The sequence below is a fragment of the Streptomyces sp. PT12 genome (genome assembly GCF_003311645.1).
Lineage (GTDB): Bacteria > Actinomycetota > Actinomycetes > Streptomycetales > Streptomycetaceae > Streptomyces.
This window is the reverse complement of the sequence record NZ_QEST01000280.1, coordinates 55,375-111,717: the sequence shown is the minus strand read 5'-3', so window position 1 is coordinate 111,717 and position 56,343 is coordinate 55,375. Positions and strand designations below refer to the sequence as shown.

The 56,343-nt window shown below is 73.5% G+C and carries 54 protein-coding genes and 1 pseudogene (2 of these 55 cut by a window edge); 39 read left to right on the top strand and 16 right to left on the bottom strand.

Going from position 1 to position 56,343, the window contains the following annotated elements; all coding sequences use genetic code 11:
- The 10 genes from ald to der form a co-directional block, all read left to right on the top strand.
- Nucleotides 1–278, top strand: partial view of an alanine dehydrogenase gene (gene ald / locus DEH69_RS29815; RefSeq protein ID WP_113690108.1) — the 3' end only. 838 nt of this gene lie to the left of the window's left edge; the window shows 278 of its 1,116 coding nt (coding positions 839–1,116); the start codon falls outside the window, past its left edge; it ends in the stop codon at nt 276–278.
- A 392-nt stretch (nt 279–670) separates the two neighbouring features.
- Complete coding sequence (locus DEH69_RS29810; RefSeq protein ID WP_258535060.1) at nt 671–1,795, top strand: ParA family protein; 1,125 nt, start codon at nt 671–673, stop codon at nt 1,793–1,795.
- On the top strand, nt 1,780–2,337 hold the full coding sequence (locus tag DEH69_RS29805) for a hypothetical protein (RefSeq protein WP_113690106.1): 558 nt from the start codon (nt 1,780–1,782) through the stop codon (nt 2,335–2,337). The genes DEH69_RS29810 and DEH69_RS29805 overlap by 16 nt, the downstream gene beginning before the upstream one ends.
- Nucleotides 2,338–2,344: 7 nt before the next feature.
- A complete protein-coding gene (locus tag DEH69_RS29800) occupies nt 2,345–3,406 on the top strand; it encodes a ScpA family protein (RefSeq protein WP_113690105.1) in 1,062 nt (353 codons plus the stop codon).
- Entirely contained in the window at nt 3,403–4,077 is a 675-nt protein-coding gene (scpB, locus tag DEH69_RS29795; RefSeq protein ID WP_113690104.1) for an SMC-Scp complex subunit ScpB, read from the top strand. The genes DEH69_RS29800 and scpB overlap by 4 nt, the downstream gene beginning before the upstream one ends.
- On the top strand, nt 4,077–5,042 hold the full coding sequence (locus tag DEH69_RS29790; protein WP_113690103.1) for a pseudouridine synthase: 966 nt from the start codon (nt 4,077–4,079) through the stop codon (nt 5,040–5,042). The genes scpB and DEH69_RS29790 overlap by 1 nt, the downstream gene beginning before the upstream one ends.
- Before the next feature lie 71 nt (nt 5,043–5,113).
- Nucleotides 5,114–6,199 (top strand): prephenate dehydrogenase, encoded by a 1,086-nt coding sequence (locus DEH69_RS29785; protein ID WP_113690102.1) that lies wholly within the window; start codon nt 5,114–5,116, stop codon nt 6,197–6,199.
- Between the two features lie 117 nt (nt 6,200–6,316).
- The gene (cmk, locus tag DEH69_RS29780) at nt 6,317–7,018 is read left to right on the top strand and encodes a (d)CMP kinase (protein ID WP_113690101.1); all 702 of its coding nucleotides are present in this window, start codon (nt 6,317–6,319) and stop codon (nt 7,016–7,018) included.
- Nucleotides 7,019–7,022: 4 nt separating this feature from the next.
- Nucleotides 7,023–7,667: a 1-acyl-sn-glycerol-3-phosphate acyltransferase gene (locus DEH69_RS29775; protein ID WP_113690100.1), complete on the top strand. Its 645-nt coding sequence runs from the start codon at nt 7,023–7,025 to the stop codon at nt 7,665–7,667.
- Nucleotides 7,668–7,728: 61 nt separating this feature from the next.
- Entirely contained in the window at nt 7,729–9,195 is a 1,467-nt protein-coding gene (gene der / locus DEH69_RS29770) for a ribosome biogenesis GTPase Der (protein WP_113690099.1), read from the top strand.
- Between the two features lie 72 nt (nt 9,196–9,267).
- Here der and DEH69_RS31885 read toward each other — a convergent pair whose 3' ends face one another.
- Both DEH69_RS31885 and DEH69_RS29760 read right to left on the bottom strand, forming a co-directional pair.
- Nucleotides 9,268–9,618, bottom strand: coding sequence for a hypothetical protein (locus tag DEH69_RS31885; RefSeq protein ID WP_181727667.1), 351 nt, complete (start codon nt 9,616–9,618; stop codon nt 9,268–9,270).
- A gap of 80 nt (nt 9,619–9,698) precedes the next feature.
- Complete coding sequence (locus tag DEH69_RS29760) at nt 9,699–10,538, bottom strand: hypothetical protein (protein WP_113690098.1); 840 nt, start codon at nt 10,536–10,538, stop codon at nt 9,699–9,701.
- Between the two features lie 435 nt (nt 10,539–10,973).
- Here DEH69_RS29760 and DEH69_RS29755 point away from each other — a divergent pair, with 435 nt between their 5' ends.
- The gene (locus DEH69_RS29755; RefSeq protein WP_113690097.1) at nt 10,974–11,189 is read left to right on the top strand and encodes a proteinase inhibitor I78; all 216 of its coding nucleotides are present in this window, start codon (nt 10,974–10,976) and stop codon (nt 11,187–11,189) included.
- An 18-nt stretch (nt 11,190–11,207) separates the two neighbouring features.
- Here the strand turns inward: DEH69_RS29755 and DEH69_RS29750 are convergent, their stop codons facing one another.
- Entirely contained in the window at nt 11,208–12,164 is a 957-nt protein-coding gene (locus DEH69_RS29750; protein WP_181727662.1) for a phosphatase PAP2 family protein, read from the bottom strand.
- Between the two features lie 377 nt (nt 12,165–12,541).
- On the opposite strand from DEH69_RS29750, the gene DEH69_RS29745 reads away from it, so the two are divergent.
- The 3 genes from DEH69_RS29745 to DEH69_RS29735 all read left to right on the top strand — a co-directional run bounded on the left by DEH69_RS29745 (nt 12,542) and on the right by DEH69_RS29735 (nt 16,597).
- Entirely contained in the window at nt 12,542–14,122 is a 1,581-nt protein-coding gene (locus tag DEH69_RS29745; protein WP_113690095.1) for an MFS transporter, read from the top strand.
- 9 nt (nt 14,123–14,131) lie between these two features.
- Nucleotides 14,132–15,340: an acyl-CoA dehydrogenase family protein gene (locus DEH69_RS29740; RefSeq protein WP_113690094.1), complete on the top strand. Its 1,209-nt coding sequence runs from the start codon at nt 14,132–14,134 to the stop codon at nt 15,338–15,340.
- Between the two features lie 99 nt (nt 15,341–15,439).
- Entirely contained in the window at nt 15,440–16,597 is a 1,158-nt protein-coding gene (locus DEH69_RS29735; RefSeq protein WP_113690134.1) for a glycosyltransferase family 39 protein, read from the top strand.
- Between the two features lie 21 nt (nt 16,598–16,618).
- Here the strand turns inward: DEH69_RS29735 and DEH69_RS29730 are convergent, their stop codons facing one another.
- Nucleotides 16,619–17,059, bottom strand: coding sequence for a cell division protein SepF (locus tag DEH69_RS29730; RefSeq protein ID WP_113690093.1), 441 nt, complete (start codon nt 17,057–17,059; stop codon nt 16,619–16,621).
- 375 nt (nt 17,060–17,434) lie between these two features.
- On the opposite strand from DEH69_RS29730, the gene DEH69_RS29725 reads away from it, so the two are divergent.
- Both DEH69_RS29725 and DEH69_RS29720 read left to right on the top strand, forming a co-directional pair.
- On the top strand, nt 17,435–18,346 hold the full coding sequence (locus DEH69_RS29725; RefSeq protein WP_258535055.1) for a S1 family peptidase: 912 nt from the start codon (nt 17,435–17,437) through the stop codon (nt 18,344–18,346).
- Between the two features lie 415 nt (nt 18,347–18,761).
- Nucleotides 18,762–19,832: a S1 family peptidase gene (locus DEH69_RS29720; protein ID WP_113690091.1), complete on the top strand. Its 1,071-nt coding sequence runs from the start codon at nt 18,762–18,764 to the stop codon at nt 19,830–19,832.
- Nucleotides 19,833–19,980: 148 nt separating this feature from the next.
- On the opposite strand, the gene DEH69_RS29715 is transcribed toward DEH69_RS29720, so the two are convergent.
- Nucleotides 19,981–21,003 (bottom strand): aspartate-semialdehyde dehydrogenase, encoded by a 1,023-nt coding sequence (locus DEH69_RS29715; protein WP_113690090.1) that lies wholly within the window; start codon nt 21,001–21,003, stop codon nt 19,981–19,983.
- Nucleotides 21,004–21,208: 205 nt separating this feature from the next.
- Here DEH69_RS29715 and DEH69_RS29710 point away from each other — a divergent pair, with 205 nt between their 5' ends.
- The 6 genes from DEH69_RS29710 to DEH69_RS29685 all read left to right on the top strand — a co-directional run bounded on the left by DEH69_RS29710 (nt 21,209) and on the right by DEH69_RS29685 (nt 25,800).
- A complete protein-coding gene (locus DEH69_RS29710; protein WP_181727661.1) occupies nt 21,209–21,511 on the top strand; it encodes an urease subunit gamma in 303 nt (100 codons plus the stop codon).
- A 13-nt stretch (nt 21,512–21,524) separates the two neighbouring features.
- Nucleotides 21,525–21,836, top strand: a complete 312-nt coding sequence (locus DEH69_RS29705; protein ID WP_113690088.1) for an urease subunit beta — start codon at nt 21,525–21,527, stop codon at nt 21,834–21,836.
- Entirely contained in the window at nt 21,829–23,601 is a 1,773-nt protein-coding gene (locus tag DEH69_RS29700; protein WP_113690087.1) for an urease subunit alpha, read from the top strand. Before DEH69_RS29705 ends, DEH69_RS29700 begins: the two co-directional genes overlap by 8 nt.
- Nucleotides 23,602–23,632: 31 nt before the next feature.
- On the top strand, nt 23,633–24,310 hold the full coding sequence (locus DEH69_RS29695) for an urease accessory protein UreF (protein WP_113690086.1): 678 nt from the start codon (nt 23,633–23,635) through the stop codon (nt 24,308–24,310).
- A 13-nt stretch (nt 24,311–24,323) separates the two neighbouring features.
- Nucleotides 24,324–25,004, top strand: a complete 681-nt coding sequence (gene ureG, locus DEH69_RS29690) for an urease accessory protein UreG (RefSeq protein WP_113690085.1) — start codon at nt 24,324–24,326, stop codon at nt 25,002–25,004.
- Between the two features lie 106 nt (nt 25,005–25,110).
- On the top strand, nt 25,111–25,800 hold the full coding sequence (locus tag DEH69_RS29685) for an urease accessory protein UreD (RefSeq protein WP_113690133.1): 690 nt from the start codon (nt 25,111–25,113) through the stop codon (nt 25,798–25,800).
- 22 nt (nt 25,801–25,822) lie between these two features.
- Here the strand turns inward: DEH69_RS29685 and DEH69_RS29680 are convergent, their stop codons facing one another.
- On the bottom strand, nt 25,823–26,713 hold the full coding sequence (locus DEH69_RS29680; RefSeq protein ID WP_113690084.1) for a helix-turn-helix domain-containing protein: 891 nt from the start codon (nt 26,711–26,713) through the stop codon (nt 25,823–25,825).
- A 99-nt stretch (nt 26,714–26,812) separates the two neighbouring features.
- Between DEH69_RS29680 and DEH69_RS29675 the strand changes: the two genes are divergently transcribed.
- Nucleotides 26,813–27,619 carry a phytanoyl-CoA dioxygenase family protein gene (locus tag DEH69_RS29675; RefSeq protein ID WP_113690083.1) on the top strand — a complete coding sequence of 269 codons (807 nt, stop codon included), beginning with the start codon at nt 26,813–26,815 and terminating at the stop codon, nt 27,617–27,619.
- Nucleotides 27,620–28,200: 581 nt separating this feature from the next.
- Here the strand turns inward: DEH69_RS29675 and DEH69_RS29665 are convergent.
- The gene (locus tag DEH69_RS29665) at nt 28,201–28,890 is read right to left on the bottom strand and encodes an HAD family phosphatase (protein ID WP_258535054.1); all 690 of its coding nucleotides are present in this window, start codon (nt 28,888–28,890) and stop codon (nt 28,201–28,203) included.
- 22 nt (nt 28,891–28,912) lie between these two features.
- Between DEH69_RS29665 and DEH69_RS29660 the strand changes: the two genes are divergently transcribed.
- The 6 genes from DEH69_RS29660 to DEH69_RS29635 all read left to right on the top strand — a co-directional run bounded on the left by DEH69_RS29660 (nt 28,913) and on the right by DEH69_RS29635 (nt 37,794).
- On the top strand, nt 28,913–29,455 hold the full coding sequence (locus tag DEH69_RS29660) for an AAA family ATPase (RefSeq protein ID WP_113690082.1): 543 nt from the start codon (nt 28,913–28,915) through the stop codon (nt 29,453–29,455).
- A gap of 227 nt (nt 29,456–29,682) precedes the next feature.
- On the top strand, nt 29,683–33,315 hold the full coding sequence (locus tag DEH69_RS29655; protein WP_113690081.1) for a DNA polymerase III subunit alpha: 3,633 nt from the start codon (nt 29,683–29,685) through the stop codon (nt 33,313–33,315).
- A complete protein-coding gene (locus DEH69_RS29650; protein ID WP_113690080.1) occupies nt 33,312–34,412 on the top strand; it encodes a hypothetical protein in 1,101 nt (366 codons plus the stop codon). The genes DEH69_RS29655 and DEH69_RS29650 overlap by 4 nt, the downstream gene beginning before the upstream one ends.
- 96 nt (nt 34,413–34,508) lie before the next feature.
- Nucleotides 34,509–36,041 (top strand): pyridoxal-dependent decarboxylase, encoded by a 1,533-nt coding sequence (locus DEH69_RS29645; protein WP_113690079.1) that lies wholly within the window; start codon nt 34,509–34,511, stop codon nt 36,039–36,041.
- Nucleotides 36,038–37,426, top strand: coding sequence for a lysine N(6)-hydroxylase/L-ornithine N(5)-oxygenase family protein (locus tag DEH69_RS29640; protein WP_113690078.1), 1,389 nt, complete (start codon nt 36,038–36,040; stop codon nt 37,424–37,426). Before DEH69_RS29645 ends, DEH69_RS29640 begins: the two co-directional genes overlap by 4 nt.
- On the top strand, nt 37,423–37,794 hold the full coding sequence (locus DEH69_RS29635; protein WP_113690077.1) for a GntR family transcriptional regulator: 372 nt from the start codon (nt 37,423–37,425) through the stop codon (nt 37,792–37,794). The genes DEH69_RS29640 and DEH69_RS29635 overlap by 4 nt, the downstream gene beginning before the upstream one ends.
- A gap of 47 nt (nt 37,795–37,841) precedes the next feature.
- Here the strand turns inward: DEH69_RS29635 and DEH69_RS29630 are convergent, their stop codons facing one another.
- From DEH69_RS29630 to DEH69_RS29620, 3 genes are all read right to left on the bottom strand, one after another.
- Complete coding sequence (locus tag DEH69_RS29630) at nt 37,842–39,461, bottom strand: glycoside hydrolase family 13 protein (RefSeq protein WP_258535053.1); 1,620 nt, start codon at nt 39,459–39,461, stop codon at nt 37,842–37,844.
- Nucleotides 39,462–39,572: 111 nt separating this feature from the next.
- Nucleotides 39,573–40,655 (bottom strand): LacI family DNA-binding transcriptional regulator, encoded by a 1,083-nt coding sequence (locus DEH69_RS29625; protein ID WP_258535052.1) that lies wholly within the window; start codon nt 40,653–40,655, stop codon nt 39,573–39,575.
- A 241-nt stretch (nt 40,656–40,896) separates the two neighbouring features.
- Nucleotides 40,897–41,523 carry a hypothetical protein gene (locus DEH69_RS29620; protein WP_113690075.1) on the bottom strand — a complete coding sequence of 209 codons (627 nt, stop codon included), beginning with the start codon at nt 41,521–41,523 and terminating at the stop codon, nt 40,897–40,899.
- 211 nt (nt 41,524–41,734) lie between these two features.
- Between DEH69_RS29620 and DEH69_RS29615 the strand changes: the two genes are divergently transcribed.
- Both DEH69_RS29615 and DEH69_RS33240 read left to right on the top strand, forming a co-directional pair.
- Entirely contained in the window at nt 41,735–43,171 is a 1,437-nt protein-coding gene (locus DEH69_RS29615; protein WP_181727660.1) for a helix-turn-helix transcriptional regulator, read from the top strand.
- Between the two features lie 15 nt (nt 43,172–43,186).
- Nucleotides 43,187–43,378, top strand: a pseudogene (locus DEH69_RS33240) (pirin family protein); the annotation flags it as partial.
- A gap of 83 nt (nt 43,379–43,461) precedes the next feature.
- Here DEH69_RS33240 and DEH69_RS29605 read toward each other — a convergent pair.
- On the bottom strand, nt 43,462–44,727 hold the full coding sequence (locus DEH69_RS29605) for a GAF domain-containing protein (RefSeq protein WP_113690073.1): 1,266 nt from the start codon (nt 44,725–44,727) through the stop codon (nt 43,462–43,464).
- A 219-nt stretch (nt 44,728–44,946) separates the two neighbouring features.
- On the opposite strand from DEH69_RS29605, the gene DEH69_RS29600 reads away from it, so the two are divergent.
- The 5 genes from DEH69_RS29600 (at nt 44,947) to DEH69_RS29580 (ending at nt 49,226) form a co-directional block, all read left to right on the top strand.
- Entirely contained in the window at nt 44,947–46,470 is a 1,524-nt protein-coding gene (locus DEH69_RS29600; RefSeq protein WP_113690072.1) for an aldehyde dehydrogenase family protein, read from the top strand.
- Nucleotides 46,470–46,913, top strand: a complete 444-nt coding sequence (locus tag DEH69_RS29595; RefSeq protein WP_113690071.1) for a DUF779 domain-containing protein — start codon at nt 46,470–46,472, stop codon at nt 46,911–46,913. Before DEH69_RS29600 ends, DEH69_RS29595 begins: the two co-directional genes overlap by 1 nt.
- Nucleotides 46,914–47,289: 376 nt before the next feature.
- Complete coding sequence (locus DEH69_RS29590; RefSeq protein ID WP_258535051.1) at nt 47,290–48,492, top strand: cellulose-binding protein; 1,203 nt, start codon at nt 47,290–47,292, stop codon at nt 48,490–48,492.
- A gap of 130 nt (nt 48,493–48,622) precedes the next feature.
- On the top strand, nt 48,623–48,883 hold the full coding sequence (locus DEH69_RS29585; protein WP_113690069.1) for a DUF6186 family protein: 261 nt from the start codon (nt 48,623–48,625) through the stop codon (nt 48,881–48,883).
- A gap of 7 nt (nt 48,884–48,890) precedes the next feature.
- A complete protein-coding gene (locus tag DEH69_RS29580; protein ID WP_113690068.1) occupies nt 48,891–49,226 on the top strand; it encodes a DUF6256 family protein in 336 nt (111 codons plus the stop codon).
- 99 nt (nt 49,227–49,325) lie between these two features.
- Here the strand turns inward: DEH69_RS29580 and DEH69_RS29575 are convergent, their stop codons facing one another.
- Nucleotides 49,326–49,751, bottom strand: coding sequence for an Ig-like domain-containing protein (locus tag DEH69_RS29575; RefSeq protein ID WP_258535050.1), 426 nt, complete (start codon nt 49,749–49,751; stop codon nt 49,326–49,328).
- A 988-nt stretch (nt 49,752–50,739) separates the two neighbouring features.
- Between DEH69_RS29575 and DEH69_RS29570 the strand changes: the two genes are divergently transcribed.
- The 3 genes from DEH69_RS29570 (at nt 50,740) to DEH69_RS29560 (ending at nt 53,285) form a co-directional block, all read left to right on the top strand.
- A complete protein-coding gene (locus tag DEH69_RS29570; protein ID WP_113690066.1) occupies nt 50,740–51,483 on the top strand; it encodes an IPT/TIG domain-containing protein in 744 nt (247 codons plus the stop codon).
- A 127-nt stretch (nt 51,484–51,610) separates the two neighbouring features.
- Nucleotides 51,611–52,666, top strand: coding sequence for an IPT/TIG domain-containing protein (locus tag DEH69_RS29565; RefSeq protein WP_113690065.1), 1,056 nt, complete (start codon nt 51,611–51,613; stop codon nt 52,664–52,666).
- Between the two features lie 40 nt (nt 52,667–52,706).
- Nucleotides 52,707–53,285, top strand: a complete 579-nt coding sequence (locus DEH69_RS29560) for a hypothetical protein (protein WP_147255913.1) — start codon at nt 52,707–52,709, stop codon at nt 53,283–53,285.
- Here DEH69_RS29560 and DEH69_RS29555 read toward each other — a convergent pair.
- The 4 genes from DEH69_RS29555 to DEH69_RS29540 all read right to left on the bottom strand — a co-directional run.
- Nucleotides 53,233–54,447, bottom strand: coding sequence for an MFS transporter (locus DEH69_RS29555; RefSeq protein WP_113690131.1), 1,215 nt, complete (start codon nt 54,445–54,447; stop codon nt 53,233–53,235). The genes DEH69_RS29560 and DEH69_RS29555 overlap by 53 nt on opposite strands.
- A 176-nt stretch (nt 54,448–54,623) precedes the next feature.
- Complete coding sequence (locus DEH69_RS29550) at nt 54,624–54,863, bottom strand: hypothetical protein (RefSeq protein WP_258535049.1); 240 nt, start codon at nt 54,861–54,863, stop codon at nt 54,624–54,626.
- Nucleotides 54,864–54,876: 13 nt separating this feature from the next.
- Entirely contained in the window at nt 54,877–55,890 is a 1,014-nt protein-coding gene (locus tag DEH69_RS29545) for an aldo/keto reductase (protein ID WP_258535048.1), read from the bottom strand.
- A gap of 293 nt (nt 55,891–56,183) precedes the next feature.
- Nucleotides 56,184–56,343 carry the 3' end of a DUF5925 domain-containing protein gene (locus tag DEH69_RS29540; RefSeq protein ID WP_258535047.1) on the bottom strand. Its footprint extends 959 nt past the window's final position, so only the last 160 of its 1,119 coding nucleotides appear in the window; the start codon falls outside the window, past its right edge; the stop codon is at nt 56,184–56,186.

Genomic DNA, 56,343 nt, shown 5'->3' with positions numbered 1-56,343 from the left:
CGACGACGCACGCGGCCCCCACGTTCCGGGTCCACGACTCGGTCTTCTACTGCGTCGCCAACATGCCGGGCGTCGTGCCGAGTACGTCCACGCACGCGCTCACCAACGCCACGCTGCCGTACATCGTGGAGCTGGCCGAGCACGGGTGGCGTGCGGCGTTCCGCCGCGACCCCGCCCTGGCCCTGGGGCTCAACATCCATGAGGGGCAGGTCGTCTACGGCCCGGTCGCCGAGGCCCACGGGCTCCCGCGCACCGAGCTGCGCGCCGTGCTCGCCTGATCGCGCCACCCCGCGCGGGGTCAACTCCCCGCGTCAACATCGGGAATGTCACACCACGCCACGCGCGTGACACGCCCGCGCCCACGGAAATCGCGCCCCGCCGCGCCGCCCCGCGGCGGTCAACTCGTCGCGAACATAGCGCTTTAGCCGATTCGTACGCGGCGGAATCGCCCCGCTGGTGCGGCTTATGGCCTTGACAAGTGAATGTTCGACGGCCGACACATCCGTGCCGGTCCGGCGGATTGTGTTGCTGCGGACCGCCGACACGCCATAGAGTCGCCAAACGTCGGCATGGTGCCACGCTGACCCTGTCTAGAAGTTACCTGGTCCCCAAGGAGGTAAGACGACTTGTGAATGAGTCGACAATTACTCCCGGGGGAGGACGACCAGGGATCCCGGAGCGGCGCGAGGACGCCGCGGATCTGACGGGCGTGGGCTCCGTCGCTGTCCAGACCTTCGCAACCCACCAGAGCCAACCGAGCATGACAGCGCATCAGAGCACGGACAGCCATGACGCCAACGCCATGGCAGGTAAGCGAACGGACGGCGACGCCGACCGTTTCCCCGACTACGACGACATCCCGGACGGGCAGTTCTACGACCCGGACGCGGAGTACGAGCCCGACCCGGAGTACGCGGCCACCATCGCGCCCGACGCGGCGCGCCAGCGTCGCGAGCGCATCGGCCCCACGGGCCGCCCGCTGCCGTACTTCCCCATCCCGGGACCGCTCACCGAGCGCGGTCCCGCCAAGATCATCGCGATGTGCAACCAGAAGGGCGGCGTCGGCAAGACGACCTCCGCCATCAACCTGGGCGCCGCGCTCGCGGAGTACGGACGCCGCGTGCTGCTGGTCGACTTCGACCCGCAGGGCGCGCTGTCGGTCGGCCTCGGCGTCAACCCCATGGAGCTCGACCTCACCATCTACAACCTGCTCATGGAGCGGGGGATGGCGCCCGACGAGGTGCTGCTGAAGACCGCGGTCGCCGGCATGGACCTGCTCCCGAGCAACATTGACCTGTCGGCCGCCGAGGTGCAGCTCGTCAGCGAGGTGGCCCGCGAGTCCACCCTCCAGCGCGCGCTGCAACCGCTCACCGCCGACTACGACTTCGTCATCATCGACTGCCAGCCCTCGCTCGGCCTGCTCACGGTCAACGCGCTCACGGCCGCCCACAAGGTGATCGTGCCGCTGGAGTGCGAGTTCTTCGCGCTGCGCGGCGTCGCGCTGCTGACCGAGACGATCGAGAAGGTCCAGGAGCGGCTCAACCCCGACCTGCGCCTCGACGGCATCCTGGCGACGATGTACGACTCCCGCACCGTGCACAGCCGTGAGGTCCTGGCCCGCGTGGTCGAGGCGTTCGACGACAACGTGTACCACACGGTGATCGGCCGCACGGTCAGGTTCCCCGAGACCACGGTCGCGGGCGAGCCGATCACCACCTACGCCTCCAACTCGGTGGGGGCAGCGGCCTATCGCCAGCTCGCCAGGGAGGTGCTCGCCCGGTGCCACGCCGAGTGAGCCTTCCGGCGGCCGACGAGCTGTTCCGTAGTACCGGGGGGGCCGCGGTCCAGCCCTCGACCCCTCAGGAGAGCGCGAGCGGCGCCGCGGACGGCTCGGCGGGCTCCCCCGGCGCGACGCCCAAGGTGCCGTCGCCCGCGGGCGAGCCCTCGCCCTCGGGCGACGAGTCCGAAGACCGGGTGTTCGCACCACGGGCGGGCACCACGCCCCCCCAGCAGAAGCGCGAGACGGCCGGTCGGGCGACACAGCCCGCCGGCCGCTCCGGCGCCGGGAGCGGGGCCGCCGGCGCCAAGGCGCAGCGCCGCTCGGGGCGTCAGGGCCGCCGCCCCAGCGGGCGCGAGCGCCACGACGAGAAGATCACGGTCTATGTCTCCGCCGAGGAGCTGATGGACCTCGAGCACGCCAGGCTCGTCCTGCGCGGCGAGCACGGCCTCGCCGTGGACCGCGGCCGGATCGTCAGGGAGGCCGTCGCCGTCGTCCTGGCCGACCTCGAGTCCCGCGGCGAGGCGAGCATCCTCGTCCGCCGCCTGCGCGGCCGCTGACCCGGGGATGAGCACCACCCCGCCTCCCCGCCGCCGCAGGCAGCTGGGCAGGGGCCCTGGCGACCCCGCCCCCGGTGGGGCGGAGGGGACCGCGGACGCCGCGGAGGACGTCTCCGGGGAGGACGCGGTGGATGTCGCCGACGACAGCGTCGCACCGCCCGAGGCCAAGCCCGATGCCGAGCCCGAAGAGGCGGTGGACGACGGGCGTTTCAAGGTCGTCCTCGAGAACTTCGAGGGCCCCTTCGACCTGCTCCTCCAGCTCATCTCCCGCCACAAGCTCGATGTCACCGAGGTCGCGCTCTCCCGCGTCACCGACGACTTCATGGCGCACATCAGGGCCATGGGCCCCGACTGGGACCTCGACCAGACCACGGAATTCCTTGTGGTCGCCGCCACCCTCCTCGACCTCAAGGCCGCCAGGCTGCTGCCCACCGCCGAGGTCGAGGACGAGGCCGACCTCGCGCTGTTGGAGGCGCGCGACCTGCTCTTCGCGCGCCTCCTCCAGTACCGCGCGTACAAGCGGGTCGCGGACATCTTCAGCGACCGCCTCGCCGCCGAGTCCCTGCGCCACCCCCGCACCGTCGGCCTCGAACCCCACCACGCCGAGCTGCTGCCCGACGTGGTGATCAGCGTCGGGCCCGAGGGGTTCGCCAGGCTCGCCGTCAAGGCGATGCAGCCCAAGCCCAAGCCGCGGGTCTATGTCGACCACATCCACGCGCCCCTGGTCAGCGTGCGCGAGCAGGCCGACATCGTCATCGCTCGGCTGCGGGAGCGCGGACTCGCGACGTTCGCTGAGCTGACCGACGACGCCCCCGACACCCTCACGGTGGTCGCCCGCTTCCTGGCGCTGCTCGAGCTGTACCGCGAACGGGCGGTGGCCCTCGACCAGGACGAGGCGCTGGGCCCGCTGGTCATCCGCTGGAGCGGCGGCGACGAGGGAACGGTGCGGGTCACCGACGAGTTCGACACCGACGAGTTCGACACCGACGAGTTCGACACCGACGAGTCCGATACCGAGGCGAAGCCGGACGAGAGCGCCAAGGGCGCCAGGCAAGGAGCGCGCCCATGAGCACGACAGAAGCGACCCAGACCGGAGAAGCGGCGGAAGCGGCGGAAGCGACGGGCGAGGCGCCCCTGGAGCTCAAGCCCGCCCTCGAAGCCGTCCTCATGGTGGTCGACGAGCCCGCGACCGAGGAACACCTCGCCAAGGTCCTCGGCCGCCCCCGCCGCGCCGTCGCCGGCGCGCTGCGCGAGCTGGCCGACGAGTACACCAGGCAGGGCCGCGGCTTCGAGCTGCGCCTGGTCGCCGGGGGCTGGCGCTACTACACCAGGCCCGAATTCGCCTCGGCCGTCGAGGACTTCGTGCTCGACGGCCAGCACGCCAGGCTCACCCAGGCCGCCCTCGAGACGCTCGCGGTGGTCGCCTACCGGCAGCCCGTGAGCCGTTCCCGGGTCTCCGCGATCCGCGGGGTCAACTGCGACGGCGTCATGCGGACCCTGCTCCAGCGAGGGCTGGTGGGAGAGGCGGGCACCGAACCCGAAACAGGTGCGATCCTGTATGTGACGACGCACTACTTCCTGGAGCGGATGGGCCTGCGCGGCCTGGACGAGCTTCCCGAGCTCGCGCCCTTCCTGCCCGAGGCCGACCAGGTCGAGGGCGAGAGCCAGGAGGGGGTGCCGTCGTTCGACGTAGCCGACCTCGACGCTGACGACAGCGGCGACTCCCCAACGGATCATTGATGCGAAGCAGTGGCAGGAACAGCAACCGGAACCACCGGGGCGCGGGCAACCAACGCGACGAGAAGCGGCAGCGCGCCGGCCGGCCCCGCCCTGAGGAGCGCGCGTACGGCGGCAAGGGCGGCGGTCCCGCGCGCCCGAAGCGGACCAAGCCCGCCCGTTCCCGCGAGTACGACGCGCAGATCGAGGAGCGGAACCGAGAGCGCCACGACCGCAAGTCCTCCGCGGGCGGCGCGGCGGGCGACGGCGAGGGCGAGCGCCTCCAGAAGGTGCTGGCCCGCGCGGGGCTCGGCTCCCGCAGGTCCTGCGAGGAGCTGATCGACCAGGCCAGGGTCGAGGTCAACGGGCGGATCGTCACCTCGCAGGGGCGCCGCGTCGACCCGGAGAAGGACGAGATCAAGGTGGACGGGCTGACGATCGCGGCCCAGTCGTACCTGTTCTTCGCCCTCAACAAGCCCGCCGGCGTCGTCTCGTCGATGGAGGACCCCGACGGCCGCCAGTGCCTGGGCGACTACGTGCAGAACCGCGAGACGCGGCTCTTCCACGTCGGGCGCCTCGACACCGAGACCGAGGGCCTGATCCTGCTGACCAACCACGGCGAGCTGGCCCACCGGCTCACCCACCCCAAGTACGGCGTCACCAAGAGCTACCTCGCCGCGATCCAGGGCCCGATTCCGCGCGACCTCGGCAAGCGCCTCAAGGACGGCGTGCAGCTCGACGACGGCTGGGCCCGCGCCGACCACTTCCGCGTCGTGCAGAACACCGGAAAGAACTACCTGGTCGAGGTCTCCCTGCACGAGGGCCGCAAGCACATCGTGCGCCGCATGCTCGCCGAGTCGGGATTCCCCGTGGACAAGCTGGTGCGCACGCGGTTCGGCCCGATCGTGCTCGGCGACCAGAAGTCCGGCTGGCTGCGCCGCATGACCCACACCGAGGTCGGCCAGCTGATGCGCGAGGTCGGTCTCTAGGCTTCGGCGGTCATCGGCCAGGCGACCGGGGCGGCCGCCGCGGGGCCCCGCGGCGGCATTACGCTGGAACGATGCGCAGCGCCCTCGTCCTCGGCACCGGACTGATCGGCACCTCCATCGCCCTGGCGCTCTCAGGGCGTGGCGTGCGGGTGCACCTCGCCGACCGCGACCCCGACCAGCGCCGCACGGCCGCGGCCCTGGGCGCGGGCACCGAGGAGCCGCCCGAAGGCCCCGTCGACCTCGCGGTGGCCGCGGTGCCCCCGGCCCAGGTGGCCGCGGCGCTCGGCGGCCTCCAGGCGCGCGGCGCCGCCCGCGGATACATGGACGTCGCCAGCGTCAAGGGCGGTCCGCGCCGCGAGCTGACCGCGGCGGGCGGCGACCTTTGCGCCTACCTCGGCACGCACCCCATGGCGGGCCGTGAGCGCTCGGGGCCGCTGGCCGCCACGGCCGACCTGTTCGAGGGCAGGCCCTGGGTGCTCACCCCGACCCCGGAGACCGACACCGAGGTGCTCAACCAGGTGCTGGAGCTGGTCTCGCTGTGCCGCGCCGTGCCCGTGGTGATGGACGCGGACGCCCACGACCGGGCCGTCGGCCTGGTCTCGCACACCCCGCAGCTGGTCTCCAGCCTGCTGGCCGCGCGGCTCGCCTCGGCCGAGGAGACGGCCGTGCGGCTCAGCGGCCAGGGCATCAGGGACGTCACGCGAATCGCCGCCTCCGACCCGGGGATGTGGATCGACATCCTTTCCGCGAACCCCGGGCCCGTCGCCGACATCCTGTCCGAATTCGCCGTCGACCTGGACGAGACCGTTCGCGCCCTGCGCGCACTCGAATCCGCCGACGAGGACAAGCGGGCCGAGGGCGCGGCGGGCGTGGCGGCCGTTCTGCGCAGGGGGAACGCAGGGCGCGAGCGCGTTCCCGGCAAGCACGGGGCGGCCCCCGCCGCCTATGAGACCGTGGCGGTGCTCATCAGCGACCGCCCCGGCGAGCTCGCCCGCATCTTCGCCGACGCGGGCCGGGCCGGGGTCAACGTCGAGGACGTCCGCATCGAGCACGCCACCGGCCAGCAGGCGGGCCTCGTGCAGCTCATGGTGCAGCCCGCGTCCGCGCCCATGCTCACCGCGGCGCTGCGTGAACGCGGCTGGTCCATCCGCCAGTAGGGCCGCTCCCGGCTGCCGGTACGCTTCTTCCCCGGAAGGGCGTGGCCCCTTCCCCAGGGGGCGTGGGCTCCCGTTTCCCCCGGTGCGCCGTCCGGCGCGCGGACACGTCTGAGAAAGGTGCGCAACGCCGTGGCTGAAACCCCCGTCATCGTCGCCATCGATGGCCCCTCCGGCACGGGCAAGTCAAGCACCTCCAAGGCCGTGGCCGAGCGGACCGGCTTCGGCTACCTCGACACCGGCGCCCAGTACCGGGCGATGACCTGGTGGATGCTGGGCAACGGCGTGGACATCGCCGACCCCGCCGCCGTGGCAGCCGCCGCGGACAAGCCCGTCATCGTCTCGGGCACCGACCCCACGGCGCCCACGATCACCGTCGACGGCACCGATGTCTCGGTGCCCATCAGGGGCCGGGTGGTGACGGAGGCGGTGAGCGCGGTCAGCGCCGTTCCCGAGGTGAGGACCCTGATCACCGAGCTCCAGCGGTCGATCGCCGCCCAGGCGGGGGCGGGCATCGTCGTGGAGGGCAGGGACATCGGCACCACCGTGCTCCCCGGCGCCGACGTCAAGATCTTCCTCACCGCATCGCCCGAGGTCAGGGCCGCCCGCCGCAGCGCCGAGCTGATCGGCCAGGAGGCCGCGGGGGTCGCCGCCACCCAGGCCGCGCTCGCCCGGCGCGACGCCGCCGACTCGGGCCGCAAGGCGTCCCCGCTGGCCAAGGCGGACGACGCCGTCGAGGTCGACACGAGCGAGCTGACCCTGCCGCAGGTCATCGAGTGTGTGGTGTCGCTCATCGAGGCGCGCAAGCGTTCCGAGCGGTGACGCCATGACGCCCCCGCGCGACCTGGCCGCGCGGGCGGGGCACCGGCTCGCGACCGGCGTGATCCACACCGTGTGGCGCCCGCGGGTCCTGGGCGCCTGGCGCGTCCCCGCCACGGGCCCGGCGATCCTGGCCGTCAACCACACGCACAACGTCGACGGCCCCGTGCTGTTCGGCACCGCGCCGAGGCCGGTGCGCTTTCTGGTCAAACGGGAGGCGTTCGTGGGCCCGCTCGGCGCGTTCCTGAACGTCATCGGGCAGCTGAGCGTGGACCGTTCGGGCCCTGACCGCGCGGCCGTCACCGCGGCGCTCGCCGTGCTCGACGGCGGCGAGGTGCTCGGGATATTCCCCGAGGGAACGCGCACCACGGGCGACTTCGCCGCGCTCAGGGCGGGGCTCGCGTACTTCGCGGTGCGCTCGGGCGCCCCGATCGTGCCCGTGGCCGTGCTGGGCAGCGGCGGGCGCGGAGGCCGCGCGGTGCGCGCGCTGCCGCCGCCGCGCGTCCGGATCGACGTCGTCTTCGGCGAGCCGTTCCACGCCGGTGACAGCTCGGGGCGGCGCACCCGCGCGGCGCTCGACGCGGCGACCAGGGGCATACAGGAGCGCCTGACGGACCACCTCAAGGACGCCAGGCGCCGCACCGGCCGCTGACGCGCGACACTGGAGAGCCAGCGGCACCGCACTCACGACGACGGACGAGGTACGAGACCCCATGAACGACCAGAACCATTCGGGCACCGCCGAGGCGCACGGCGCGCTGGGGGACGCCGAGTACGCGGAGTTCATGGAGCTCGCCGCCGAGCAGGGCTTCGACCCCGACGAGATCGACGGCGACCTCGCCGCGGCGGCCGGTGGCCCGTTGCCCGTGCTCGCCGTCGTCGGCCGCCCCAATGTCGGCAAGTCGACCCTGGTGAACAGGATCCTGGGCCGCCGCGAGGCCGTCGTCGAGGACCGCCCAGGCGTGACCAGGGACCGGGTGACCTACGAGGCGGAGTGGGCGGGGCGCCGCTTCAAGGTGGTGGACACCGGCGGCTGGGAGCAGGACGTGCTCGGCATCCAGGCGTCCGTGGCCGCGCAGGCGGAGTTCGCCATCGAGGCGGCCGACGCCGTGGTCCTGGTGGTGGACGCCACGGTCGGCGCCACCGACACCGACGAGGCCGTGGTCAAGCTGCTGCGCCGGGCGGGCAAGCCGGTCGTCCTGTGCGCCAACAAGGTGGACGGCTTCTCGATGGAGGCCGAGGCGGCCTATCTGTGGTCGCTCGGCCTCGGCGAGCCCCACCCGGTCTCCGCGCTGCACGGCCGCGGCACGGGCGACATGCTGGACGCCGTGCTCGAGGTGCTGCCCGACGCCCCGGCCGAGACGTTCGGCACAACGGTGGGCGGGCCCCGGCGCATCGCGCTCATCGGCCGCCCCAATGTCGGCAAGTCGTCGCTGCTCAACAAGGTCGCGGGCGAGGACCGCGTCGTCGTCGACCCGATGGCGGGCACCACGAGGGACCCGGTGGACGAGCTGATCGACCTGGGCGGGAAGACCTGGCGCTTTGTCGACACCGCGGGCATCAGGCGCCGCGTCCACCTCCAGGACGGCGCCGACTTCTACGCCTCGCTGCGCACGGCGGCGGCGCTCGAGAAGGCCGAGGCCGCGGTGGTTCTCATCGATGTCTCCGAGCCCATCAGCGTCCAGGACACCCGCATCATCACCATGGCCGTGGACGCGGGCCGCGCCCTTGTCATCGCCTACAACAAGTGGGACGTCATGGACGAGGAGCGGCGCTTCTACCTGGAGCGGGAGATCGAGCAGGAGCTCGTGCAGGTCCAGTGGGCGCCCCGGGTCAACATCTCGGCGCGCACCGGGCGGCACATGGAGAAGCTGGTGCCCGCGATCGAGACCGCGCTGGCCAGCTGGGAGAGCCGGGTGCCGACCGGCAAGCTCAACGGATTCCTCGGCCAGCTGGTCGCCTCGCACCCGCACCCGGTGCGCGGTGGCAAGCAGCCCCGCATCCTCTTCGGCACCCAGGCGGGCACGAGGCCGCCGCGCTTCGTGCTCTTCGCCTCCGGCTTCCTCGAGGCGGGCTACCGGCGCTTCATCGAGCGGCGGCTGCGTGAGGAGTTCGGCTTCGAGGGGACCCCGATCCAGCTGTCGGTGCGGGTGCGTGAGAAGCGCGGCCGCAAGAAGTGACCGACGCGAGAAGTGACCGACGCGAGAAGTGACCGACGCCGCCGGGGCCCTTCACCCTGGGCCCCGGCGGCGTCAGCGCCCGTCGGCGGGGTCGGTTGAGTGGCGGGCGGGGGGCAGGGCGGCGGCGTTCAGCCGCGCGTGTCCGCCGCCCACGGCGCCGTAGCCCGCGTACGCGGGCTCGTGCCACTCACGCCAGCTGCCCGCGCCGACGCCATAGCTCGTGGAGAAGCCCACGAAGCGCAGGTCCTCCTCGCCCGAGCGGTCCCCGGGCAGCGCCCGGAACAGCCTGCGGTACTCGGCGCACAGGGAGTCGTAGATCGGCGTGGGCGAGCAGGTGACCCGCTCGTACGGCGTCCGCATGCCGGGGATGCCGGTGGCATGCCCGGCGCGGTGCTGGGTCCTGGGCGGTTCATAAGCGTGCACGCCCGTCCAACGATCAGGGGCGGCTTCGGATGCGCCCTGGCCCGCCGCCGTACCTGAACGTTGGAGGCCCCCGCGATCGCTCATGTGCCGGTCAGCGGCATCGCGGCGGCCACCAGAACCCCGCCCGCCGCTGCCTTCTCCAGGGCGTCCCGCATGAGGTCCTCGCGCGGCTGCTGGCCGATGGAGCCCGCGGGGGCGGCGTAGACGAGCACCTGGTGGCGCTGGTTGGCGCTGGCCCGCCAGCCGTCGGTGAGCGGCAGCGGCTGGTGCGCCTGCCACCAGGCGCTGGGGCGGCCTCCCGCGGAGGCGCCCTGGAGCACGGCGTGCAGCTGGCCCATGGCGACGAGCACGGACCAGCCCGGCAGCCGCGCAGGAACGTTTCCCACGTCGGTCACCGGCATAAAGCCCGCCTCGATCAGCAGCGGCAGGAAATCGTCGCCCGGGCCCGTGGAGCCGGGGCGCACGACGGGGCCCGTGGGCTCGACCACGATCGCCGGGTGCAGTTCCTCGCCGATGAGGATCTGCCCACAGGTCACGCCGAGGACGGCCTGCTCGGGCGCGGGCCGGTCGGGGGAGGGCGCGGCGGGAGCGGGAGCGGGAGCGGCGGGAGCGGGGACGGGGGCCGCGGGGGCGGCGGGAACCGTCTCGCCGGTGATGGACCGCACGGCGCCCTGGAGTTGCTCCTCGGAGACCGAGACCACCTGGGAGGGGATGCAGGAGGCGTGGGCGAACGCCAGGACCGCCGTGTCCCCGCCCACGAAGAGGACGGTGCTCGTGCGCTCCTGCTCGGGGTAGCCGGGGGTGCGGCACGAGGTGCAGTCGTAGCTGCCGGGTGCGTTCTGGCCGGCGAGCAGCCGATCGGCTTCTTCGTCGCCGATCTCGGCGCGTACGGCGTCGCTGACGTCGAGCAAGGGGGACACGGTCGCTCCTCGGTTGATGGGTCACGGCCCGCCCTCCGCGGCGGGTGCCCCGTGCACAACGGGCGAGCCGCGCCTGGGTCACGCCCCCCGCCCCGGGAATCGCCCCCGCGACGCCGGGGAGAGGGGGGCCCGACCGTACGCGTGAGCGATGGTGTAGGGGGGTGGCGGTTATCAACCAAAAGTTCACCGTGTTCACATGAAAAGTGAATTCCCGGTGATTCCCAAACATGCTCAAGGGGCTCTCATAACGCCCTTGCATTCCCGTTGCTGAGGGGTCCCCTGTGAATTCTGGGCGCCCGGCAATTGCGTCGGCGACGCGTTCGCCCGAACGGGGACGCGCGGGGGGCGCTGTGACACAAGCGTGACAGTCCCCTGATCTTCGCGGTACTTCGGGGTGGTTGACGGGGGGCGTGCGGCGGGTCGTACGGTGGCGGCATGGCTCCCCTCCCGCGCCCCGCGCAGACCCCCGACGACAGCCCCGACGCCTATGTCGGCATGGACGCCGACGCCGCGGAGGAGCGGGCCACGGGCCGGGGCTGGCGCCCCGTCCGCCGCCTTCCGCCCGATGCGATCATCACCATGGAGCACATGCCGGGACGGCTCAATCTCGCCGTGAGCGACGGCGTGGTCGTCCGCTGCTGGCAGGGCTGAGCCCGCGCCCTCCGCTCCTCAGCGGCTGCTGACGGGCCGGATCGGCCGGTCGGGGCGGCCGGTGTGCGCCCGCCCGCCCGGCTGCCGCACACGGACGTTCGCCGCCATCGCGTGCGCCGCCGTCCCCGGCCGCCCGGTGGCCACCGCGGGCTCGCCGTGGGGGCAGGGCTCGTCGCCCTGGCGCAGCGCGGGCACCGGGTGCGGGCCGCGGTCGAGCGCGGGCGCCGACTCGTGGGGCGCGGTCAGGCCGAGCACCCGGTCCCTCATCAGGAACACCTGCCGCTCCACCGCGGCGATCAGCGGCTCGCACCAGGGCAGCGCCAGCAGGACCAGGAGGCCGGCGGCCCAGCCGAGCAGCACGTCGCTCACCCAGTGGGTGCCGAGGTAGACGGTCGTGGTGCCGACGCCGAGCGCGAAGACCGCGGCGATGACCGACAGGGTGCGTCTCGCCCGCGGCGTGGTGGCCAGATAGGCCAGGATCCCCCAGGTCACGACGGCGTTCGCGGTGTGGCCCGAAGGGAATATATCGCCGGTCAGGAACATCTCGTTCGACCCGATGACGTTGGCGTAGTGCGGGCCCTCGCGGCCCATGCCCAGCTTGGCGGCGCCCACCGTCACGTTGAGCAGGAGGAGGGCGCTGGCCATCACGAGCAGGGGGCGCAGGGTCCGCTGGCGCCAGCAGCGCCAGCTGAGCCACGCGGCGATCAGCACCGCCGTCGGGCCGCGCTGGCCGAGGACGACGAAATAGTCCAGAAACGCGTGCAACTCCGGCCACTGCTTATACGGGCGGAACAGCATGAGCTGCCAGTCGAGACGGACGAGCCAGGACGTGCTCAGCACCGCAGCCACGATGGCCGCATAGAACCCGAGGGTGGCCCACAGGAGAGCCATGCGGGTGCGGCTCATTACAGGAGGCGGCACGTTCGGCGGCTGCTGCTCCTGTTCGAGGCGGGCTAGGAAGCGGTCGGTTCGCACACTCGCAAGATTACAGCCCGTGATAGCGAGCTTCCTGCCGTGGCCCGCCTTCGTAATGGCGATGTGATGTTGGGCAAATATTTTCCGCCATCGTATTTCACGGCTTTAGGAATTCCCCGGACTCCTCATATGTCGGCCCGGCGGTCAGGTCACGGTCCCACCGTCCGCGTCGCCGAGGCAAATCCGTAGGTGAACGGCGTGCGGCGCTCGTGTGGGGCGCTGACGGGTCCCGGCGGCCACCGGGGCGGGGCGGGCCCGGGCGGGGGCTGCCGTAGTCTGTGTGCCCATCTGCCCCGCCACCACGCCCGGTGACCGCCCGGCCGGGATTCCCCCGTGGTGGTGACGACGAGGAACGGCGCGACACAGGAGGTGCGTTGATGTCGGGGCCGCCCCACCCCGGAACCCCCACCGCCGACCGAAGCCGCTGGACGGTGCTCGCCGTGCTCTGCGCGAGCCTGCTGCTCGTGGCCATCGACGCCACCGTTCTGCACGTGGCCGTGCCCGCCGTGAGCGAGGAGTTGCGACCTTCGGGCGTCGAACTCCTGTGGATCGTCGACAGCTACCCCCTGGTGTGCGCCGCGCTGCTGATCCTCTTCGGCACGCTCGGCGACCGCGTCGGGCGCCGCAGGGTCCTGCTGCTCGGCTACGCCTGCTTCGGCGTGGCCTCCGCGGTGGCCGCGTATGCCCCGGGGCCCGAAGTCCTCGTCGTGGGCCGGGCGTTGCTCGGCGTGGGCGGGGCCATGATCATGCCGGCCACGCTTTCGATCCTGCGGCACGTCTTCCCCGACCGGCGTGAACGGGCCCTGGCCATCGGCATCTGGAGCGCCGTGGCCGCGGTCGGCGCGGCGACGGGCCCGCTGGTGGGCGGGGTGCTGCTCGAACACTTCTGGTGGGGCTCCGTCTTCCTCGTCAACATCCCGCTGATGGCGGTCTGCCTGCCGGTCGGCGCCGCGCTGCTGCCCGAGTCCACGGGGGAGGGCTCGGGCCCCTGGGACGTGGGGGGCGCCCTGCTGGGCGCTGCGGGTCTCTTCTCCGCGATCCTGGCGGTGAAACGGTCGGGTGGCGGCGACATGTTCACGCCGGGGACGGCGCTCGCGGCCGGTCTCGGGGTGGCGCTGCTCGCGCTGTTCGTGCGCAGGCAGCGGGCGCGGCCCGATCCGCTGATCGACCTTTCGGCGTTCGCCAGGCCCGCGTTCGGCACGTCGGTGGGGTGCATCGTGCTGACGGTGCTCGCGCTGGTGGGCCTAGCGCTCGTCGCGGCGCAGTATCTGCAACTGGTGCTCGGACTCTCCCCCTTGGAGACCGGGCTGCGGCTGCTTCCGCTGAGCGTGGCGGCGATCGGTGCAGGGCTGGCGGGGAGTTGGCTGCTGCACCGGCTTGGTCCCCGCGCGATGGTCGCCGCGGGCTTCGGGCTGACGGCCGGGGCGGTGCTGCTGCTGATGTCCCTGGGCGCGACGGACCGGCCCGTGCTGATGGTGCTCGGCTTCGTGCTGCTCGGCTTCGGCCTCGAGACCACGCTGTTCGCGTCGTACGAGTCGATGCTGGGCGACGTCCCCGTGGCGGAGGCCGGGGGAGCGGCGGCGATCGGGGAGACGGCGTACCAGTTCGGCGGGGGCATCGGGATCGCGCTGCTCGGGAGCGTGATGAACGCGGTGTACTCGTCCGGCGTGCGCGACGTCGCCGGGGTCGAGCGGGCGGACGCCGAGGAGGCGGGGCACTCGCTGGGGGGCGCGCACACGGTCGCGGTCCGGCTGGGCGGGGAGCAGGGGAAGGCGCTCGAGGAGGCGGCGCGTGAGGCGTTCGTCCGCGGGATGCATGTGACGTTGCTGGTCAGCGCGTTGATGCTGGTGGTCGGCGCGGTGGCGGCGCTTCGGCTGCCGCGCGCGCTGGTCCGGTGCACCACGCGCCCCTCGGAGGAGGGGCGAACGCTCTTGCCCAGCCCGGTTACCCGTCGGTAACATTGCGTCATGGCACCCGATACACCCCCGCGTCGGCCCATGAGGCCGCCCTTCGACCCCGCCGACCCGCTCGGCCTCGACGAGCTGCTCGACGAGGCGGACCTGGACATACGGCGCACCGTCCGCGAGTGGGCCGCGAAGCGCGTGGCCCCGCACGTCGCGGAGTGGTTCGAGCGCGGCGAGGTGCCCGAGGTGCGCGAGCTGGCCAGGGAGTTGGGCGCGCTCGGCGCGCTCGGCATGACGCTGGAGGGCCATGGCTGCGCGGGCGCGTCGGCCGTGCAGTACGGGCTGGTGTGCCTGGAGCTGGAGGCGGTGGACTCCGGGATCCGCTCCCTGGTCTCGGTGCAGGGCTCCCTGGCGATGTACGCGATCCACCGCTTCGGATCCGATGAGCAGAAGCGGCGCTGGCTGCCGGGGATGGCCGCGGGCGAGGCCATCGGCTGCTTCGGGCTGACCGAGCCCGACCACGGCTCCGACCCTGCGGGGCTGCGCACGGGCGCCGTGCGGGACGGCGGCGACTGGGTGCTGACCGGGCGCAAGATGTGGATCACCAATGGCTCGGTGGCCGATGTCGCGGTGATATGGGCCCGCACCGAGGACGGCATCCAGGGCTTTCTCGTCCCCACGGACACCCCGGGATTCACGGCGACCCCGGTCGCGCACAAGGGCTCGCTGCGCGCCTCGGTCACCAGCGAGTTGGTGCTCGACGGGGTGCGGCTGCCCGCCGACGCCGCGCTGCCGGGCGGCACCGGGCTGCGCGCGCCGCTGGCGTGCCTGAGCTACGCGCGCTACGGCATCGTGTGGGGCGCGATGGGCGCGGCCCGCAGCTGCTTCGACGCCGCGCTTGAATACGCGGGGACGCGCGAGCAGTTCGGCAGGCCGATCGCGGGCTTCCAGCTCACCCAGGCGAAGCTCGCCGACATGGCGGTCGAGCTGCACAAGGGGCTGCTGCTCGCCTGGCACCTGGGGCGGCGGCTCGACGCCGGGCGGCTGCGGCCCGAGCAGGTCAGCCTCGGCAAGCTGAACAACGTCAGGGAGGCGCTGGAGATCTGCCGCACGGCCCGCACGATCCTCGGGGCGAACGGGATCTCGTTCGCGTACCCGGTGATGCGGCACATGGCGAACCTGGAGTCGGTGCTCACCTACGAGGGCACGAGCGAGATGCATCAGCTGGTGCTGGGAAAGGCGCTCACCGGCCTCGACGCGTTCCGCGGCTGACGGGGGAGAGTGGCCGCCCCTGGTCCGCGCGGCCTTCGGGCATCGCGAATAATCAGGGGGGTGACCGACCTCGCCGGACCGGACGTGCCCTCCCGAGCCCTGGGACCGGGGAGTCGGCTCCGGCTCCCGGTGCTGGCGTCGTTCCTCCAGAGGGCCGGACCCGCGCTGCTTGGGTTCGCGGCGATCCGGCTGCTCGGGGTGGTCGTCCTCGAGCTGTGGGACGGTGACGAGCGGAAGGACGCGCTCCATCTGCTCTCCGGGCGCTGGGACTCCGTGTGGTACGCCAGCATCGCCGAGCACGGCTATGGCCGCACGGTGGTGGCCGAGGACGGCGGGGTCCACTCGGACCTGGCGTTCTTCCCGCTGCTGCCCTGGCTGGAGCGGGCGGTCTCCGCGGTCTCGCCGCTCTCGGCGGGCGAGGCGGGCGAGGCGGGCCTCGTGGTCGGCGCGGTCGCCTCGCTGGCCGCGGCGGCGGGCCTGTTCGCCCTCGGGGACCTGCTGCACGGCCGCAGGGCCGGGACGCTGCTCGCGCTGCTGTGGGCGGCGGTGCCGATCGGGATCGTGCAGTCGATGGCGTACACCGAGTCGCTGTTCACCGCGCTCGCCGCCTGGGCGCTGTACGCGCTGCTGACGGGCCGGTGGGTGGCGGCGGGCGTGCTGTCGGCGGCCTCGGGCCTGAGCCGCCCGGCCGGGCTCGCGGTGGCGGCGGCCATCGCGGTGGCGGCGGTGGCGGACCGGCTCGCCGACCCTGAGCGGCGCCGGATACCGCCGGGGCCGCTGTGGGGGGTGGTGCTCGCGCCGTCGGGCTGGGCCGCCTATGTGCTGTGGGTAGGGGCGAAATCCGGCCAGCCGCTTGGCTATCTCGACGTGCAGGCGGGCTGGGGGAACGGCTTTGACGGGGGCTTGGGATTCGCCAGGTTCATCGCCGAGAGGTTCACGGACGGTGCGCCCCTGGCCGGGGTCGGGCTGTGCGCGGGGCTGGCGTTGCTCGCCTGGGTCTGTGTGCTGCTCGTGCGGCTGCGCCCGCCGCTGCCCCTGCTGGTCTACACGGCCGTGCTGGTGCTGCTCGCGGTCTGCGCCGCCGGGTACTTCGGGTCGAAGCCCCGGCTGCTGCTTCCGGCGTTCCCGCTGCTGCTTCCGGCCGCCGTGGCGCTGGCCAGGGCGCGGCTGCCCGCCGCCGCGGTCACGGTGGGCGTGGCGGCGGTCGGCGCCTCGGCGTACGGCGCCGTGTGGCTGACCGGCTCGGGGCCTCCCTGACGGGAAGGGCCCCGGGCCTGGTCAGCTCTGGTTGTAGAAGCCGCCCTCGGAGGAGTGGCGGTCGCCGGTCACCACCTGATAGTCGGCGGGGGTCAGCAGGAAGACCCGGGTGGCCACGCGCTCGATGTCGCCGCGCAGCCCGAAGATGAGGCCGGCCGCAAAGTCCACCACGCGCTTGGCGTCCGCGCCCTCGAGCGCCGTGAGGTTGATGACGACCGGGATGCCGTCACGGAACAGCTCGCCGATCCGGCGGGCGTCCTTGAAGCTTCCCGGGGTGACCGTGGCGATCCGCCCGCCCTGCTCGTTGGCGGACTCGGTGGCCAGCCGCAGCCGGGGGTCCGTGGTCCACGCCGCGGCGCCTTCACCGGGCTCGGGACCCTCGGCGTACTCATCGTCGTAGTCACGCATGTCGCGGTCGTCGACGAGGCCCAGCCAGGCGCTCGCCCTCCGTACCGATCCCATGGACGCCTCCTCTCTGCTCACGCGGTCCATACCCCGTTCGCGCCTCTATGGTCGACCATGACGCCGACAATGCGCCAAGTGGATAGCCGCTCTTACCGGGTTTCGTAACGGTTCTGGTGCATACGATGTGCCCCTTCATCAGGGGCGTTGCGGTATCCGGGCGCTGACGGAGAGTAAGATGCGCACGCCCCGCCATCCGGGTGACACGCCCCGTGGCCCGTAGTGGCCGAAAGGTGTTCTTGGCAACGGGCCTGACGGAGGACAGGATTCCGGCAGCGCTTGTCAGGGGCATGCCGACAACGGGTGTCTCGGGCCACGCCTCACGGGTCCGCTACCCAACGGACCCCGTTCCTTATGGAGGAAAGAAGAGTGAGTATGAAGCGCACCAACCCCCACAGACGCTTCTCCCGACGCCTCGGGCTGACCGCCGCCGCCTCAGGTCTGGTGGCCATCGCGGCGTTCGTCCTGCCGAACTCCGCCCAGGCGGAGCCCGTCCAGACGTTCAGCACCGCCCAGCTGTCGACCGTGAGCGACGCGGTGCTCACGGCGGACATCGGCGGAACCGCGTGGGGTATCGACAAGGCGACCAACAGCGTCGTCGTGTCGGTCGACGAGACCGTGACGGAGGCCGAGATCGCGCGGATCGAGGCGAGCGCTGGCCGCCTGGCCGACGCGCTGACGATCGAGCGGCTCGACGGGAAGTTGCAGCGGTTCCTCGCGGGTGGCGACGCCATCTACGCGGACGCGGGCTGGCGCTGTTCGGCCGGGTTCAACGTGACGAACGGCAGCAGGGACTTCTTCATCACCGCGGGCCACTGCACCGATGGCTTCCCCGACTGGTACACCAACTCGTCGCTGAGCACCTACATCGGTCCCACGACCGGCTCCAGCTTCCCCGGGAACGACTACGGGATCGTGCGCTACGACAGCTCGGTCTCCCGTCCTGGCGTGGTGAACCTCTACAACGGCTCCACGCGTAACATCACCAGCTTCGCCAACGCGAGCGTCGGCCAGTCCGTGCAGCGCAGCGGCAGCACGACCGGTCTGCGCAGCGGCACGGTGACCGCGCTCAACCAGACGGTCAACTACGGCGGCGGCGACATCGTCTCCGGCCTGACCAGGACCAACGCCTGCGCCGAGCCCGGCGACAGCGGTGGCCCGTTCTTCTCGGGCAGCGTCGGCCTCGGCCTGACCTCGGGCGGCAGCGGCAACTGCTCGATCGGCGGCACGACGTTCTACCAGCCCATCGTCGAGGCGGCGAACGCCTACGGCGTGCGCGTGCTCTGACGCGCCCCCGGGGTGCCTCCATCCCTGGCGCCCCATCAGCTCCATCCGCCCCCACCCGTCACCGCGGGTGGGGGCTTCTCCATGGGCTGTTCCCGGGCGATGGGCGTTTTCGGTCAGGTATGGACCTGGGCGGCCGCGGACCCGGTCGCCTCAAGACGTGAACTCGTCCGGTCGGGGGGATCGCCGCCCTGTGGACTCCCGGCAGGAAAACCCGAAGTCTTCTGGATGGTTTACGCGCATAACCCCAACCTGTGTGTTCGTATGTCTGGGGCAAGAACTCGGTCTTGCGTGAACCCGGGTGGGCTGGGAATACTCGCCTGCACCGCTTGGCATGGACGCGGCCGGCCCCCAACTGGCTCATCTCCGTGCTCTCTCCGGAGCCACAGGGCTCCAACCCCCACAGGAGGAAACGAGCGTGACACACCGACGTACCTCATATCGGCGCCTCGCGGCCGCAGCCACCGGAGTCGCCGCCCTGCTCGCCGGCACGTTCGCCGTCTCGCAGGCGAACGCCGCCCCCACCCCCACACCGGACGTTCTCACCTCGGCCCAGGCCGGGGAGCTGGCGACCACCCTGACCGACACGCTGGGCGCCGAGGGCGCGGGCACGTACTTCGACGACGCCACGGGCACCCTCGTGGTCAACGTCGTGGACGAGTCCGCGGTCTCCGTCGTCCAGGAGGCGGGCGCCGAGGCGAGGCTCGTGGAGCGGAGCCTGGCCGAGCTCAACGAAGTCAAGGCGCAGGTCGAGGAGTTCGCTGTCCCTGGCACCTCATGGACGGCCGACCCGCTGACCAACACCGTCAAGGTGACGGTCGACAGCACGGTCACAGGCGGCGAGCTCGCCGAGGTCCGTGACGCGGTCGAGGCGCTGGGCAGCGCGGCGACCTTCGAGCAGCGCGCCGGCGCGTACGAGCCGTACATCGCCGGTGGCGACGCGATCTACTCGTCGGGCGCCCGCTGCTCGCTCGGCTTCAACGTCTCGGTCGGCGGCGCCCCGGCGTTCCTGACCGCGGGTCACTGCGGCTCGGTCGGCAGCACGTGGTCGGACTCCTCGGGCGGCGGCGCGATCGGCACGCTGACCGAGGGCGAGTTCCCTGGTGGCGACTACGCGCTGGTGCAGTACACCGCGAGCGTGGACAACCCCAGCGTGGTCAACCGCTACGACGGCACCACCACCGCCATCTCGGGCGCGGGCGAGGCGACGGTCGGCCAGCTGGTCGAGCGCAGCGGCAGCACCACCGGGCTGCACGGCGGCCAGGTCACCGGCACCGACGTGAGCGTCAGCTACCCGCAGGGCACCGTGCACGGCACGATCGAGACGACCGTGTGCGCCGAGCCCGGCGACAGCGGCGGCTCGCTCTTCGCGGGCAGCACCGCCCTCGGCATCACCTCGGGCGGCAGCGGCAACTGCTCCTCCGGCGGCGTGACGTTCTTCTACCCGGTCGTGGACGCCCTGGCGGCCACGGGCGCGTCGCTCCCCTGACGATGATGTCGGGGCGGCGGCTCGGGTAGCGCCTGAAGCGCTCGGGGAAGCATCGCACCACGCGTGAAGCGGGGGCGGGGCGGCGATCGCCGCCCCGCCCCCGTCGCGTTCCCCTTGTCGTTGTCGCGTTCCCCTTGTCGTTCCCCCGTCACTCCGCGGCGATCAGCTCCGCGATCTGCACGGTGTTGAGGGCGGCGCCCTTGCGGAGGTTGTCGTTGGAGACGAAGAGAGCGAGGCCGTTCTCCACCGTCTCGTCGCGGCGGACGCGGCCGACGTAGCTGTCGTCGCGGCCCGCGGCCTGGAGGGGGGTGGGGATGTCGGAGAGCTGGACGCCCTCCGCGTCCGCGAGCAGCTCCCTGGCCCGCTCGGGGGTCAGCTCGCGCTCGAAGCGGGCGTTGATCTGGAGCGAGTGCCCGGTGAAGACGGGGACCCTGACGCATGTGCCGGAGACGGCGAGCCCGGGGATCGACAGGATCTTGCGGCTCTCGTTCCGCAGCTTCTGCTCCTCGTCGGTCTCGTCCGAGCCGTCGTCCTGGATCGAGCCGGCGAGCGGGAGGACGTTGAACGCGATGGGCCTGGCGTAGACGTCGGGCGCGGGGAGGTCCACGGCCGTGCCGTCGAACGCCAGCCGCGCCACGTCCTGCTGCACCGCCGCGCGGACCTGCCGGTCGAGCTCGGCGACCCCGGCGAGGCCGCTGCCGGAGACCGCCTGGTACGTCGCGACCACCAGCGCCTTGAGACCGGCCTCGGCGTGCAGCGGGCGGAGCACGGGCATGGCGGCCATGGTGGTGCAGTTGGGGTTGGCGATGATGCCCTTGGGGCGGTCGGCCACGGCGTGGGGGTTGACCTCGGAGACCACGAGCGGGACGTCGGGGTCCATGCGCCACGCGGATGAGTTGTCGATCACGACGGCCCCGGCCGCGGCCACCTTCTCGGCCAGCGCGCGCGAGGTGGCCTTGCCCGCGGAGAACAGCACGACGTCGAGGCCCGCGTAGTCGGCCGTGGCCGCGTCCTCGACCGTGACGACGCCGTCCTGCCACGGCAGCGTGCTGCCCGCCGACCTGGCCGAGGCGAACAGCCGCAGCTGGTCGACCGGGAACTTCCGCTCGGCCAGCACCTGCCGCATCACGCCACCGACCTGCCCGGTGGCCCCGACGATCCCGATCTTCATGAGGCTCCTCACGTCCGCTGCGTCCCTGACGTCGCTGCTCCTACCCTGCACCGTCCGGCCCAACGACGGCCAATTCTTTGACGCCGGTCACACCCGGTGAGCCGCCCTGCGTTGATACTTCTGAATGAAAGTAACGCCGCCGTAACGCATGCGAACTAGCGTCAGCACCGGCGGCTTCGCAACGGACACGGTGAGGTGGGAACGCGTGCAACTGACCCCGCGCGAGCAGGAGCGACTGCTGATCCACGTGGCGGCCGACGTGGCCACCCGACGGCGCGCCCGCGGGCTGAGGCTCAACCACCCCGAGGCGGTGGCCGTCATCACCGCCCATGTCCTGGAGGGCGCGCGCGACGGGCGCACCGTCGCCGAGCTGATGGACTCGGGCCGCCGCGTCCTGGCCCGCGCCGACGTGATGGAGGGGGTTCCCGAGATGATCCCCGACGTGCAGGTCGAGGCGACCTTCCCCGACGGCACCAAGCTGGTCACCGTCCACGAGCCGATCGCCTGAGGGGGCAGCGCCCGTGATTCCCGGAGAGATCCTGTTCGCCGCCGACCCCGTGCCGCTCAACGAGGGCGCGCCCGTGGTCAGGCTGACCGTGGTCAACACCGCCGACCGCCCCGTGCAGGTCGGCTCGCACTACCACTTCGCCGAGGCCAATCCCGGGCTCGACTTCGACCGCGCGGCGGCGCGCGGCAGGCGGCTCGCCGTCCCGGCGGGCACGGCCGTGCGCTTCGAGCCCGGCGTGCCGGTCGAGGTGGGCCTCGTGGAGCTCGCCGGGCGCCGGGTCGTCCCGGGGCTGCGCGGGGAGACGGGGGGAGCGCTCGATGACTGAGCGGACGGGGCACCAGAGTGGGCGCGGCGCGCCGGAAGGGGGCGGGACGCGGCTGAGCCGGGCGCGTTACGCCGACCTCTACGGGCCCACCGCGGGCGACCGGGTGCGGCTTGGCGACACGGACCTGCTGATCGAGATCGAGCGCGACCTCGCGGGCGGGCCCGGGCTCGCGGGGAACGAGGCGGTGTTCGGCGGCGGCAAGGTGATCCGCGAGTCGATGGGCCAGTCGGTCGCCACGCGCGCCGACGGCGCCCCCGACACCGTCATCACCGGCGCCGTCGTGCTCGACCACACCGGGGTCGTCAAGGCCGACATCGGCATCCGCGACGGGCGGATCACGGCGCTGGGCAAGGCGGGGAACCCCGACACGATGGACGGCGTCCACCCCGACCTGGTGATCGGCCCCGAGACCGAGATCATCGCGGGCAACGGCCGGATCCTCACCGCGGGCGGCGTCGACGCCCATGTGCACTTCATCACCCCCGGCATCGTCGACGAGGCGCTGGCCAGCGGGATCACCACGCTCGTCGGCGGCGGAACGGGTCCGGCCGAGGGCACCAAGGCCACCACCGTCTCGCCGGGGCCCTGGCACCTGGCGAGGATGCTGGAGGCGCTGGACGGCAGCCCGGTCAACATCGGGCTGCTCGGCAAGGGCAACACCGTCTCCCGCGAGGCGCTGCTCAGCCAGCTGCGCGGCGGCGCCGTCGGCCTGAAGCTCCACGAGGACTGGGGCTCGACCCCGGCCGCGATCGACGCGTGCCTGACGGTGTGCGACGAGACCGGCGCGCAGGTGGCGATCCACACGGACACGCTCAACGAGGCGGGCTTCGTCGCCGACACCCTGGCCGCCATCGGGGGCCGGACGATCCACGCGTACCACACCGAGGGTGCGGGCGGCGGGCACGCCCCCGACATCATCACCGTGGTCTCCGAGCCGCACATCCTGCCGAGCTCGACCAACCCCACCAGGCCGCACACCGTCAACACCGTCGAGGAGCACCTCGACATGCTGATGGTCTGCCACCACCTCAACCCGGCCGTTCCCGAGGACCTGGCGTTCGCCGAGTCCCGCATCAGGCCGTCGACGATCGCCGCCGAGGATGTGCTGCACGACCTGGGCGCCATCTCGATCATCTCGTCCGACTCGCAGGCCATGGGCCGCGTGGGCGAGGTGATCATCCGCACCTGGCAGACGGCGCACGTGATGAAGCGGCGCCGGGGCGCGCTGCCGGGCGACGGGGCGGCGGACAACGTCAGGGCCCGTCGCTATGTCGCCAAATACACGATCAACCCCGCGCTCGCCCAGGGCATGGCGGGCGAGATCGGCTCCGTCGAGCCGGGGAAGCTGGCGGATCTGGTGCTGTGGCAGCCCGCGTTCTTCGGGGTGAAGCCACTCCTGGTGCTCAAGGGCGGGCAGATCGCCTACGCGCAGATGGGCGACGCCAACGCCTCCATCCCGACGCCGCAGCCGGTGATGCCGCGGCCGATGTTCGGGGCGATCGGGCGGGCCCCCGCGGCCAACTCCGTCAACTTCGTCGCGCCCGTGGCCATCGACGACGGGCTGCCGGAGCGGCTGGGGCTGGGGAAACGGTTCGCCGCGATCGCGTCCACGCGCGGCGTGACCAAGGCGGACATGCGGCTCAACGACGCGTGCCCCCGCGTCACCGTGGATCCCGACAGCTTCACGGTGACCGTCGACGGCGAGCCGGTCGTTCCCGAACCCGCCGCCGAACTTCCCCTGGCCCAGCGGTACTTCCTCTTCTGAGGGGCGTGCGCTCCATGAGCCTGGGCCTTCGATGACCGCCGCGGCGCTGCTGCTCCTGGCGGACGGCCGGTTTCCCGCGGGCGCGCACGCCCACTCCGGGGGCGCGGAGGAGGCGGTGCGCGCCGGGCGCATCACGGGACCCGAGACGCTGGCGGCGTTCTGCCTCGGGCGGCTGCACACCGCGGGGCTCACCGCGGCCGCGCTCGCCGCGGCGGCGTGCGCCGGGGCGGCGCCCCCCGGCGCGCTGGACGCCGCCGCCGATGCCCGCACGCCATCGCCCGCCCTGCGCGCCACCGCGCGCCGGCTCGGCAGGCAGCTGCTGCGCGCCGCCCGCGCCACCTGGCCAGCTCCCGAGCTCGACGCCGTGGCGCGCGAGCACCCCGGGGGCCTGCACCAGCCCGTCGTGCTCGGGCTCGCCGCGCGCGCCGCCGGGCTCGCGCCGCGCGACGCCGCGCTCGCCGCCGCCTATGAGTCGGTCGGCGGCCCCGCGACGGCGACCGTTCGGCTGCTCGGGCTCGACCCGTTCGACGCCACCGCGGTCACCGCTAGGCTCGCCGGGGACCTCGACCGCGTCGCCGACCTGGCCGCGGCGGCGGCCGACGCCGCGGCCGCGCGCGGCACCGACGCCCTGCCCGCCGCATCGGCGCCCCTCATCGACATCGCCGCCGAGGCGCACGCGGCCAGGCCCGTGCGCCTGTTCGCCTCCTGAAGGGACCCCCGCCATGCACCTCGACCACCGCGAGACCTACCCCCCGCGCCACACGAGCCGACTGCGCGACGATGGCACGCGCCGCGCCCTGCGCATCGGCCTTGGCGGGCCCGTTGGCTCGGGCAAGACCGCGACGGTCGCCGCGCTGTGCGCCACCCTCCGCGACCGGCTGTCGATCGCCGTGGTCACCAACGACATCTACACGCGCGAGGACGCGGAGTTCCTGCTGCGCAACGCCGTGCTGCCCGCCGAGCGCATCACCGCGGTGGAGACCGGCGCCTGCCCGCACACCGCGATCAGGGACGACATCTCCGCCAACCTGGAGGCGGTCGAGGAGCTGGAGCGCGCCACGGGGCCGCTCGACCTGATCCTGGTCGAGTCCGGCGGCGACAACCTCACGGCCACCTTCTCCTCGGGCCTGGTCGACGCGCAGATCTTCGTCATCGACGTGGCGGCGGGCGACGACATCCCCCGCAAGGGCGGCCCCGGCATCACCGCGGCCGACCTGCTCGTGGTCAACAAGACCGACCTTGCCCCGCACGTCGGCTCCGACCTGGAGGCCATGGCCCGCGACGCCAAGGCCCAACGCGGCGACCTGCCCGTGGCGTTCACCTCGCTCCGCGCGCCGGACGGCGTGCGCCCCGTGGCCGACTGGGTGGGCGAACGCCTCGCCGCCTGGCGCGCCGTCGCGTGAACGGTCGCCTGAACACGGGGCGCGTGAACGGGGGCTTCGCGTGAACGGGGGCGCGCGGGTCAGTGCGCACGCCCGCGTGACGGCGGCCCCCGGGGGCGCGTTGCCGATGCTGCGCGGGGAGGGCGCGCTGGCGTTGCGCCGCACGCGGGGCGAGCCGGGGCGCGCGCAGGTCACCGTCGTCGGCGCGATGAGCGTTCCGCTGACCGGGGACTCCCTGCGGCTGACCGCCGTGGTGGAGCCTGGCGCCGCGCTGTCCGTGACATCGGCCGCGGCCACCCTGGCCCTCCCCGGCCAGGGCGCGCGGGAGCCCGCCACCTATGACACGGAGCTGACCGTCGGCGAGGGCGGCGAGCTGCGCTGGCTGCCCGAGCCGGTGATCTCCGTGCGCGGCAGCGCCCTGCGCATGACCACCCGCGTCACCCTGGCCGCCACCGCCAGGCTGGTGCTGCGCGAGCAGCAGGTGCTCGGCCGCGCGGGGGAGGAGCCAGGGTCCCTGACCACGCGCCTGGTGGTCGCGCACGGAGGGCGCGCGCTGCTCGACCAGGAGCTGGCCTGTGGCCCTGGCGCCCCCGGCTGGGACGGCGGCGCGGTCATCGGTGGCCACCGGGCGGTGGGCCAGCTGCTCGTGGTGGACCCGGCGCTGGCCGAGAAGCCCGCCGAGCCGCTGGCGCTCGGCCCGACGGCGGTGCTCACGCCGCTCGCGGGACCGGCCGCGCTGGTCACCGCGGTGGCGCCCGACGCGTTGGCGCTGCGTGACCTGCTCGACCGGGGCGCGGCGGCGCTCGGCGCCGCCTGACGCGCCGCCGTGCCCCGCGGCGTCATCCGGCCGCGCGGCGGTAGGCGCCGGGCGGCACGCCGTAGCGCTCCTTGAAGACGCGGCTGAAGTGGAACGCGCTGGCGAACCCCGAGGCCGCCGCGACCCGCGCGACCGGCAGCTCCGTGGCCTCGAGCAGCCGGGCGGCGTGCCGCAGCCTGGCGTCGCGCAGCGCCCGCATCGGGGGGTGGCCGAGCTGTTCGGAGAACAGGTGGGCCAGCCGCGACGGCGAGAGCGACACCTGAGTGGCCAGTGACTCCACGGTGTGCGGGGCGCCGGGGTCGGCCGCGATCAGCGCCTCGGCCCGGCGCACGCGCGGGTCCGCGCCCGCGCCCCCGCCGCCCGCCGCGGTGGAGGCGGCGAGCAGCACCGCCTCCTCAAGGCCGTTGAGCGCGAGTTCCCTGGCCGCGGCCGTGTGTGCCACCGCGACCCGGCCCGGCTCGGGCGCCGGATCCGGCGCGGGCGGCGCGCCGTCCCCCGACCACCGCGCGTCGGCGTGCACGCGGGCGAACGCCGCGGCGACGCGCTCGCGCGCCGCCCTCCGCACGGGCGGCACGGCGTACAGGCGCCCGCCGCCCAGGTGCGGCCGCAGCCACGCGCCCCACGCGGTCCTCGCCTGGCAGTGCGCCCACCAGAACGCCCAGCGCTCCGCGCCATCGGCCACCCCGTACCGGTGCGGCACCCCGGGGCCGAGCGCCACCAGGGCGCCTGGGCCCGCGACGACCTCGGCGTCGCCCTGCCGCAGCAGGCCGCTGCCCGCCGCGGTCCAGGTGAACAGCCAGCTGTCCGCGCCGCGCGGGCGGCGCACGGCATAGCCGGGGCGTTCGTCGAAGTACGCCACGGTGACAAGGCCGGGGGGCGGGGCAGCAGGCTCGGAAATGTCATCAGCGCTCATGGATATCCCCAGGGAGGTGCGGCGGGCCTAGCGTCAGTGGGAGAGCAGGGGGAGAACAGCGGGGGATCAGCGGAGACAGCACGGGAAGGGGCGTTCTCGATGACGACCGACACGGCCATCGACGACAGTGTGAGGCAATTCCACGACGAGGGCTTCCTGGTGGCGCGCGGCCTGTTCTCCCCCGCGGAGATCGAGGAGCTGCGCGGGGAGTTCATGACGATGCACGCGGCGGGGCCGATCCCCGGCCACTTCGAGCCGCGCGGCCGGGAGAGCGAAGGGCCGACCGACCCGCTGCACAGCTATCCGCGGGTGATGCACCCGCACCGGATCAACGACGTGGCGCTGCGCTACCTGCTGGACGCGCGGCTGCGGCGGATCCTGGAGCGGCTGCTGGGGGAGGAGGTGCTGGCGGCGCAGAGCATGTTCTACTTCAAGCCGCCCGGGGCGCGCGGGCAGGCGCTGCACCAGGACAACTTCTATCTGCGCGTCGAGCCGGGCACGTGCGTCGCGGCATGGGTGGCGTGCGACGAGATCGACCGGGCGAACGGCGGGCTCGAGGTGGTGCCGGGGACGCACGCGATGGACCTGTTCTGCCCCGAGGAGGCGGATCCTGAGCTGTCGTTCGTGCGGGAGTATGTGCCGCCGCCGCCCGGTCTCGCGGCGGTGCCGGTCGACATGGCGCCTGGGGACGTGCTGTTCTTCAACGGCAGCCTGGTGCACGGCTCGCAGCCCAACACGACGGCCGACCGCTTCCGCCGCTCGTTCATCGGCCACTACGTGGGGGCCTCGACGGAGCGGATCGGGCACTGGTACCGGTGCCTCTCGATGCGCGGGGACGCGGTGTCCCTGCCGGAGAGCGAGGGGGCGGGCCCGTGCGGCACGGAGTTCGACGGGGAGCCGCACTAGGCCCTGACCGGGCGGTTCTCGAGGACCACGCGTGATTCGGCAACGCGGCGAGGGCCCCGGTCAGGGCGGCCTGGGCGGTGCAGCACGGTGCTGCGACCGCCGACGGCGGCGGGCTGGCCGTCACTCACCTGCGCCCGATCGTGGGCGGTGAGCGGATCGCACGTGCCTATGCCGGGATTGCCCGTGTGCCGGGCGACCGCACGACGCCCTTGAGCGCACGGTCAACGGCCTGCCCGGCGTGGCGGCGCAGCGGAACGGCAACATCGTGACGGTGTTCGGGTTCCGGATCGCGGGCGACCGGGTCAGGCGTATCCGGGCGGTGCGAAACCCCGAGAAGCTCCGTCCCCGGCGGATCAGCTGAGGAGCGATCCGAGCCACTGCGGCGATCGGATCGGTGTCGGTACCAACCCGTTAGGCCCCGACCTGGCGGTTTTCGAGGAGCGAGCCGCGTGCTCGTCGGCTTCCAGACCTTGCCAGGGCAGGCGCGTCGCCCCGGGCCCGGTCGGCCGACCGCCGCCTCCTGCGACCCGCGCTCACGTGACAGCGGAAGTCGGCCGACGGCGGGCGGAAGGGCTCCGTCCTCAGCCACCCGCCGAGAGAAGAGCGGGCAGCTTGCGCATGTCGTCGAACACCACGGTGTTCTCGCCCTCAAGCCATGCGGCCGGGGTCAGGCCACCCGCGTAGCCGAACGCGTGCATCCCGGCCGCGCGGGCCGCGCGGACGCCGTACTGGCTGTCCTCGACCACGGCGCAGCGCGCGGGCTCCGCGCCCATCCGGGACGCGGCGTGCAGGAAGAGGTCGGGCTCGGGCTTGCCGCGCTCCACCTCGCTCGCGCTGAAGATGCGCCCGGCGAACCGCTCGTAGAGCCCCGTGCGGCCCAGGGTCCGCCGCATCTTGGCGTGCAGGCCGCTCGACGCGATGCACTGCGGGACGGTGATCGCGTCCAGCGCCTCGACGATGCCGTCGACCGCCGTCAGCTCCGTGTCGATCGCGGCGTCGAGGCGTTCGCGGTACAGCGTGCCCCACTGGCCCGCGGCCTCATCGCCGAGCCGTTCGGCGATCTGCCCGCGGACCGCGCGCTCGGAGCGGCCGAGGAAGCGGTGGATGATCTCCTCCTCGGTGAGCGGCCAGCCCAGCTCGGCGCCGAGGTCCACGCAGACGCGCAGGGCGAGGGGCTCGCTGTCCACCAGCACGCCGTCGCAGTCGAAGATGATCAGGTCGAAGGGACCGAGGGATCCCCGGCTGTCACGGGATGCGCTGGGAGGTGCCACCCGGGCAGCCTAACCTGTCCCGATGGCGACATCAGGAGAGGTCATCGTGGTGACGGGTCCGCCAGGCGCGGGCAAGAGCACCGTGGCGCGGCTGCTGGCGGACGACGAGCCGGGGCCAGGGGTCCATCTGCACACCGATGACTTCTGGGCGTTCATCCGGCGCGGGGCCGTTCCGCCGTACCTGCCGGAGGCCAGGCGGCAGAACGAGACCGTGATCGGGGTGCTCGCGCGGGCCGCGGCGGGCTACGCGGCCGGTGGGTACCGGGTGATCGTGGACGGCGTCGTCGGCCCGTGGTTTGTCGCCCCCTTCCGCGCGGCGGCGCGGGAGGCCGGGGTGGGGCTGCACTACGCGGTGCTGCGGCCCGACGAGGAGACGACCCTCGCGCGGGGCACCGCGAGGGCGGGGCACCCCCTCACAGAGCCGGGGCCGATCCGGCTGATGCACGCGCAGTTCGCCGATCTGGGCCGCTACGAACGCCACGCCTTCGACACCACGGGCCAGACGCCGGGGGAGTCCGCTGACCTCGTGCGGGGCGCCGTGGCGGGGGGCGCCCTGCGGCTGTGAACGCTGGGATGAACGCTGGGATGAACGCCGGGATGAACGCGGGCGCGAACGCCGGGGCGAACGCTGTGACCACCGCTGTGACCACCGTTCCTTTTCGGCCAGTCGCGGGGGCCGCTTCTCGGGTGTGACCTGCTCGTTCGTCAGATTCGCACACGCGTTCGATGGCTGGTTTATGGTGGAGGCGGACAGCGACGAGGCAGGGGGGCCGGGTGTGACAGGAGGTGCGGATGCCGGGCTTCGCACACCTGCATGTGGCGTCCGGGTTCTCCCAGCGGTACGGCGCCTCGCACCCCGAGCGGCTGGCCGAGCGGGCCGGTGAGCGCGGGATGGACGCCATGGCGCTGACCGACCGCGACACCCTCGCCGGGGCGGTGCGGTTCAGCAAGGCGTGCGTGCGCGCGGGCGTGCGCCCGGTGTACGGGGTCGATCTCGCCGTGGCGCCCCAGCGCGCCCCCGAGCCCGCGCGCCGTCCGCGAACGCCCGTGCGCGGGGGCGCCCACGCCGACGAGTCCGCGCCGCGCGCCGTCTTCCTCGCCGCGGACGGCGCGGCGGGCTGGGCGCGGCTGTGCCACCTGGTCACCGCGGCCCACGCCGCGGGGGAGCGCGGCGAACGCCCCGTGCTGCCCTGGTCCGAGACCGCGGGCGACGGCCTGATCGTGCTGCTCGGCGCCGCGTCGGAGCCGGGGCGCGCGCTGGCCGCGGGGCGCCCCGACCTCGCCGCCGCGCTGCTCGCGCCCTGGCGGGAGCGGTTCGGCGACGCGCTGCGCGTCGAGGTCGACGCCGCGGGCCCGCTGCGCACCGCCGCCCGCGCCCTCGGCCTGGCCGCCGAGCAGGGCGTGACCCCGGTGCTCGCCAACGCCGTGCGCTACGCCGACCCGGGCCAGGGCCGGGTCGCCGACGTGCTGGACGCCGCGCGCCGCCTCGTCCCCATCGATCCGCGCCGCGGCCTGGACAACGGCGAGCGCTGGCTCAAGGGCCCCGACGCCATGGCGCGGGCCGCCCGGCGCATCGCCGAAGCGGCCGGATACCGCCGGTCCGCGGCCCACCGCTTGCTCGACCTCACCGAGCGCACCGCCGCGGCCTGCCGCGTCGACCCGGCCCGCGACCTGGGCATCGGCGGCGTGTACTTCCCCGAGCCCGGGCTGGTCGGCGCGGCCGGGCGCACCGCCGACCGCGTGCTGCGCTCCCGCTGCGCCGCTGGCATGGTGCTGCGCGGCTACGACGGGGACGCGAAGCGCTGGGCCCGCCTGGACGAGGAGCTTGGCATCGTCCGACGGCTCGGCTTCGCCTCGTACTTCCTCACCGTCGCCCAGGTCGTCGACGACATCCGAGGGCTGGGGATCCGGGTGGCGGCGCGCGGCTCGGGCGCGGGCGCCCTGGTGAACCACCTGCTCGGCATCGCCCAGGCCGACCCCGTGGAGCACGGGCTGCTGATGGAGCGGTTCCTCTCGCCGCGCCGCGGCGCGCTGCCCGACATCGACATCGACGTGGAGTCCGCCCGCCGCATCGAGGCATACCGGGCGATCTTCGAGCGGTTCGGGGAGGAGCGCGTGGCCACCGTCGCCATGCCCGAGACCTACCGGGTGCGGCACGCCGTCCGCGATGTCGGCCTGGCGCTCGGCCTCGACCCGGCCGAGGTCGGGCGGCTGGCCAAGGCGTTCCCGCACATCAGGGCAAGGGACGCGCGCGCCGCGCTCGCGGAGCTGCCCGAGCTGCGCGGCATCGACCCCGACGCCCACCCGCCGCGGATGTGGGACCTGGTCGAGGCGCTGGACGGGCTGCCGCGCGGGGTCGCCATGCACCCGTGCGGCGTCCTGCTCTCCGACGCGACGCTGCGCGCGCGCACGCCCGTGGTGCCCACGAGCGGCGAGGGGTTCGCCATGTCGCAGTTCGACAAGGAGGATGTCGAGGACCTCGGGCTGCTCAAGCTCGACGTGCTGGGGGTGCGGATGCAGTCGGCCATGGCGCACGCGCTCGACGAGGTCGAACGGGTCACGGGGGAGCGCGTCGACCTGGATGACCCCGCCGCGGTGCCGCCCGACGACCCGGCGGCGTTCGCCCTGATCCGCTCGGCCGAGACGCTCGGCTGCTTCCAGATCGAGTCGCCGGGCCAGCGCGACCTCATCGGGAGGCTCCAGCCCGAGACCTTCCACGACCTCGTCGTCGACATATCGCTGTTTCGGCCGGGGCCCGTCGGCGCCGACATGGTGCGCCCCTTCATCGAGGCCAGGCGGGGCAGGCGCGCGCCGCGCTACCCCCATCAGGACCTGGAGGAGGTGCTGAGCGAGACCCATGGCGTGGTGATCTTCCACGAGCAGGTCATCGGCGTGCTGTCCCGGCTGACCGGCTGCGACCGCGCGCTGGCCGACGAGGCGCGGCGCGCGCTCTCGGACGGCGAACGGCAGCCGCGCGTGCGCGAGTGGTTCACCAGGGAGTGCGCTGCGCGCGGCTACGCGCCCGAGGCGGTCGCCCGGGCCTGGGAGATCCTTGAGGCGTTCGGCAGCTTCGGCTTCTGCAAGGCGCACGCCGTCGCCTTCGCCGTCCCGACCTACCAGTCCGCCTGGCTCAAGGCGCACCACCCGGCCGCGTTCTACGCGGGGCTGCTCGCGCACGACCCCGGCATGTACCCCAAGCGGCTGCTGCTCGCCGACGCCAGGAGGCGCGGGGTGCCGGTGCTGCCGCTCGATGTGAACCGTTCGGACGCCACCTATCGAATCGAACTGGAGTCTGAATCTGGCCGGTTGGGGCTGCGGCTCGCCCTCGGCGAGGTGCGGGGCATCGGCGAGGACGAGGCGGCGCGGATCGCGGCGGGGCGGCCCTATGCCTCCCTCGATGACCTGATGACCCGGGCCGCCCCCTCCCGCCCCGTGGCCGAACGGCTCGCGAAGGTCGGCGCGTTGGACGCGTTCGGGCCCAACCGCCGCGACCTGCTGCTGCGCGTCGCCGAGCTGCACCGGCAGCGGCGCGGCGCGGGGGCGCTCGGCGGCTCGCCCCTGCCCCTCGACGGCGAGGGCGGTGGCGACGGTGGCCATGGCGACGGTGGCCATGGCGAGGGTGGCGGTGGCGAGGGTGGCCATGGCGAGGGCGGCGGTGGCGAGGGGGCCGCGCCCTCCGCCGAGCCCCCCGCCTGGCTGCCCGACCTCGACGCGGACGAGCGGCTGGGCGCCGAGCTCGGGGTGCTCGGCATGGAGACCTCGCGCCATCTGCTGGCCGATCATCACGCGTTCCTCGAGGAGTTGGGCGCGCTCTCGGCCCGCCGCCTGCGCGAGGCGGGGCACGGCGAGACCGTGCTGGTCGCCGGGGCCAAGGTGGCGACCCAGACGCCGCCGATCCGCTCGGGGAAGCGGGTGATCTTTGTCACCCTTGACGACGCGACGGGCCTGGTCGACCTGGCGTTCTTCGAGGACAGCCACGCCGCGTGCGCCCACACCGTCTTTCACGCGTGGCTGCTGCTGGTGCGCGGCACCGTGCAGCGGCGCGGCCCCCGCACCCTGAGCGTGGTCGGCCACGCCGCCTGGGATCTCGCCGAGCTGGCCGAGCTCCGCCGCGCCGGCGGCCTCGACGCCGTGGCGGAACGCCTCGCGGGCGGCGAGCCTGGGGAGTCCGGGGAGCCCGGCGAGCCCGGCGAGCCCGGGGAGCCCGGCGAGCCCGGGGAGTCCGGCGAGCCCGGGGAGTCCGGCGAGTCCGGGGAGTCCGGGGGGAACGGCGGCGGCGATGACCGCGGCGGGGATCCTGTGGACCGCAGGATCGAGCTGTCTACCGGCTACTCGCTGCACCCCTGGGCCGACCTCAGGCCACCGGGCGACTCGCCCAAGGCCCCCCGCAAGCTGTGGCACGCCAGCCCGGGGAGCGCGGGATGAACGAGAGCCCCCGGGGGAGCGCGCCGGGGCGCCGGGTGCTCTTCGTGCGGTTCCTTGACCGCGGTGTCACCGACCGCGGTGTCACCGACCGCGGTGTCACCGACCGCGGTGCCACCGGGGCCTACCCCGGGCTGCTGCGGCTGCTGCACGGCATCACCCCCGTCGTCCAGGCCCTGCCGCCCGACGCCGCGCTCGCCGATGTCGGGGGCGCCCTGCGGTACTTCGGCCGCGACGCCGCCCGGCTCGCCCGGCTGGTGCGGGTGCGGGCGCTGGCCCTGCACCGCACGGACTGCGCCATCGGGGTCGCCGCCAACCCCCTGCTCGCGCGGATGGCCGCGGCGGCCGTGGCCGCGGCAGAGCCCGAACGCCCCACCGCGGGCGGGGTGTTCGAGGTGCCGGACGAGGAGGGCGCGGTCGCCGCGTTCCTCGGCGACCGGCCCGCGAACGCGCTGCACGGCGTCGGCGCGGCCACGGCCCGCGCGCTGTCCTCCTACGGCCTGACCACCGTCGGCCGGATCGCCGCCGTGCCGCCCGCCACCCTTCAGCGCATCCTGGGCGCCGCCCCCGCGCGCCGCGTGCACGCCCTGGCGCGCGGCATCGACCCCACGCCGGTCATCCCGGGGGCACCGGCCCGTTCGGCGTCGGCGGAGCTGAGATTCGGCCATGACGAGCTGGACGCGGCCACCCGGCGCCGCGCCCTGCTCACCCTCGCCGACGACCTCGGGTACCGGCTGCGGGATGAGGCCCTGACCGCCCGCGCCCTGACCCTCACCGTCCGCTACGCCGACCGCTCCGCCACGACCCGCAGCAGGACCCTGCCCGAACCGACCGCGCACACCCCGGCGTTGGCCGGGACCGCCTACGCGCTGCACGACGCGCTCGGCCTCCAGCGGGCCCGGGTCAGATCGGTGACGCTGCGCGCCGAGCAGCTGACCGAGGCGGAGCACGCCACGCGCCAGCTCTCCCTCGACCCGGCCGACGAACGCCGCCGCCGCGCCGAGGCGGCCGCCGACCGCGCCCGGCGCCGCTTCGGCGCGGGGGCCGTCGGTTACGCGGCGCGCCTGGTGGGGAACGGCGGGGCACATGGACCCGGTTGACAAACTTAGGTATGCCTAACCTAAATTGTCACCCGTCCATCAGCCGCGCCCGACCAGCCGAAGTCGAGACCGAGACAAGGGACACCCTAAGAACCCATGAGCATGCCCGGTCATGCACCACCCGTACCCGCGCCCCCCACCCTCCTGGAGCCCGATCTGCTCGCCGCCGACCCCGCGGGTCTCGCTGATGTCGGACGCCTCGTCACCGAGCTGACCAGGGAGGCCGCGAGCGCCCTGCGCCGCCGCAGCGGCCCGCTGCCCGCCCTCACCCCCGCCGAGCTGTCCCGCCTGGTGGACGCCCAGCTCCCCGAGGGTCCGCTGCCCCGTACCGGTGGCGGCCGTTCCGCCATTCTCGCCCTCGCCCGCTCCTTCGCCGCCCACACCGTCGACCTCGCCGACCCCAGGGCCGCCGCCCACCTCCAGCCCCCCTCGCTGAGCGTGGCCGCCGCGGCCGATGTCCTCGCCTCGGTCTTCAACCCCTCGCTCGACACCTGGGACAGCGGCCCCTATGCGGTCGAGATAGAACGCCGCGTGCTCCGCTCCCTCGCCGACCTCGCCGGATACGGGCCCGAGGCCGACGGCGTCCTGACCCCCGGCGGCACCGCGTCCAACCTCCAGGCCCTGCTGATCGCCCGCGACACCGCGCTCGGCGGCCGGGCCGACGTCAGGGGCGCGGGGCTGACCGGGCTCACCGTCACCCCGGTCGTGTACTGCTCCGAGCTCGCCCACTTCTCCGTCGCCCGCGCCTGCGCCGTTCTCGGGCTTGGCGAGGACGCCGTCCGCACCGTGCCCGCCGACGCCGAACACCGCATGATCCCGGCGGAGTTGGCTCGTTCCCTGGCCAACAGGGCCTCGGGCGAGCTGCCCATCGCCGTCGTCGCCACCGCGGGCACCACCGACTACGGCTCCATCGACCCGCTGCCCGAGATCGCCGCCGTCGCCGCCCGGCACGGGGTGCGGCTGCACGTGGACGCGGCCTACGGGGGCGGCGCGCTCTTCTCCGACCGGCTGCGCCCGCTGCTCGAAGGGCTCGACGCGGCCGACTCGGTCACGATCGACCTGCACAAGACCGCCTGGCAGCCCGCGGCCGCCAGCGCCCTGCTGGTCCGCGAGCGCCGCGACCTCGTCGCCTCGACCGGCCTCAGGGTGGCCTACCTCAACCCCGACGACGACGGCGCCGAGGGCTACGACGGGCTGCTCGGGCACTCGTTGCAGACGACGCGCAGGGCGGACGCGTTCAAGGTGGCCGCCACCTTCCTCGCGCTCGGGCGCGAGGGCATCGGCGCGATGCTCGACGCGTGCCACGACCTGGCCAGGCACGCCGCCCGCACCGTCGAGGCCCACCCCAGGCTCGAGCTGGCCGCCGAACCCGTGCTCACCACCGTCGTGTTCCGCTACCTCCCGCACCGGGCCGCCGACGCCGCGGCGGACCCCGCGGGGATCGACGCGGTCAACGGCGCGCTGCGCCGCCGCCTGCTGCGCGAGGGCGCCGCGCTCATCGGCCGCACCGACGTCGCGGGCTCGGTCCGGCTCAAGCTGACCCTGCTCAATCCCCAGGCCACCACGACCGACATCGACGAGCTGCTCACCGCGGTCGCGCGGGCGGGCATGAGCGAGGAGACCTCATGACCGCGCGCGTGGACGAGAGCGCCGACGAAGACGCGAACGAGAACGCGAGCGCCGAGGCCGTCCTCGACCTGGCCGCCATCGGCATCGGCCCGTTCAACCTCTCCCTCTCGGCCCTCGCCGACGAGGTGGCGGGGCTCTCCTACGCCGCCTACGACCGCCGCCCGGCCTACGACTGGCACCCCGGGCTGATGTTCGACTGGGCCAGGCTCCAGGTCGGCTTCCTCGCCGACCTGGTCACCCTGGTCAGGCCCACGAGCCGCTGGTCGTTCCTCAACTACCTGGCCGAGCACGACCGGATGTACCCCTTCTACGTCGCCGAGCGCTTCCACGTCCCACGGCGCGAGTACGCCGACTACTGCGCGTGGGCCGCCGCCCGGCTGCCGGGGCTCCACTTCGGCACCTCGGTCGACGCCCTCCACTGGAACGCCGCGGGCGACCTGTGGGAGCTGACCCTGCGCGACACCGCCACGGGCGCGACCCGCGTCCGGCGCGCGCGCAACGTCGTGCTCGGCGTCGGCACCGAGCCCGTGCTCCCCGCCCCGCTCGCCGCCGCGTCCCGCGCGCTCGGCGACCGCGTCTTCCACTCAGGAACGTTCCTGCACAGGATCGACGCGCTCGCCGCGGCGGGGGTGCGGGACATCACCGTGGTCGGCGGCGGCCAGTCGGGCGCCGAGGTCTTCCTCGACCTGCTGCGCCGCCAGCGCTCCGCGGGCTGGGCCCTCACCTGGCTGACCCGCTCATGGGGCTTCGCCCCGCTCGACTACTCCAAGCTGGTCCTCGAGTACACCACCCCCGCCTACATGCGGTACTTCAACGGGCTCGCCCCCGACGTCCGCGACCGGCTCGTGGCCTCGCAGTGGCAGCTCTACAAGGGCATCGACAGCGAGACCATCGACCTCATCCACGGCGAGCTGTACGACCACATGCTCGACGGCGACCGGCCCCCGGTGACCCTGCTCCCCGCCACCGCCGTGGTCGACGCCGAGCCGGGTCCCGGCGGCGAGGGGATCCGGCTGACCACCGCGCACGCCGACACCGGGGAGCAGTCCACGCTGACCACGGGCGCGATCGTCGCGGCCACCGGCTATGCCCCGCGCCGCCCCGACTGCGTGGCCCCGGTCGACAAGCTCATCGCCTGGGACGACCAGGGGCGTTACGCCGTGGACGCGGACCACAGGATCGCCACGGTCCCCGAGGTCGGCGCCGGGCTGTGGGTGCAGAACGCGGAGCTGCACACCCATGGCGCCGCCGCCCCCGACCTGGGCATCGGCGCCTACCGAGGCGCCGTGATCCTCAACGGGGTCATGGGCAGCGAGGTCTTCAGGGTCCCGCGCCGCACCGCGTTCCAGACGTTCGGAGCCCCTGCGGCACAATCGCTGGAGTGAAGGTCACCATCGATCCGGCGGCGACCGCCGCCCCCTACGAGCAGCTGCGCGCCCAGATCGCCGACCAGGCGCGATCCGGGCGCCTGCCCGTGGGCTACCGACTGCCCACCGTCCGCGGCCTCGCCGACGACCTCGGCCTAGCCGCCAACACCGTGGCCAAGGCGTATCGCGCCCTTGAGGCCGACGGCGTCGTCGAGACCAGGGGCCGCAACGGCACGTTCGTCGCCGCGGCCGGGGACGCCGCCGCGCGGGAGGCGGCGGCGGCGGCCCTGGCGTACGCGGAGCGCGCGCGGCGGCTCGGCCTCGACCGGGCCGCGGCGCGGGCCGCGGTCGAGGACGCGATCCGCGCCGCCTACGCCGCTCCTTGACGGCCATGTGACGGGCACCGGCGCAATGGGCTCAGGCGCGGCGCCTCTCAGCGCCGCGCGGCGCCCCCGCCCCACAGCCACACCGTGGTGTCCGCGGGCAGCATGCCGCCGGGGATCCGGTCGCTGGCCAGCAGCACGCCCCAGTTCTTCGGGAGCGGCAGCGGATCCGCCGAGAAGTTCACCAGGCAGCGCAGCACCGGCGACCGCTCGAAGCCCAGCACCCCGTCGGGGGTGTCGAGCCACGTCAGCGACTCACCGCGGAACCCCGGCTGCTCCTGCCGCAGCCGCAGCGCCGTCCGGTACAGCTCCAGCATCGACCCCGGCGTCCCCGACTGCGCCTGCGCCGACGCCCCGGCCCAGTCGGCGGGCTGCGGCAGCCAGGGCTCGCTGCCCTTGGGCCCGAAGCCGAACGGCGCGTCCATGCCCGACCACGGCAGCGGCACCCGGCAGCCGTCCCGGCCGCGCACCGTGTGGCCCGAACGCCGCCACGTGGGGTCCTGCAACGACTCCTCGGGCAGGTCCTCCACCTCCCACAGGCCCAGCTCCTCGCCCTGGTAGACATAGGCGCTGCCCGGCAGCGCCATCGTCAGCAGCGCCGCCGCCCGCGCCCGCCGCGTCCCCAGCGTCCGGTCGCTCGGCCCCGGCTCGACGTCGTGCTCCAGCGTGCGGGTGCAGTCGCGGCCGTAGCGGGTCACATGCCGCGGCACGTCGTGATTGGAGAGCACCCAGGTCGGAGGGGCCCCCACGAGGGCGAGGGCGCAGATGCTCTGATCGATCACCGCGCGTAGCTCCTTCGCCTCCCAAGGGGCCTTGAGAAAGGGGAAGTTGAACGCGGTGTGCAGCTCGTCCTGGCGCACGTACAGCGGCAGGCGTTCCTCGTGCACATGCGCCTCGGCCACGAACACCCGCTCGTCCGCGTACGAGTCCGCGATCTTCCGCCACGTCTGGTAGATCTCGTGGACGCTGTCGACGTCCCAGTGCGGATGGTTGGGCCGCCGCCGCTCCTCGTCGAACAGCGCCTCGTCGGGCAGCCCGATGTCCGGCAGCCCCGGCTGCTTGACCAGGCCGTGCGCCACGTCGACGCGGAAGCCGTCGACGCCCCGGTCGAACCAGAACCGCAGGATCGACTCGAACTCCGCCCGCACCTCGCGGCTGTTCCAGTTGAGGTCGGGCTGCTCGGCGGCGAAGAGGTGCAGATACCACTGGCCCGGGGTGCCGTCGGGCTCGGTGATCCGGGTCCAGGCGCGCCCGCCGAAGCGGCTGCGCCAGTCGTTGGGCGGCAGCGAGCCGTCGGGGCCCTTGCCGTCCCTGAAGACATAACGCTCTCGCTCGGGTGAGCCGGGGGCCGAGGCGAGGGCTTCGGCGAACCAGCGGTGCTGGTCCGATGTGTGGTTCGGCACGATGTCGAGCACGACGCGGATCCCGAGGGCGTGCGCCTCGGCGATCATCTCCTCGGCCTCGGCCAGGGTGCCGAACGACGGGTCGATGCCGCGGTAGTCGGAGACGTCGTAGCCCCCGTCCGCCATCGGCGACGGGTACCACGGGTTGATCCAGACGGCGTCGACGCCGAGCTCCCTCAGATAGGGCATCCTGGCGCGCAGTCCGGCGATGTCTCCGATGCCGTCGCCGTTGCCGTCGGCGAAGCTGCGGATGTAGACCTGATACACGACGGCAGTGCGCCACCAGGGTGCGGCCGTGGTGTCATCAATACGAGTGCGGGGCACGTATCTTCCATTCCTCTTGCGAGTTGACCCTGGAAAATGCGCGGATCGAGCGGCTCACCGCGCACTGGTGCGGCTGTGCTGGTCCGGTTCAGGTCCCGGCCGGGGTGAGGAGTGATCTTTACGGGGGCGCGCTGCCCGTGCCGCGCCCGTGGTGCCGCGGACGATCAGACGTGTGGGCACCACCACCCGGGTCGGTTCCTCGCTCGCCCCGGACAGCGCGTCCAGAATCTGGCGGGCAAGCAACTCCCCCTGGTGAGCTACTGGTTGGGCAACAGTGGTGAGATCAAGCAGCTCCGCGGTCTCGTGGTCGTCGAACCCGACGACGGACACGTCGTCGGGGGCCCGCAGTCCCATGCGGTTGAGCGTCCGGAGCGCGCCGAACGCCATCTGGTCCGACTCGGCGAAGACCGCGGTGGGCGGGTCCGGCAGGCTCAGGAGCCGCGCCATCGCGGACGCGCCCTCCTCGATGCCGAAGTGCCCCGGGGCCTCGAGATCCGGGTCGTACGGGATACCCGCCTGGGCCAGCACCGCGCGGTAGGCGTGCTGGCGGACTATGGGCGTGGTGAAGCCCCTGGGATCCCCAAGTGCGCCGGTGATCATACCGATCCGGCGGTGTCCCAGGTTGATGAGGTGGCGGATGGCCGTGCTCGTGCCCTCCGCGTTGTCGATGGAGACGTGCCAGCAGCCGGGAATGCGGGTGCCGAGCACGGAGATCGGCACCTCCATCGACACCAGCGCCTCGCACTCGGCCGCGGACAGCGGGAGGTTGAGCACGATCAGCGCGTCGACGCGGCGGCGCAACGGCATCCTGGCGAAGAAGCGCTCGTGGACCCGCTCGTCGCCGAGGTTGTAGAGCAGCAGGTCCAGGTCGTTGGCGCGCAGCACGGAGTCGATGCCCGCGACGACCTGGCTGTAGAACCACCGGTTGACGAACGGCAGGACGACGCCCACCGTGCCGGTCCTGCCCGAGGCGAGGGATGAGGCGTGCGGGGAGATCGCGTAGCTCAGCTCCTCCGCGGCGCGCAGCACGCGCTCACGGGTCGCCTCCGAGACGTTCGGCAGTCCGCGCAGTGCGCGGGAGACGGTCGCGGTGGACACCTCCGCGCGCCTGGCGACGTCGATGATGCTGGCGGCCATAACCCTCCGATCACGGCAGTGTGCCGAACGTACTGCCGATCCCTGAGGTAATGCAATCGTTTACATGAAAAGATCTTGGCTTGCCGCCGAATTTCCCTGCCGCGCCGTCAAGTTGACGATAATCGCAGGTGAAACGCCTGAAACGGATGATGTAAACGTGTACATCAAAGGGGACTTCGGTGGACCGTTCCGGCGCCTGCCCGCCCCCGTACGGGCAGGCGCCGGAACGATGGTGACGGGCTCAGGCTCCCAGCTTCCCGAGTGCCGCGGCGAGGGTTGTCGAGAAATCGCCCACCGGGGCGTGCTCCAGCGTGCCCATCTGGCCCCAGTCGACGAGCGTCACGCGCGTCCCGTCCCGCCCGACGCCGAACAGCCGCACGCCGTGCCCGGCTTGGGGCGGCGCGGTGTGCACGCCGTAGATGTGGCCGCCGTCCGCGGCCACGACCGACCCGTAGTCGTCCCACGCCGCGGTCGAACCCGGGTTCTCCCGCAGCCAGTCGGCCGCGCAGTCCGCCGCGGCCGCCTCGAGCGCGGTGGCCAGCTCGGCCGCCTCGTCCTCGTCGCCGGTCTCCACGATCACCTGGAGGCCGTTGGTGTCGAGCTCCGTCCAGAACGACGTGTGGCTCGCGCCCTCGGTGGGCAGCACGCCGTCGAAGCAGAACACCGGGGATTCGGGCAGTCCTTCGACCGGCCCGTACGCGTACCAGCCGTCGGGGTGGTACGGCATCTCACCCCCGTCGAGGAACGCGGCGTCCCCGACCGGCTCGACGGCCGCCTGCGCGGTCGGGGACGAGGCGACGGCCAGCAGGCACGCGGCCGCCAGGGAACCGGCCACCGCGTAACGGCGCCCGGATACAGCAAGGTTCACGGATCCCCCAAGGATTCGGTCATGCGGATGCGTCTGCCAGGGCAGCCTGGGGGCGGGCCCGTTCCCCGGGCAACGTTTGGGCGCCGATCGGGGACGCGGGAACGCGCACGGCTACGCTGACGTGCGACGATGAACCCCTCCTGGAACGGCCGCGCGGGACGCGCAGGGCATGGGAAGGGCCAGGGAAGGGGGGGACGGGGATGGAAGAGACATGACCGGGAAGCAGGCCGCGGAGGAGTTCGCCGCCCGGCTGCGCGAGCTCAAGGACCGCTCGGGCCACAGCTTCGGCACGCTGGCCAGGCGGCTGCACACCAGCACGTCGACGCTGCACCGCTACTGCTCGGGCACCGTGGTCCCGGCCGACTACGCGCCGGTGGAGCGGCTGGCCCGGCTGTGCGGGGCGACGGCGGACGAGCTGGTGGAGCTGCACCGGCTGTGGGTGCGCGCCGAGGCGCTGCGCCCCGTGGCCCGGCAGGGCGGCAGGGCGGCGGCCGGGGCCACGGAGTCAGCCGCGCCCGCGCCGGTGGCCGCCCCCGAGCCCGGGCCTGAACCGCCCCCCGAGCCCGGGCCTGAACCGCCCGCCGAGCCCGGGCCTGAACCGCCCGCCGAGCCCGAGGCGTTGCCCCCGTCGGGCGACGGCTCCGCGGCGGCCACCGCCCTCGACATCGGCGGACCGGTCAGCGCCCCCGAGCGCTCCTCGTGGCGCTCCTCCCGCGGCCCCTGGTGGCTCCTGGTCGCCGGGGTCGCCGTGCTCGCCGTCCTCGTGGCCACCCTGGTGAACGCCACCACATCCGGCGGCACCCACCGCGACGGCACCACCGTCGCCGACGGCGGCACCTCGGGCGGCGCCCCCGCCGCCGACGGCGCCCCGGACGAGGAGCCCATACCCGAGGCCAGCCCCGAGGGGGACGCCCCCGCGGAGGAGGGCGACGAGGGCGACGCGCACACGCCGGAGGGCTCCTCGTCCGAGAGCACCACGGGGAACGACACCGAGGCGCCGCCGTCCGACGAGCCATCGCGTTCCCCCGAGGCCCCGCTCACCTGGACGGCCAGGTCCCATGTGTGGGAGGGCGGTTGCGGCCACCGCTACCTGGTCGACAGGCCAGCGGCCGAGGTGCCGCCACCCCCGATCCAGCAGGACGCCGAGCCCTGGGCCGAGCGCCTGGGCGCGGTGCACGGCGGCTCCACGATCGTCGAGGCCACCGTCCGCCCGTCGGGCGACGCCCCCGTCGTGGTCGAATCCCTCCACGTCCGCGTTACCGAGCGGAGCGCCCCGCTGGACTGGCCCGCGTTCGACATGTCGCTCGGCTGCGGCGGCGCCCTCACCCCGGCCGCGTTCGCCGTCGACCTGGACGAGCAACGCCCCATCGCCCGCCCGGTCGACGGCTTCGACGGGGACAGCGGGCAGACGCTGCGCAACCCGGGGCTGCCCTACTCCGTCACCGACGACGAGCCGCTGGCCCTGCGCGTCTTTGCGTCCGCCTCGGCGTGTGACTGCTCGTGGTACGTCGAGCTGGTGTGGAGCAGCGGCGACGAACGCGGCACCCTGCGCGTCGACGACGACGGCCGCGCGTTCCGCACGAGCGGCGGCGGCGAGGGCACGGTGTACAGCTTCCCCCACGAGACGGAGAAGTGGACGGCGGAGTGAGGCGGGATCGGGGGCATGAGCAACCTCGACCTCAGGCCCGCCGCCGCCGAGTGTGCCGCGGCCCCCTCGGGACCGGCCCGTGAGCTCCAGCGTGGCCGGGAGGTCCCGCTGGGCGAGAGCACCGTCGTGCGGCGGCCGCTGCCGACGCTGGGGCGCCGCATGGTCGGCGCCTGGTGCTTCGTCGACCACTACGGCCCCGACGACCTTCGCTGCGCTGGCTTCGCGGGGCGGCTACGGGAGGGACGCCTAGCCATGAGCCGCCCCCGCACCCTCCGCGGCCGCGGGTCGCCTCACCACAACACCCGCCGCAGCCGCGCGTCGAGCATCAGCGCGCGTGCCGACCCCTGCGGCAACGCGTCGCGCGCGGCCTGAAGCATCTCCACGTCGTCGGCGTACTCGGGCCTCGCGGTCCACTCCACCAGGAGGTCGGCGCCGCCCCGTTCGCGGAGCACGGCGCGCAGCGCGCACTCGAGATCCACCCGGGCCTCGACCACCCCAGGCGCCTCGGAGCGCGGCAGCAGCGGGCCGCGGTAGCGGCTCATCGCGTGCCGCAGCGCACCCCCCGCGATCAGCTCGCGCACCTCGTCCGCGTCCACCGCGACCGGCGCCGTCAGCCGGTAGGGCCGCGACGCCAGCAGCCCGGGCCCCAACAGCCGCCGCAGCCGCGACATTTCCGCCCGCACGGTCACCGGAGCCGCCTCGCCCGTCCGCAGCAGCGCCTCAAGCGCCTCGGCCGTCAGCCCGCGCGGGCGCCGGGAGAGCAGATACAGGATCTCCGAGTGCCGGGGACTCAGCTCGACCCGCCCTCCGGCCCAGGTGAACGCGGCCCGGTCGCGCCCCAGCACCTCGAGCCGCGCGGCCCCGGCCACCGGGGAACGGGCCGACCCGCCGCCCACCCTCAGCAGCCGCAGCTCCGCCTCCACCGCGGCGACCGTGGCCCGCACCAGCGAGAGCGCGTGGGGCGCGGCGATGTGGTCCCCGCCCGTCAGGTCGAGCACGCCGAGCACCGCGCCGCTGCCCGGGTCGCGCACCGGCGCCGCCGCACAGCTCCACGGCTGAACGGGTCGGCTGAAGTGCTCGCTCGCATAGATCTGGACCGGCTGGCCGAGCGCGAGCGCGGTGCCTGGCGCGTTGGTGCCCGCGGCGTGCTCGGCCCAGTTGGCGCCCTCGGCGAAGCCGATCCGCTCCGCGCGCGACAGCAGCGAGGGGGAGCCCTCGACCCACAGCAGCCGACCCGCGCCGTCGCCCACGGCCGCGACCTGGTCATCGTCGCGCGCCGTCTCCACCAGCAGGCTGCGGATCACGGGCAGCACCGCGGCCAGCGGGTGCTCGCGCCGGTAGCCGCGCAGCTCGGCCTCGGGCAGGGGATCGGGAGGCGTGGCCGCGTCGGGGTCGACGCCCAGGCTCCGCGAGCGCTGCCACGATTCGCGCACCACGCCGCGCAGCGGGCCTGAGGGCCAGCCGGTCGCAAGGAACTCCTCGTGCGCCCTCGCCACCGCACGCCGCAGCCCCGCCGGGTCCGTGCCCGGCGGCAGCGCCACGTGCCCGGCAGTCATCGCCGACCCCCGCGTTCAAGCCGTTCAAGCCGTACAAGCCGTGCGAGCGGGGCGCCGCGGGTCGCGCGCCCTCCGCTCCAATGTAGGGGCGCGGGGCGGGTCGCGCGAGGGAGGCGACGGCGGATCGTCCGCCGCAACGTCGCCGCAACGTTCCCCTCCCTAGGGTGCGCCCATCCCCGCTCAGCGGCGAGCGCGGGAACGAGCGAGAGGGGCACGGCCATGACCCGCTATGCCAACCCGGGAGCCGAAGGCGCGCTCATGGGGTACCAGGCGCGTTACGACCACTGGATCGGTGGCGCCTATGTCCCGCCCGCGCGCGGCCGGTACTTCGAGAACCCGAGCCCGGTGACGGGCAAGCCGTTCACGGAGGTCGCCAGGGGCACCGCCGAGGACGTCGAGGCGGCGCTCGACGCGGCGCACGCGGCGGCGCCCGCCTGGGGGCGCACCCCACCGGCCGAACGCGCCCTGCTGCTCCACCGGATCGCCGACCGCATGGAGGAGCACCTCTCCGATCTCGCCGTCGCGGAGACCTGGGACAACGGCAAGCCGGTCCGCGAGACCCTGGCCGCCGACATCCCGCTGGCGATCGACCACTTCCGCTACTTCGCCGGGGCCATCCGCGCCCAGGAGGGCAGCCTGGCCGAGCTGGACGACGACACCGTCGCCTACCACTTCCACGAGCCGCTCGGCGTCGTCGGGCAGATCATCCCCTGGAACTTCCCCATCCTGATGGCCACATGGAAGCTGGCCCCCGCCCTGGCCGCGGGCAACGCCGTCGTCCTCAAGCCCGCCGAGCAGACGCCCGCCTCGATCCACTACTGGCTGAGCCTGGTCGCCGACCTGATCCCGCCCGGCGTGCTCAACATCGTCAACGGCTTCGGCGTCGAGGCGGGCAAGCCGCTGGCCAGCAGCCCCAGGGTGGCGAAGGTGGCGTTCACGGGCGAGACCACCACGGGCCGCCTGATCATGCAGTACGCGAGCGACAACCTCATCCCCGTCACCCTCGAACTCGGCGGCAAGAGCCCCAACCTGTTCTTCGACGACGTCTCCGCCGCGCACGACGACTTCTACGACAAGGCCCTCGAGGGCTTCACGCTCTTCGCCCTCAACCAGGGCGAGGTCTGCACGTGCCCCTCGCGCGCGCTGATCGGGAGCGGCCACTACAGGGAGTTCCTCGACGCGGCCGTGGAGCGCACCGGGCGGATCGTCCAGGGGCACCCGCTCGACACCGACACGATGATCGGCGCGCAGGCGTCCAACGACCAGCTGGAGAAGATCCTCTCCTACCTCGACATCGGCAGACAGGAGGGCGCCAAGGTCCTCATCGGCGGCGAACGCGCCCGGCTTGACGGCGAGTTGGCCGACGGGTATTACGTGCTTCCCACCATCCTTGAGGGCCACAACGCGATGCGCGTCTTCCAGGAGGAGATCTTCGGCCCCGTCGTCGCCGTCACGTCGTTCGACGGCTTCGACGACGCCGTCAAGATCGCCAACGACACCCTCTACGGCCTCGGCGCGGGCGTGTGGACCCGCGACGGCGCCACCGCCTACCGCGCGGGGCGCGCCATCCAGGCCGGGCGCGTATGGACCAACTGCTACCACGCCTACCCCGCCCACGCGGCCTTCGGCGGCTACAAGCAGTCGGGCATCGGCAGGGAGAACCACAAGATGATGCTCGACCACTACCAGCAGACCAAGAACCTGCTGGTCAGCTATGCCCCGAAGGCCCTGGGCCTGTTCTGATGGGCGCGGAGGACGAGCCGGGGGGCGGCAGCGGCGGGCCGCCCCCGGCGCGGGTGGCCGTGACGCCAGCCGCGGCCGAGCTGCTGCGCCGACTCGGCCTGGATCACGGCGCGTTGATGTTCCACCAGTCGGGAGGCTGCTGCGACGGCAGCGCGCCGATGTGCTTCCCCGCGGGGGAGTTTCGGACCGGCGCGTCCGATGTGCTGGTCGGGACGCTGGAGATCCCCGGCGTTCCGCGGCCCGTGGAGTTCTGGATGGCCGCCGCCCAGTTCGAACGGTGGCGGCACACCCATCTCACGGTGGACGTCGTGCCGGGCCGGGGCAGCGGCTTCTCGCTGGAGGCGCCCGAGGGGGTGCGGTTCCTCATCAGGTCCCGGCTGCTCGACGAGCAGGAGCTGCGCCGCCTCGACGGCGCGGCACCGCGGAGCTCGCGTGCCGGGTGACCGTGGACGGCGAGGTCGTCGGCGAGCGGGCCAACGCCGTTCAGGCCACGCGCGCGGCGCCCCACACCCTGATGGCGCCCCCCGGCGGCTGAACGCCCTTGCGCCGCCCGGCACGTGGAGGCGATCCCGAGGGTTGTCCGACACCCGTGGGGCTTGTACGGTACTGGCGTACCGGGCCGCTGTTGGGGCCTGGGGGCAGCTTCGACACGAATGTGGTCCGGCGCACTTCCCTCATCCGGTGTGCGTCGGCGAGTGTGTGGCCTCCGTGTGTGCGGCAGGGGGTCGCGCTGGTCGGCCGTGCGCCTTCCTCCTTCCCGGAAGGTCCCCCATGCGCTTCCCCCGATGCCGCTCCAGGGCGTGGTCTGCCGCCGTCTTCGTGGCCCTGACCAGTCTGGGCGCCTCCGCGCTCGCCCCTCAGGCGGCCGCCACCCCCACCCCCGCCCAGGTCGTTCTCGCGGACGAGGACGAGGGCGCCGACTGCCCGGTGCCTGAGCCGCCCTCGACGTCCACGCCACGGCTGCCCGACCCGTTCACGCGGATCGACGGCACGCGGATCACCAGCCGGGAGGACTGGCGGTGCCGACGCGCGGAGATCAAGGAGCTGGCCGAGCGGTCGATCTACGGCCAGAAGCCCGCCCCGCCGCAGAGCGTCAGCGGCACCGTGTCGTCGACGAGCATCACGGTGAACGTGTCGGACCAGGGCAGGAGCGCCAGCTTCTCGGCCTCGGTGAGCCTGCCAAGCGGCTCGGGCCCGTTCCCCGCGGTCGTGGTGCTCGGCGGCTTCGGCGCCGACACCACCACGATCCGGGACTCCGGCGCGGCGGTGATCAGCTTCGACCCGCTCTCGGTGGGCCGCGAGGGAACGCCGCGGAACAACAAGCAGGGCGCGTTCTACAGCCTCTACGGGGCGCAGAGCGGCACGGGCCTGCTGGTGGCGTGGTCGTGGGGGGTGAGCCGCATCATCGATGTGATCGAGCAGTCGGGCGGGAACGTCCTGCGGGCGGACGCCACGGGCGTGACGGGCTGTTCGCGGTATGGGAAGGGCGCGCTGGCCGCGGGGGCGTTCGACCAGCGGATCGCGTTGACGATGCCGATCGAGTCGGGCACGGCGGGCGTGCCGATCCTGCGCGGGGTCGCGGGCGAGAGCGGCGCGCAGCCGCCGAGCAGCGCATACGGCGAGCAGCCGTGGCTCGGGGACGCGTTCAGCGCGTACCAGGGGAACACGGGCGGGCTCCCCGTTGACATGCACGAGGTGGTCGCGATGGTGGCGCCGCGTGGCTTGTTCATCATGGAGAACCCGCATGTCGACTGGCTGGGCGCGCGGTCGGGCAGCGTGGCGGCGCTCGGCGGCGCCGAGGTGTACAAGGCGCTGGGCGAGGGCGGCAACATCAGCTACTGGTCCGACGTCAGTGACGGCACCCACTGCGCGGTGCGCGACGAGTGGCGGGCGCCGCTCCAGCAGCACATCCAGGAGTTCCTGCACGGGAGCGGTGAGGCGCAGGGCACGTTCAGGATCGCCCCGAGCAAGGCGGGCGACCTCGCCGAGTGGCGCGACTGGGGGACCCCGACGCTGACCTAGGGCGACCCCGGCGACCTGGGCGTCCCCGGCGCGTGGGGCGCCCGGGCCCGCGCTCGGAGTCCTCCCGGCCCCGCGCGGGCCCGGCCCTGTCCTGTGCCGTCTCGGCGGCCACGTGGTGGACGATGCCTTCATGGCCGCCATGGAACAAGCGCCGCAGCACGCGTTCGTCGGGTATCTGGTCTGGGCGGTGCTGTTCGCCGCGATCTTCGCCTGGGAGGGCGTCGGGCTGCTCCACCCGACCGACTCGGTGCCCACGCTCAGCCAGGCCATCGACGCCGTGTCCCGGTACCAGGTGGGGCGCTGGGCGCTGTTCGCGCTGTGGCTGTGGTTCGGCTGGCACGCGTTCGTCCGCGGCTGGCACTTCCTGCTGCGCGACCCGGCGGGGGAGTAGCCGCCACATGTCGCCCGTGCTCGACCTGGTGGTCATGCTGACCGCGTATCTGCTGGTCATGGGCTATCTCGCCATCGGCCTTCGCGCCCTGCTGCGCGATCCGGGCGGCGGCCCGCGCCGCCGCTCGGATCGCCGCGGCTGGGCCGAGCTGCTGCGGCAGGTCGCCCTGACCGCCATCGGCGGCCATGCGCTGCTGCTCGTCGTGGTCGCCGCGTACTACGTGGCGGTGGCCCACCACGACAGGGAGTTCGTCCTCGGCGCCCTCACCGGCACCGCGTCCCTGACGGGCGTCGCCCTCCCCGTTCTCCTCGCCCTCACGTGGCTCACCCACCACCGCGGGTGACAGGCCAGAAGGGCCCGAAGTGCCAGAAGGGCCCGAAGACACCTCACCCCCGAGAGCCCGCGCGGGGCTTTCGGGGGTGAGGCTCGTGCGGAGCCGGTCTCAGTGCACGATGACGTTGTTGTAGATGTCGCCGACCGAGAAGTGGATCAGGCTGCCGCAGACGAGGAGGCAGAAGTCGGGCGCCGGGGGAGCGGGCGGCGTCGGGGTGTCGGTCACCACGACCGTCGTCTCGTCGTTCGAGGCGCCGCATTCGGTGTTGCCGTTGTAGGCGGCGGTGATGGTGTGGGTCCCCTCGGTGGCGAAGGTCGCCGTGTAGGTCGCCACCCCGTCGGCGCCGACCGGCACGGTGTCGAGGACGTCACCGCCGTCGAAGAAGGTGACGCCCAGGCCACCGCTGGGGTCCTCGGAGCAGGTGACCGTCGCGGTCAGCTGCACGGGCTCCCCGACCTCCACCGACGAGGGCACCGCCTCGACCGTGGTGGTGGAGAGCACCTGGGCCGATGCCGGGGCCCCAAAGGCCAGCACCGCGGCCAGTGCCGCGAAGACGGCCGTTTTCCACGAAGTGAATTCTTTCCAACGCCTCACTGATACGACTCCTGTCAGGCTATTGCGGAGTGATGCACCCCACTGGACAAGAACGTGACCCTAGTCGGCGTTCCTCGGAAATCCCGGAAGATTCTCTGGTGATCACCCCGCATGGATCAGAGTGAATCGTCGGGTCGTGACAAAGGCCCCATTTTCCGGGCGCGTTCCCGCCTTCATCCTGGCCTCGTCCGCGGCGTGCGCGAGGCGTGTCGGCGGCTCGTTGGTCCGCCGCCCATCGGGGCCTCGATCGAGGGGAGGGGCGCACGCCGGCGCATACCGCGCACGTAAGGAGCGGCAGGTAGAAAGCGTGCGCCGGGAGGTGAGGCGCACGGACGGCGCACGGCTCGTCCGTGAAGAGGCGACGGAGCGGGCACGCCCGCCGCCGCACTCCGCAACTTCCGTGCACAAATGGTGAGTTGACGCGATGCGCCCCTGTCCGCGACCATCGGAGCAATTTTCTGGCGCGTGGAGACCCCACCCGATCGCAGAGCAAGGATTTGATTTCCGCGGCGTCCCGGTATCCCCCGCTCCCTTCACCGGGCCAAGAGGCTCAGTGCCCCTACGTCCGCACCCCACCGCGGCCTTCCCACCATCCGTAAAATAACTGACTTCCCGTCAGATGCCTTGCCGCTGGCCTATTCGGATGAGTCACTTGAGGTAACCGTTTCGGCGGGCGCAGAATCTCGGAAAAGAGGCGAAACCGGCTCGATGGACGGGCGGGAAATCACCGTCTCGCATGTGTGTTCTCGATCGAATTCACGCGGGCGACGGGCAGCGGGAGCCACCGTTCGCCGCCGCCGCGGCCATCGAGACGCCACCTGGCCAGTGGGCTCGAGAGCCGGTCACCACGGCCCGGGATCCCTGCGCACGAGAAACACCTGGAACACGCCCGGCGATGCGCCGCATCCCGGGCGGGGAGGGATTGCTCATGCCCATCAGTCCGAACCAGGGCTCCAGTGGCGGTGGAACGCTCGTCACCATCACGGGGACGAACCTCAGCGGCACCACCGCCGTGAACTTCGGTACCCGGCCCGCCACCTCTGTCACCAATGTCTCGCCCACGCAGGTCACCGCCGTCTCCCCCTCGGGGAACGGCGTTGTGGGAGTCACCGTCCGAACGCCGGGCGGCACAAGCAACCCCGTGCCGTTCTTCTATGTGGGGCCGCCGTTCAAGCAGACGCTCAGCCCCACCACCGGCTCGACGGCGGGCGGCCAGACGGTGACCATCACCGGCACCGGCCTCTCCACCGCCACCAGCGTCGCCTTCGGCGCCAACTCCGCCGTGCCGACGGTGGTGACGGACAGCCAGATCACGGTCGTCACGCCCGCGGGCGCCGCGGGCGCGGTGGGCGTCACCGTCACCACGGCGGGCGGCAGCAGCAACGGCCTGTCGTACACCTATGTCGCGCCCCCGACCGTGACGACCATCACCCCCGACGAGGGCCCGACCGCGGGGGGCACCGCGGTCACCATCACCGGCACCGCCCTCACCAGCACCACCTCGGTCACCTTCGGAGGCACCCCGGCGCCGTTCACCGTGATCTCCGACACCTCGGTGTCGGCCGTCACGCCCGCGGGCGCCGCCGGTGACGTCGACGTCGTCGTGTCCAACGACGCCGGAAGCGACACCCTCGCGGACGGCTTCACGTATATCGCGGGTCCGGGTATCTGACCCCCCATCGGGGCGCGGCCCTTCGGGGCGCCACCCCCGCCCCCGGGCGTACGCGGCCACCCGCCCTTGTGGCCGCGTACGCCCTCCCCGCCCTCGGCGCAGGGCGTTCCAACGCAAGGGAGAAACCGTGGGAAACAGCGACCCCGTGGCGGGCACGGCCCGGCCGACCGCCGTCATCGCCGCCGCGCCCGTCCTCAGCTCGGTCGTGCCCAACGTGGGGCCATCGGCCGGCAGCAACGTCGTCAGCCTGGGCGGCAGCGGCTTCACGGGGGTGACCGGCGTCAGCTTCGGCGCGGCCCCCGCCCTCGTCTACACCGTCAACTCGACGGTCCTGATCACCGCGACGGTCCCGCCAGGAACGGGCACGGTGGCCGTCACCGTGCGCAACCCGTCGGGCACGAGCAACTCCGTCCCCTACACCTACGCGGCGACCCCGACCCTCACGGGCATCTCGCCCAACCAGGGCCCGACCTCGGGCGGCACCTCGGTGACCCTGACCGGCACGGGGCTCTTTGGCGCCTCGGCCGTCAGCTTCGGCGGCACGCCCGCGACGAGCTTCATCGTCAACTCGGCCACCAGCGTCACCGCCGTCGCCCCCGCGGGCACCGGCGCGGTGCCCGTCACCGTCACCACACCCGGCGGCACATCGGGGGCCGTCTTCTTCTACTACAGCAACGCCCCCGCCCTCATCAGCGCGTCGCCGAGCCAGGGGCCGACGGCGGGCGGGACCTCCGTGACCCTGACGGGCACCGGGCTCGGCGGGGCCACCGCCGTCAGCTTCGGCGGCACCCCGGCGACGGGCTTCGTCGTCAACTCGGCGACCAGCGTCACCGCCGTCGCCCCCGCGGGCACGGGCTCCGTGGCCGTCACCGTCACCACCCCAGGCGGCACAAGCAACTCCGTCACCTACACCTATGTGCCCGCCCCCGTCCTCGTCACCCTGGCCCCGGCCCAGGGACCCACGGGCGCGGGAGCCGTCGTCACCCTCACCGGCAGCTCCCTGACGACCGCGCTCGCCGTCCTGTTCGGCGGCACGCCCGCCGCGTTTGACGTCCTGTCGGACACCACCGTCACCGCGATCGCCCCCGCTGGCCCCGCCGGTTCGACCCCGGTCACCGTCACGACGGCGGGCGGCACGAGCAACGCCCTCACCTACACGCGGGTGCCGCCCCCGCAGATCTGACGCTCCGCTGGGTACGCCGCCCCGCGGTCACACTGGCGGCGTGGACGGGTGGGCAGCGGGGCTGACGGGGTTGACGGGGCTGACGGGGTTGACGGCCGGGGCGGTGGCGGGGCTGGCTGTCGCGGTGGTCGTCGACCTCCGCGCCCGCGTCCGCTTCTACCACGACTTCACCCCCGGCCCATCGGGAACGCTGGACGCGGCCGATGTCGAACGTCAACTCCCGCGAGTCCGCGCCAAGTTCGCCTTCCTGGCCGACCGGTGGCGCGCGCTCGCCGCCTCGTCGCGCCGCGTCCTGTACGTGCACCAGGACATCTACGACGAGGCCACCCCGGCCGACCTCGCCAGGCGGCGCGAGGCGATCGAGGGCTGCCACCCACGGCACCGGTTCGCGGTGCTGTGGCTGCGGCGCGCCCGCGACCCCGACGGGCCGCCGCCCCCCGGCGTCGTCGTGGCGCGCGTCGGGCCGCGCCAGGGGCGCTGGCAGGGCGACGACGCCGCGTGGGACGGGGTGTTCGCCGCGCTCGACGCGCGCGCCCTGTGGCCAGCGCCCCGCGGCCCTGGCGCCCTCAGACCGCGTAGCGGCGGAAGTCCCGGCTCGTCGCCGCGATCAGCAGCATGAGGACCACGACAAGCAGCCCGCCCGCCGTGACCGCGACCCGCGTGCCGAGGGCCGAGCCCGCCATCCCGTGCAGCAGGTCGGCCAGCCGCGGGCCGCCCGCCACCACGACCGTGAACACCCCCTGCATCCGCCCCCGCATGTCGTCCGTGACCGCCGACTGGAGGATCGCCGAGCGGAACACCATCGACACCATGTCGGCGAAGCCCGCCGCGGCCAGGAACACCACCGCCCACCACAGGCTGCCGCTCAGCCCGAACCCCGCGATCGCCAGACCCCACGCCACCACCGCCGCGATGACCAGGAGGCCGTGGCGGCGCGCGCGGGAGAACGTTCCCGACATCAGCCCGCCGAGCACCGCGCCCAGCGGGATCGCCGCGAACAGCAGCCCGAGCGCGAAGCCCTCGCCCCACGGCGCATAGGTCGTCGAGGCCAGCTGCGGGAACAGCGCGCGCGGCATCCCGAAGACCATCGCGATCACATCGGCGAGAAAGCTCAGCAGCAGGATGTGCCGCGTGGCGATGTAGCGGAACCCCGCCACGATCTCCCCCCACCCCGCCCGGCGCCGCGCGGCCGCGTCAAGCGGCGGAAGCGCGGGCAGCAGCCACACCGCCCACAGCGCGGCCAGCAGCACGATCGCGTCGAGCAGGTACAGCACGGGCAGCCCGAGGACCGGGATCAGCGCCCCCGCGAGCAGCGGCCCGACGATCAGCCCGGTCTGGGTGACGGTCGACTGGAGGGCGTTGGCCGCCGGCAGCTCCTCCCCCGGCACGAGCCTGGCTAGGGACGCGGTGCGCGCCGGGGCGTTCATCCCGAAGAACGCCTGCTGCACCGCGAGCAGCACCATCAGCAGCGCCGTCGAGTCGAGCCCCGCGAAGGACTGCACCCAAAACAGCAGCGACGTCGCGGCGATGCCCGCGTTGGTCACCAGCATGAGCGTGCGCCGGTCCACGCTGTCGGCGACCGCGCCGCCCCACAGCGCGAACAGGATCAGCGGGGCGAGGCCAGCGAAGCTCGCGTAGCCGACCCAGGCCGACGAGCCGGTGATGTCGTAGATCTGCGTGGGCACGGCCACCGCGGTCAGCTGGCTGCCCACGGCCGTGACGATGGTGGAGGACCACAGGCGCCGGAACGGGCGGTGCCGCAGCGGCGTGGTGTCCATCATCCAGCGCCGCCAGAGGGCCCGTTTGTCCCCCGCGTCGCCGGACCGGCTCCGCACGTCCCCCGCCACCGTCGCCCCCCTCTGTCGCGGACACGTCGTCCGCACAGTAGACGACCCCCCCGAAACCCCCGCCGCGGGGCGTACGTCGCGCTCGCGAGACGAACGACGCGCCCGCCCGCTCAGGGGGAGGCGAACGGCGGCGCGGGCCTGACCTTCCACGACGAGCGGTCGGCCGACTCGTCCCAGTAGGGCACGTCCCCGTAGTACAGGCCGTACGCCCAGTGCTCGGGCAGCTCATGCCCCAGCAGGTCGGGGCAGGAGCCCGACTCCGCGTCGTCGAACGCCTCGTTCACACGGGCGGCCGCCTCGCGGTGGCTGATGCCGAACTCCTCCACCATGAACGCCGCGATCTCGCGCACCGACACCCGCATGTCAGGGCGCCGGGGTGAGGTGGGACGCGAGCAGGGCCAGGTCGGCCTCGCTCAGCCGCTCGCTCGCCAGGCGCAGCTGGTGCCAGTGGGGATAGATCAGCTCGGGGGCGCTGATCTCGTCCAGGTCGGCCATCTCCGTGTCGCTCAGGACCAGGTCGGCCGCCGCGAGGTTGTCGCCGAGCTGGTCGTCGCGGCGGGCGCCGATCACCACCGAGGTCACTCCGGGCTTGCGCAGCAGATACGCCAGGGCCACCTGGGCGGGCGTGACGTCGTGGCCCTCGGCGATGCGCACCAGCACCTCGACCGTGTCGTACAGCTTCTCCCGGTCGCGCACGGGCGGCTCGTTCCACCGCTCGTCGACCTGGCGGGTGCCCTCGGGCGCGCCCCGGCCGCGGCGGTACTTCCCCGAGAGCAGGCCCCCGGCCAGCGGGCTCCACACCATGATGCCAAGGCCCTGGTCGAGGGAGAGCGGCACCAGCTCGTACTCCGCGTCGCGGGACTCGAGGGAGTAGTAGATCTGGTTGCTCACGAAGCGCTCCCAGCCGTGGGCGTCCGAGACGGCCAGGGCCTTCATCAGCTGCCAGCCCGCGTAGTTGGAGACGCCAAGGTAGCGGACCTTGCCGTCGCGCACCGCCGCGTCGAGCGTCCCCAGCGTCTCCTCCAGCGGCGTCTGCCCGTCCCACTCGTGGATGTGGTAGATGTCCACGTGGTCGGTGCGCAGGCGGCGCAGGCTGCTCTCCAGCTGGCGCAGGATGTGGTGCCGGGACGCGCCGCCGTCGTTGGGCCCCTCGCCCAGCACCATGCGCACCTTGGTCGAGATCAGCACGTCGTCCCTGCGGCCCTTGAGCGCCTCGCCCAGGATCTCCTCCGCGCCGCCGTGGGAGTACATGTCGGCGGTGTCCACGCAGTTCACCCCGGCGTCGAGCGCCATGCCGAGCTGGCGCCGCGCGCCCTTCACATCCGTGGCGCCGAGCGCGCCGAACAGCTCCTTCCCACCGAACGTCATGGTGCCCATGGTCAGGGCCGACACCCGAAGACCCGATCGCCCCAACTGGCGGTACTCCACTGGTCAACTCCCCTTCGTCGGCCCGTGTCGTCCCCGGGCAGGTAGGCGTAGGGGAAGTGTCCAACGGCCCGCGGGGGACGGCATCCGGTCGCGCGCGAAGGGGTGGCGCCAGCCTGGCGCGCGCCTCCGTCGGCGCGACCCCGGGAGGCTGAGGCCCGGCCAGCGCTCCGGGTCCGCCGCGGCGCGTGTCCCCTCGCCCAGGTGGCCGGGTCTCGCGGCCCCCACGGGCCGTCCCCCTCCGTTCACAGGTACAGACCCGCGTCCGTGCCCCTGGCCCGCGCCGGGACGGACTCCGGGCCCGAGCCCCTGCGCAGCGCGTACAGCTCGGCCAGCGTCGCCCCTTCGCGGCCCACGCCCTCGTCGGTGCCGAGCCAGCGCGCCGCCTCCTGGCGCGTCAGCGGG

Excerpts from the sequence above, each read along its gene's own strand:
- DEH69_RS29800 (WP_113690105.1), top strand. The coding sequence starts at position 2,345 with ATGAGCACCACCCCGCCTCCCCGCCGCCGCAGGCAGCTGGGCAGGGGC.
- scpB (WP_113690104.1), top strand. The coding sequence starts at position 3,403 with ATGAGCACGACAGAAGCGACCCAGACCGGAGAAGCGGCGGAAGCGGCG.
- DEH69_RS29790 (WP_113690103.1), top strand. The coding sequence starts at position 4,077 with ATGCGAAGCAGTGGCAGGAACAGCAACCGGAACCACCGGGGCGCGGGC.
- DEH69_RS29785 (WP_113690102.1), top strand. The coding sequence starts at position 5,114 with ATGCGCAGCGCCCTCGTCCTCGGCACCGGACTGATCGGCACCTCCATC.
- DEH69_RS29775 (WP_113690100.1), top strand. The coding sequence starts at position 7,023 with ATGACGCCCCCGCGCGACCTGGCCGCGCGGGCGGGGCACCGGCTCGCG.
- der (WP_113690099.1), top strand. The coding sequence starts at position 7,729 with ATGAACGACCAGAACCATTCGGGCACCGCCGAGGCGCACGGCGCGCTG.
- DEH69_RS29755 (WP_113690097.1), top strand. The coding sequence starts at position 10,974 with ATGGCTCCCCTCCCGCGCCCCGCGCAGACCCCCGACGACAGCCCCGAC.
- DEH69_RS29745 (WP_113690095.1), top strand. The coding sequence starts at position 12,542 with ATGTCGGGGCCGCCCCACCCCGGAACCCCCACCGCCGACCGAAGCCGC.
- DEH69_RS29740 (WP_113690094.1), top strand. The coding sequence starts at position 14,132 with ATGGCACCCGATACACCCCCGCGTCGGCCCATGAGGCCGCCCTTCGAC.
- DEH69_RS29730 (WP_113690093.1), bottom strand. The coding sequence starts at position 17,059 with ATGGGATCGGTACGGAGGGCGAGCGCCTGGCTGGGCCTCGTCGACGAC.
- DEH69_RS29725 (WP_258535055.1), top strand. The coding sequence starts at position 17,435 with ATGAAGCGCACCAACCCCCACAGACGCTTCTCCCGACGCCTCGGGCTG.
- DEH69_RS29715 (WP_113690090.1), bottom strand. The coding sequence starts at position 21,003 with ATGAAGATCGGGATCGTCGGGGCCACCGGGCAGGTCGGTGGCGTGATG.
- DEH69_RS29700 (WP_113690087.1), top strand. The coding sequence starts at position 21,829 with ATGACTGAGCGGACGGGGCACCAGAGTGGGCGCGGCGCGCCGGAAGGG.
- DEH69_RS29695 (WP_113690086.1), top strand. The coding sequence starts at position 23,633 with ATGACCGCCGCGGCGCTGCTGCTCCTGGCGGACGGCCGGTTTCCCGCG.
- ureG (WP_113690085.1), top strand. The coding sequence starts at position 24,324 with ATGCACCTCGACCACCGCGAGACCTACCCCCCGCGCCACACGAGCCGA.
- DEH69_RS29685 (WP_113690133.1), top strand. The coding sequence starts at position 25,111 with ATGCTGCGCGGGGAGGGCGCGCTGGCGTTGCGCCGCACGCGGGGCGAG.
- DEH69_RS29680 (WP_113690084.1), bottom strand. The coding sequence starts at position 26,713 with ATGAGCGCTGATGACATTTCCGAGCCTGCTGCCCCGCCCCCCGGCCTT.
- DEH69_RS29675 (WP_113690083.1), top strand. The coding sequence starts at position 26,813 with ATGACGACCGACACGGCCATCGACGACAGTGTGAGGCAATTCCACGAC.
- DEH69_RS29660 (WP_113690082.1), top strand. The coding sequence starts at position 28,913 with ATGGCGACATCAGGAGAGGTCATCGTGGTGACGGGTCCGCCAGGCGCG.
- DEH69_RS29655 (WP_113690081.1), top strand. The coding sequence starts at position 29,683 with ATGCCGGGCTTCGCACACCTGCATGTGGCGTCCGGGTTCTCCCAGCGG.
- DEH69_RS29650 (WP_113690080.1), top strand. The coding sequence starts at position 33,312 with ATGAACGAGAGCCCCCGGGGGAGCGCGCCGGGGCGCCGGGTGCTCTTC.
- DEH69_RS29645 (WP_113690079.1), top strand. The coding sequence starts at position 34,509 with ATGAGCATGCCCGGTCATGCACCACCCGTACCCGCGCCCCCCACCCTC.
- DEH69_RS29640 (WP_113690078.1), top strand. The coding sequence starts at position 36,038 with ATGACCGCGCGCGTGGACGAGAGCGCCGACGAAGACGCGAACGAGAAC.
- DEH69_RS29625 (WP_258535052.1), bottom strand. The coding sequence starts at position 40,655 with ATGGCCGCCAGCATCATCGACGTCGCCAGGCGCGCGGAGGTGTCCACC.
- DEH69_RS29615 (WP_181727660.1), top strand. The coding sequence starts at position 41,735 with ATGACCGGGAAGCAGGCCGCGGAGGAGTTCGCCGCCCGGCTGCGCGAG.
- DEH69_RS29605 (WP_113690073.1), bottom strand. The coding sequence starts at position 44,727 with ATGACTGCCGGGCACGTGGCGCTGCCGCCGGGCACGGACCCGGCGGGG.
- DEH69_RS29600 (WP_113690072.1), top strand. The coding sequence starts at position 44,947 with ATGACCCGCTATGCCAACCCGGGAGCCGAAGGCGCGCTCATGGGGTAC.
- DEH69_RS29595 (WP_113690071.1), top strand. The coding sequence starts at position 46,470 with ATGGGCGCGGAGGACGAGCCGGGGGGCGGCAGCGGCGGGCCGCCCCCG.
- DEH69_RS29585 (WP_113690069.1), top strand. The coding sequence starts at position 48,623 with ATGGCCGCCATGGAACAAGCGCCGCAGCACGCGTTCGTCGGGTATCTG.
- DEH69_RS29580 (WP_113690068.1), top strand. The coding sequence starts at position 48,891 with ATGTCGCCCGTGCTCGACCTGGTGGTCATGCTGACCGCGTATCTGCTG.
- DEH69_RS29570 (WP_113690066.1), top strand. The coding sequence starts at position 50,740 with ATGCCCATCAGTCCGAACCAGGGCTCCAGTGGCGGTGGAACGCTCGTC.
- DEH69_RS29555 (WP_113690131.1), bottom strand. The coding sequence starts at position 54,447 with ATGATGGACACCACGCCGCTGCGGCACCGCCCGTTCCGGCGCCTGTGG.
- DEH69_RS29545 (WP_258535048.1), bottom strand. The coding sequence starts at position 55,890 with ATGGGCACCATGACGTTCGGTGGGAAGGAGCTGTTCGGCGCGCTCGGC.